Origin of the sequence: Gardnerella greenwoodii 00703Dmash (assembly GCF_000263635.1) — a bacterium.
Taxonomy (GTDB): Bacteria; Actinomycetota; Actinomycetes; order Actinomycetales; family Bifidobacteriaceae; genus Bifidobacterium; species Bifidobacterium greenwoodii.
The window spans coordinates 1-57,671 of record NZ_ADEV01000007.1 but is presented as its reverse complement, the minus strand read 5'-3'; the positions used below and the strand labels follow the sequence as shown (position 1 = coordinate 57,671).

General features: G+C 46.6%; 34 protein-coding genes and 2 pseudogenes (1 of these 36 running past the window's edge). 12 read left to right on the top strand and 24 right to left on the bottom strand.

The window, feature by feature from the left end:
- Together fni and mvaD are read right to left on the bottom strand one after the other, a co-directional pair.
- Positions 1-853, bottom strand: the 5' portion of a protein-coding gene (gene fni, locus NG78_RS03280; RefSeq protein ID WP_004134415.1) for a type 2 isopentenyl-diphosphate Delta-isomerase. Its footprint begins 1,601 nt before the window's first position; the window shows 853 of its 2,454 coding nt (coding positions 1-853); its start codon is at positions 851-853; its stop codon lies beyond the left edge, outside the window.
- Complete coding sequence (gene mvaD, locus NG78_RS03285) at positions 850-1,977, bottom strand: diphosphomevalonate decarboxylase (protein ID WP_004134412.1); 1,128 nt, start codon at positions 1,975-1,977, stop codon at positions 850-852. The genes fni and mvaD overlap by 4 nt, the downstream gene beginning before the upstream one ends.
- A 314-nt stretch (positions 1,978-2,291) precedes the next feature.
- Between mvaD and mvk the strand changes: the two genes are divergently transcribed.
- The 3 genes from mvk (at position 2,292) to NG78_RS03300 (ending at position 4,631) form a co-directional block, all read left to right on the top strand.
- The gene (mvk, locus tag NG78_RS03290) at positions 2,292-3,428 is read left to right on the top strand and encodes a mevalonate kinase (RefSeq protein ID WP_004134409.1); all 1,137 of its coding nucleotides are present in this window, start codon (positions 2,292-2,294) and stop codon (positions 3,426-3,428) included.
- Positions 3,429-4,074: 646 nt separating this feature from the next.
- Complete coding sequence (locus NG78_RS03295) at positions 4,075-4,350, top strand: type II toxin-antitoxin system RelB/DinJ family antitoxin (protein ID WP_004134403.1); 276 nt, start codon at positions 4,075-4,077, stop codon at positions 4,348-4,350.
- Positions 4,351-4,367: 17 nt separating this feature from the next.
- Positions 4,368-4,631 carry a Txe/YoeB family addiction module toxin gene (locus NG78_RS03300; protein WP_004134401.1) on the top strand — a complete coding sequence of 88 codons (264 nt, stop codon included), beginning with the start codon at positions 4,368-4,370 and terminating at the stop codon, positions 4,629-4,631.
- A 150-nt stretch (positions 4,632-4,781) separates the two neighbouring features.
- On the opposite strand, the pseudogene NG78_RS06245 reads toward NG78_RS03300, so the two are convergent.
- A pseudogene (locus NG78_RS06245) lies at positions 4,782-4,898 on the bottom strand (ORF6N domain-containing protein); the annotation flags it as partial.
- A gap of 432 nt (positions 4,899-5,330) precedes the next feature.
- On the opposite strand from NG78_RS06245, the gene NG78_RS03305 reads away from it, so the two are divergent.
- On the top strand, positions 5,331-5,792 hold the full coding sequence (locus NG78_RS03305) for a hypothetical protein (RefSeq protein WP_004134400.1): 462 nt from the start codon (positions 5,331-5,333) through the stop codon (positions 5,790-5,792).
- Positions 5,793-6,493: 701 nt separating this feature from the next.
- On the opposite strand, the gene NG78_RS03310 is transcribed toward NG78_RS03305, so the two are convergent.
- From NG78_RS03310 to rpoB, 11 genes and pseudogenes are all read right to left on the bottom strand, one after another.
- On the bottom strand, positions 6,494-7,828 hold the full coding sequence (locus NG78_RS03310; protein WP_004134399.1) for a hypothetical protein: 1,335 nt from the start codon (positions 7,826-7,828) through the stop codon (positions 6,494-6,496).
- A 412-nt stretch (positions 7,829-8,240) separates the two neighbouring features.
- Positions 8,241-9,173 (bottom strand): bifunctional hydroxymethylpyrimidine kinase/phosphomethylpyrimidine kinase, encoded by a 933-nt coding sequence (gene thiD, locus NG78_RS03315; protein ID WP_032837760.1) that lies wholly within the window; start codon positions 9,171-9,173, stop codon positions 8,241-8,243.
- Positions 9,174-9,504: 331 nt separating this feature from the next.
- The gene (locus NG78_RS03320; protein ID WP_004134397.1) at positions 9,505-19,101 is read right to left on the bottom strand and encodes a hypothetical protein; all 9,597 of its coding nucleotides are present in this window, start codon (positions 19,099-19,101) and stop codon (positions 9,505-9,507) included.
- A gap of 144 nt (positions 19,102-19,245) precedes the next feature.
- Positions 19,246-20,508, bottom strand: a complete 1,263-nt coding sequence (locus tag NG78_RS03325; RefSeq protein WP_004134396.1) for a class C sortase — start codon at positions 20,506-20,508, stop codon at positions 19,246-19,248.
- 831 nt (positions 20,509-21,339) lie between these two features.
- Positions 21,340-23,127, bottom strand: coding sequence for a SpaH/EbpB family LPXTG-anchored major pilin (locus tag NG78_RS03330; protein ID WP_004134394.1), 1,788 nt, complete (start codon positions 23,125-23,127; stop codon positions 21,340-21,342).
- A gap of 628 nt (positions 23,128-23,755) precedes the next feature.
- The gene (locus NG78_RS03335) at positions 23,756-24,088 is read right to left on the bottom strand and encodes a helix-turn-helix domain-containing protein (protein ID WP_004134392.1); all 333 of its coding nucleotides are present in this window, start codon (positions 24,086-24,088) and stop codon (positions 23,756-23,758) included.
- Positions 24,088-24,429: a type II toxin-antitoxin system RelE/ParE family toxin gene (locus tag NG78_RS03340; RefSeq protein ID WP_004134390.1), complete on the bottom strand. Its 342-nt coding sequence runs from the start codon at positions 24,427-24,429 to the stop codon at positions 24,088-24,090. The genes NG78_RS03335 and NG78_RS03340 overlap by 1 nt, the downstream gene beginning before the upstream one ends.
- Positions 24,430-24,614: 185 nt before the next feature.
- Positions 24,615-25,094: pseudogene (locus NG78_RS03345) on the bottom strand (ORF6N domain-containing protein); the annotation flags it as partial.
- A gap of 258 nt (positions 25,095-25,352) precedes the next feature.
- Positions 25,353-26,633 carry a hypothetical protein gene (locus NG78_RS03350; RefSeq protein ID WP_004134384.1) on the bottom strand — a complete coding sequence of 427 codons (1,281 nt, stop codon included), beginning with the start codon at positions 26,631-26,633 and terminating at the stop codon, positions 25,353-25,355.
- A 502-nt stretch (positions 26,634-27,135) separates the two neighbouring features.
- The gene (locus tag NG78_RS03355) at positions 27,136-31,155 is read right to left on the bottom strand and encodes a DNA-directed RNA polymerase subunit beta' (protein ID WP_004134380.1); all 4,020 of its coding nucleotides are present in this window, start codon (positions 31,153-31,155) and stop codon (positions 27,136-27,138) included.
- A 94-nt stretch (positions 31,156-31,249) separates the two neighbouring features.
- Positions 31,250-34,798: a DNA-directed RNA polymerase subunit beta gene (gene rpoB / locus NG78_RS03360; protein WP_032837779.1), complete on the bottom strand. Its 3,549-nt coding sequence runs from the start codon at positions 34,796-34,798 to the stop codon at positions 31,250-31,252.
- 417 nt (positions 34,799-35,215) lie between these two features.
- Here rpoB and NG78_RS0105840 point away from each other — a divergent pair, with 417 nt between their 5' ends.
- Together NG78_RS0105840 and NG78_RS03365 are read left to right on the top strand one after the other, a co-directional pair.
- Complete coding sequence (locus NG78_RS0105840) at positions 35,216-35,905, top strand: tRNA (cytidine(34)-2'-O)-methyltransferase (protein WP_004134375.1); 690 nt, start codon at positions 35,216-35,218, stop codon at positions 35,903-35,905.
- A gap of 70 nt (positions 35,906-35,975) precedes the next feature.
- Positions 35,976-36,761 (top strand): hypothetical protein, encoded by a 786-nt coding sequence (locus tag NG78_RS03365; protein WP_004134373.1) that lies wholly within the window; start codon positions 35,976-35,978, stop codon positions 36,759-36,761.
- Positions 36,762-36,837: 76 nt separating this feature from the next.
- Here the strand turns inward: NG78_RS03365 and NG78_RS03370 are convergent, their stop codons facing one another.
- Entirely contained in the window at positions 36,838-37,695 is an 858-nt protein-coding gene (locus NG78_RS03370; RefSeq protein WP_029600061.1) for a DeoR/GlpR family DNA-binding transcription regulator, read from the bottom strand.
- A 175-nt stretch (positions 37,696-37,870) separates the two neighbouring features.
- On the opposite strand from NG78_RS03370, the gene NG78_RS03375 reads away from it, so the two are divergent.
- Entirely contained in the window at positions 37,871-39,025 is a 1,155-nt protein-coding gene (locus tag NG78_RS03375) for a quinone-dependent dihydroorotate dehydrogenase (protein ID WP_004134370.1), read from the top strand.
- A gap of 121 nt (positions 39,026-39,146) precedes the next feature.
- Here NG78_RS03375 and NG78_RS03380 read toward each other — a convergent pair whose 3' ends face one another.
- The 6 genes from NG78_RS03380 to NG78_RS03405 all read right to left on the bottom strand — a co-directional run bounded on the left by NG78_RS03380 (position 39,147) and on the right by NG78_RS03405 (position 49,335).
- Positions 39,147-41,474 (bottom strand): transglycosylase domain-containing protein, encoded by a 2,328-nt coding sequence (locus NG78_RS03380; protein ID WP_004134368.1) that lies wholly within the window; start codon positions 41,472-41,474, stop codon positions 39,147-39,149.
- A 36-nt stretch (positions 41,475-41,510) separates the two neighbouring features.
- A complete protein-coding gene (locus NG78_RS03385) occupies positions 41,511-42,236 on the bottom strand; it encodes a Crp/Fnr family transcriptional regulator (protein WP_004128969.1) in 726 nt (241 codons plus the stop codon).
- Between the two features lie 165 nt (positions 42,237-42,401).
- Positions 42,402-45,014, bottom strand: a complete 2,613-nt coding sequence (locus tag NG78_RS03390; protein ID WP_004134359.1) for a S9 family peptidase — start codon at positions 45,012-45,014, stop codon at positions 42,402-42,404.
- A gap of 10 nt (positions 45,015-45,024) precedes the next feature.
- The gene (locus tag NG78_RS03395; protein WP_004134358.1) at positions 45,025-46,449 is read right to left on the bottom strand and encodes an App1 family protein; all 1,425 of its coding nucleotides are present in this window, start codon (positions 46,447-46,449) and stop codon (positions 45,025-45,027) included.
- Positions 46,450-46,459: 10 nt separating this feature from the next.
- Complete coding sequence (locus tag NG78_RS03400) at positions 46,460-48,304, bottom strand: L,D-transpeptidase (RefSeq protein ID WP_004134357.1); 1,845 nt, start codon at positions 48,302-48,304, stop codon at positions 46,460-46,462.
- 83 nt (positions 48,305-48,387) lie between these two features.
- Entirely contained in the window at positions 48,388-49,335 is a 948-nt protein-coding gene (locus NG78_RS03405; protein ID WP_004134356.1) for an alpha/beta fold hydrolase, read from the bottom strand.
- Positions 49,336-49,447: 112 nt separating this feature from the next.
- On the opposite strand from NG78_RS03405, the gene NG78_RS03410 reads away from it, so the two are divergent.
- From NG78_RS03410 to rpiA, 4 genes are all read left to right on the top strand, one after another.
- Complete coding sequence (locus NG78_RS03410; RefSeq protein WP_004134348.1) at positions 49,448-50,572, top strand: diacylglycerol/lipid kinase family protein; 1,125 nt, start codon at positions 49,448-49,450, stop codon at positions 50,570-50,572.
- 35 nt (positions 50,573-50,607) lie between these two features.
- Positions 50,608-52,281: a phosphoglucomutase (alpha-D-glucose-1,6-bisphosphate-dependent) gene (pgm, locus tag NG78_RS03415; protein ID WP_004134346.1), complete on the top strand. Its 1,674-nt coding sequence runs from the start codon at positions 50,608-50,610 to the stop codon at positions 52,279-52,281.
- A gap of 98 nt (positions 52,282-52,379) precedes the next feature.
- A complete protein-coding gene (locus tag NG78_RS03420) occupies positions 52,380-53,372 on the top strand; it encodes a ribonuclease H family protein (RefSeq protein ID WP_004134343.1) in 993 nt (330 codons plus the stop codon).
- A gap of 148 nt (positions 53,373-53,520) precedes the next feature.
- Positions 53,521-54,219: a ribose-5-phosphate isomerase RpiA gene (rpiA, locus tag NG78_RS03425; RefSeq protein WP_004105437.1), complete on the top strand. Its 699-nt coding sequence runs from the start codon at positions 53,521-53,523 to the stop codon at positions 54,217-54,219.
- Between the two features lie 216 nt (positions 54,220-54,435).
- Here the strand turns inward: rpiA and NG78_RS05990 are convergent, their stop codons facing one another.
- Both NG78_RS05990 and NG78_RS03430 read right to left on the bottom strand, forming a co-directional pair.
- Entirely contained in the window at positions 54,436-54,525 is a 90-nt protein-coding gene (locus tag NG78_RS05990) for a 30S ribosomal protein bS22 (protein WP_004268639.1), read from the bottom strand.
- A gap of 104 nt (positions 54,526-54,629) precedes the next feature.
- On the bottom strand, positions 54,630-55,232 hold the full coding sequence (locus tag NG78_RS03430) for a hypothetical protein (RefSeq protein ID WP_373276889.1): 603 nt from the start codon (positions 55,230-55,232) through the stop codon (positions 54,630-54,632).
- 117 nt (positions 55,233-55,349) lie between these two features.
- Between NG78_RS03430 and radA the strand changes: the two genes are divergently transcribed.
- The gene (radA, locus tag NG78_RS03435) at positions 55,350-56,864 is read left to right on the top strand and encodes a DNA repair protein RadA (protein ID WP_032837755.1); all 1,515 of its coding nucleotides are present in this window, start codon (positions 55,350-55,352) and stop codon (positions 56,862-56,864) included.
- A 97-nt stretch (positions 56,865-56,961) separates the two neighbouring features.
- Here radA and NG78_RS03440 read toward each other — a convergent pair whose 3' ends face one another.
- Positions 56,962-57,519: a cysteine hydrolase family protein gene (locus NG78_RS03440; RefSeq protein WP_004134336.1), complete on the bottom strand. Its 558-nt coding sequence runs from the start codon at positions 57,517-57,519 to the stop codon at positions 56,962-56,964.
- Positions 57,520-57,671 lie beyond the last annotated feature (152 nt).

Below are 57,671 nucleotides of genomic sequence, written 5' to 3'. Positions count from 1 at the left end.
GGTGAGCAATTTCGGAAGAAACGCTGCTTTCTACGCTACTTTCTACGCTGCTTACCAACTGCGCGCTAGAAGCCGGCGAACCGGTCCAACCTACCAAAAGTTTTAGCGTTTTCGGCACATTTATTCGTTTAAATTCCAGTCGCGGCCACTTTTTACGCAATAATTTACTAAAATTAGACTCGCCGGATTTTATCAAACCAAGCTCCGACTCAAGCCAGTCTCGATCGTAAGCTCGGTACAAAATCCAGCCGCCGCATGAGCTCGCGGCCACATCGCCGCCGCTGCCGGACTTCTTTACCATCGAGGAAGCAATCAGCGAAAGTTTGCAAATCGTTGACATATCAGGCTTCAAGCCGTACCACTTGCACAGCGCGCGCACGGTTGCAACAGTTATTGCAGCCGAAGATCCAAGACCATACTTTCGCCCGGATTTTGCGTCGTCGAGCTCGCTGGAAATGTGCAAATTGTATCTTTTGCGGTCCATATTTGGCGCAGAGCACTCGCATGCATAAGAGTCAATTACGCGCATTGCGGCAAAAACATACGCATATTTTTCGTCGTCTGGTATTTCGATACTTCCGTCATAAGCGCGCGTCCAAAAAATCGGCTTATAATTTTCTTTTTCAGACGCGATTACGCCGTAATATTTTCGGCTTTCCGGCACTAATGCAAGCAAATTTTCAGTAGCTAATTCGCGCAAATCACAGCGCAAATCGTCTGGCAAATTTTCATCATCAACCTTAACAGTTACATAACGATTCACCGCCGCCACAATCGCCGCCGAACCATCAACAACCGCATACTCGCCCGCAATATAAAGCTTTCCGGGAGCACTCGCCTGCACCTGAGTCATAATTTCGCCGCCTGTTTCAAACTCGCACTTACGCTTACGCCGTCGCCTGGCAAAGCAATCGTAAATTTAGCAGATTCCGCCACTCGCCCGCGCAACTCCTCAGCCGCACGCGCCGCGCAACCCGCATCCGTCAGCACCTTCACATTCGGCCCCGCATCCATCGTGGCCCAAACCGGCCAACCGCACTCGCGCATAGAGCACACAGCATTCAGCACAGCGTAAGTTTTATCCGTCAAATAATTTACAGGCGGATTTGCTTTACGCATAGTTTCATGCATTCCCAACGAATTCTGCTCCATAACCTCGCCCAGCTGCTCAATGCTGCCAACGCGAATCGCATCAAGAGCGCGCGCAAGATCCTTCTTCGACTGCTCAACCCAAGGCATGTACGCGGGCGAAGTTTCAACAGTGCGACGCATGGCAGTTCGGCTAGAAATCGGCTTTTTACTGCTGTCTAGCGTGACGACAATCATTGCGGGATTCAAATTTTTTTGAGCGAGAAGAGAAGCGGGAAGGTGACTATCAGCAGGCTCAGCAGGCTCGGAAAGCGGATCCGCAAACAAATCCGCAATCGGCTCAGCATAAGACGTTTCGTCATCCTCACCCTTATTCCAAAGCACAAATCCGCCAAAAATCGAGCGACACGCCGAACCGGAACCGCGGCGAGCAAGTCGAGAAAGTTCGCGCGGAGTCAAATTCAAGCCGGCGGCATAAGAAGCGGCAGCTGCAAGAGCCGCAGATCCGGACGCGCTAGAAGCAAGACCGGCCGCAATCGGCACGTGATTATGCGAAACAACTTTCGCTTTCGTTGAAATTCCGGCCTTTTCGCGCACCAAATCGAGCATTGCAACTACGCGAAGACGCGTGGAATCATCCGTCGGCAGAGCAAATCCGTCCAAAGTAACGAAATCGGCAGAAAGACTTTCGTCAAAATGCACGCTAGTAGTTGCGTACAAATCCGAAAGAGTGAGCGAAAGCGAGGAAGTATAAGGCAAAATCAGCCGTTCGTCGCGCTTGCCCCAATACTTAATCAGCGCAATATTCACATTCGCTTTGGCTACAGCTGAGTTAGGAGCAAGGCTTGAGTCAAACGTTACTTTTGGCTGAATTTCAACGTTTTGCATGCGATTCCTTTGCTGCGAATTGGTGGGCGCGGCTTGCGAGGCTGGTGCGTTGGTGCGTGCACAGCGCACTAAGTATCTATTTTAGCAATTGCCGGCGCAAAAGCTCATACGCGCAAGAAAACGCGCGCGAACGCAAACACACTAAAACACGCGCAAACTATAAAAAACTCTAGAAATCTGCCGCAAATGTGAATGTGTTGTAAGCGTAAGGCGCATACCGTAGTTTTTTGCAGTCGACGCGACTAAATTAGAAAAATTGTTAAATCGCAAGAATCGCAAATTAAATCGCAAGAACACAAAGGAGATGTGAAGTCGTGCCGCAAACGCAACGCGAACCGTCAAAAGCGCTTAATATCAACGCTAAGACGACGTCAAGTTATGCTAAAGCGTCGGGAAATTGTGCGCGCACGGGTTACGGCGAAACTTGCGCAAAGGTGATTCTTTTCGGCGAGCATTCCGTGGTTTATGGGTATTCTGCGATTGCTCTGCCGCTGAAAAACTTGCGCATGCGAGCCACGGTGACTGGCTGCGATTTAGCGGGTGAGGAAAATGCTGGCTGCGAAACTGGCGAAACTGCAACTTGCGAAACGTGCGAAACGTGCTCAGAAATTCCCGAATCTGCCGAGTCCACTATCCCCCAAAATTTCGATTCGCTCATCACGCTTTCCTGCCTAGACTTTACTGGCAAACTTTCCGAAGTTCCGCAGCGTTTTAACAGCGTTCGCACCGCAATTCACGCGGCACTCGAGTTTTCTGGGCGCGTCGGCGATTCGCTGCATGTTGCAACAGAGTCTGATTTTCCGCCTGAGCGCGGCCTTGGCTCGTCTGCCGCTTCAGCTGGAGCTGTAATCCGCGCAATTCTTGACTACTACAAAATTCGCGCAAGTGAAGATGAGATTTTTGCGCTCACGCAATCGGCTGAGCGCGTGGCTCACGGGCGCTCTTCGGGCTTGGATGCCACTGCAACTTCGGCTTCGTGGCCTGTGCATTTTAGCAGCGGTGAGTTTTCGCGCATGGAAATAAACATGCGAGCGTGGCTTATTTTGGCGGATTCTGGGTGCAAAGGCATGACGCGCGTAACGGTTGATGCTTTGCGTGCGCGAATGGATGCTAAGCCGGATGCGGTTAAAAATCAGCTGGATGAGTTGGGGGCGATTGCGAATCAGGCGGCGGAAGATTTGGCGTTGGGGCGCGCTGCGGATATGGGTGCGAGGATGACGCGCGCGCACAGGATTTTGGCTGATTTGGGCGTGAGCACGCCTCAGCTTGATGAGTTGGTGCAGACTGCGTGCGATCACGGTGCGTTGGGCGCGAAGCTTACTGGCGGCGGTGGCGGCGGATGCGTGATTGCGCTGGCGGATACTGAGGCTGCGGCCGAGCGAGTAAGCGCGGCTTTGCGCGCGGCTGGCGCGTGCGGCACGTGGATTGTGGACTTGGGTGCGCTGGCATAAGCCGAGGCCAAAACGACCACAAACGCCGGAAAAATACACGGCAAATGTTTCCCAAATCCGCAAAACCGACCACAAACGCCGTAGAAAAAACACGGCAAATGTTTCCAAAATCAGCCAAACCGACAACAAACGCCGGATAAAAAACACGGCAAATGTTTCGCTACGCCGGTCTTCAGACACGCGTGCAGCGCGACGACCTGCTTTCGCGCTGCGATTTAGCGCGCGAAGGCAATTCGGAGCGGAAACTCGCTTAAGTTGGAAGTCCAGTGGACTTCCAACGCGAGTTTCGCGCGCGAGCGTAATCAGCACGAGCGCCATCTGCACCAGTGTCTCAAAACAAGCAAAATGAGACCCTAACGCAGTACGCAATCTGCACTAATGTCCGAAAACAACCAAACAGAGACAATAACGCATTAACTCATCTGCACCAGTGTCCCAAAATGGGCAGAATGAGACACTCGCGCAGAAAGCAAGTCATCGCGCGCTAAATCGCAGCGCTCAAGCAGGTCGTCGCGCAATAAAATCATCAACAATTGCTTGCATAATTAATTACATTTACGTTACATTGTATATAATTATTATGTAATCAGATAATCAAAAAGTACAGAATTCGCCATAAGAATTTGAATAAGAGTAGGAATAACGCATGGCTACAGCAACAACAGATATAGTAAACGTGAACTTTCGAGCAAAGAAAGAAGACAAACTCAACGCAGAACGAGTTTGCAAGGAGCTCGGAATCTCTATGAGCGCCGCGCTGAACGTGTTTATTAAAACAATCGGTCGCGAAAAGAGGATACCGTTAGATTTTTCGCTAGACCCGTTTTATGAACCGTCAAATCAAGCATATTTGAAATCGCAGATTGACGGCGTGAAAAATGGCACAATCAAGCTCGAAGAGCACAATCTAATAATGGATTAAGCCTGAGGATTCAAACAATGAGAAAAATTGCTTGGACTCCAGACGCCTGGAACGACTATCTCTATTGGGAAAGCGATAATAAAACTCGTAAAAAGCTTAACAATATTATTAAAGAGATTATGCGAAATCCAATAGATGGAAAAGGTAAGCCTGAGCCACTTAAAGGAAACTATTCCGGTTATTGGAGTAGACGAGTAAACGATAAGGATAGAATCGTTTACTCATTTACAGATGAAGCGATTATAATCTACGCCTGCAGAGGCCACTACGACGATAAATAACGCGAATACACAAGCGCGCAAAAATCGCAGCTAATCCGCGCGCACAAAAAATGCTAAAACTCCAACTAAGGATTCTTTAACAACTCATCAAACATCGCATGATACAAGCGCAAATTCAAAGACTCTATCCGCGTAATAGTCGAAATTTTGCACCGTCATGAGCATATAGATGCCTTGCTCAGTAAAAGCATATGGAAGCTTTCTGCGACCACCCCGACTTGATGTAGAATTTTTCGACATCAAGTTTTTGAACTCATCAGCGCATATGCAACTATTCTACAAAACACTACAGAAAGAGCAGCAAATAGACAGCCGCGACCAAAACGACAACAAACGCCGTAGAATTTACCGGCAAATGTGGTCAGCTTCGGCAAAATTGACAACAAACGCCGGAGAATTACACGGAGAATGTGGTCAGCCGCGCGCAGTTTATGCCTTTCTTCGTCAGGTCCTACCTACACTGTCAGTAGTGTCTTATTGCTACAAAACATCTTTTATTTAGTGATTTTTTTCTATAAAAACTTTTGATTTGCAAAGAATTGGTGTAGGCTAAGTTTTTGTAGCCTGAAATAGGTTTACTTCGGCTGAGCTTTTGGCCGTTCTATTCCAGTTTTGGGTTCTAAATATTGGTATCTGTCTTCTACGCGTTAGCCCTAACTTTTGCGTGGGAATCAGATAAAAGAGATTGAAGGTCTACAAATGTTGACTAAAAAGACCATTGCCGCATTCGCTGCTGGCGTCACTTTAGTTTCTGGTTTTGCTCTTGCAACCCCAGCAATGGCTGATGCTACTTCGCCATTGAATACTGCTGATCCATTGAGCTACGATTCTGCTACAAGTTCTGAAGCTTTTGCAGAGCCAGCTCCAGCCCCAGCTCCTGCACCAGCTCCAGCTCAGCTTCCTGATGCTCCAGCTGCTTTGGTCGCAAATCCAAAGACTCGCACATACACGAATCATTTGGGTACTGTAGTTTACGAGCCAGCAACCACCCCACTTTACGACGAAGCTTTGTCTGGCAAGTTCGATACTCCAGCCAAGCCAGCTCCTAAGTGCACTAAGACCAAGAGGCTTCCTAAGACCGGTGCTGCCGTAGCTTTGCTTGCCGTTGCTGCTTCTGCTATTGCAGGCTTGGGTGTTGCTCTTCGCAAGTTCCGCCATTAATGCGTAACTAATGAATAATTGAAAAGTTAAAAGGTGTAAGTTGTTTTAATTTGCGCCGTTTAATAACATACTTTGACGTGTGGTGTGAAATCGTTGGTTTTACGCCACACGTCTTTTTTTGGATTAAAACTTCATAAATTGGGAATACATACAATAACTGTTATACAAAGAATGCCGAGAGTACTTCTCCCGGCATTATTTATATAGGTTATACAAATAAAATACACGGCAAATGTGGTCAACCAATGCAGAAACGACCACAAACGCCAGTAAAAATACACGGCAAATGTGGTCAACCAATGCAGAAACGACAACAAACGCCGGAAAAGTTGCGCACGTTTGGAGCGATACGCCAAACCAAACCCTCCAAATGCGAGATAGATTCCCCACATTTGGAGCAATACACCACACCAAAGCTCGCACTATAAGCGCTCGCTTACGAAACTCGCGTTGGAAGTCCACTGGACTTCCAACCTAAGCGAGTTTCCGCTCCGAGTTGCTTTCGCGCGCGCTGTGCTGCGCTCAAGCAGTCGTCGCGCCAACGCGAGATAAGTTGCGCGCGTTTGGAGCAAAAAAATCGGGGACTGACGAATCAGTCCCCGAAAGCTTAGCATACTTGCCGAAGGAAGTTATCCTCCAGCAAGTTTACTTAAGTTAGTTCAACGCCGAATCAACTAATTCAGTGCCGAACTAGCCTCAGCTTAGTGGCGGATCTTGCGAAGAGCAGCACCCATACCAGCAAGCACGGAAGCAGCAACAGCAGCCAAAGCTACAGCAGCACCGGTCTTAGCCAATGGAGCAGCAGACTTCTTAGCATCAGCCTTCTTAGCATCGTTCTTCTTAGAAGAAGCTTCCTCAAGAATCTTCTTGACTTCCTGGCCGAACTTGCCGCTCAAAGCGGAGTCGTAGAGAGCCTTAGCGCCTGGAACCTGTGGGAAGTTCTTGGACAATGGGTCAGAAGTTACAACTGGTGGAAGCAAAGCTGGGTTTACACCGTTGGCAACAGCCTCGTTGTAAATAGCCTTGTAGTCAAGCAAAGCCTTGTTGTAAGCGTCAACTGCAGCAAAAGCCTTGGCCAAAGCATCCTTATACTCACCATTAGCCTTAGCAAAAGCAGCGGTTGCACGAAGTACGTGAGCTTCGGCGCGATCCACAGCGTCACTCAAACGAGTCTGGGTAGCAGAATCGTTTACACCAGAAGCCAAGAATTCGTTAAGACGCAACTTAGCGTTGTCAAGATCGTTGGTACGAGCCTTAAGTTCTGCAGTAGCAGCAGCAAGAGCAGCGGTCTTATCCTTAAGAGTTGCCTTTGCGTGAGCCAAAGCATCATCAGCGTCGTCAAGCATCATCTTAGCAAAGCGAACCTTGTCGATGAGAGTGTGCTGAACATCCTTGCCCTGTGGAGTTGGAGTTGGGGTTGGACCTGGGTTTGGATTTGGATCCTCGCCACCGCTGACAGCGCAACCAAGATTCGTCAAATGAATCTTAGCAAGATCGAGCTTATCCTGGGCTGCAGATACTGCATCCTCTTTCTTCTGAGCTTCTTCATCAGCATTCTTGGTATCGAGAGCAGTGAGCTTATCCTTGTAATCATCAGCAGTTGCAGCAGTAACTTCCTTAGCAGCACCAAGCTTCAAATCATCATTAGCTTCTGCATTCTTAGCAGCCTTATCGAAATCAACCTTTGCATGTGCCGTCTTGGCCTGAGCATCAGCTAATTCTGCATCAGCCTTACCATTTTCAGCGGCTTTAGCATCATTATAAGCCTTAAGAGCAGTCTTATAAGCATTCACGAGAGCTGTAGCCTTGTCAAGCTTAGCATGAGCACGACGCTTAGCAGCATTAGCGGTAACAAGATCATCCTTTGCATCCTGCAAAGCAGCCTTGGCATCATTAACATCGTCCTGAGCTTTCTTGCACTGTTCAGCAGTTGGCTTCTTAGCAGGCTCAGCAGCGAAAGCTGGGGCGGCGAATGCCATACCGGAAAGAAGTGTGGCGCCAGCAGCGAATGCGGCGATAGCCTTCTTATTCAACATAATATTTTCCTTTCTTCTTCTCCTTCGTGCTAGGTACACGAAGAAAAATTTGCCATTTGCGGTTTCCCGCGCGCACCGGTGGAACTAGGGATTTCACCGGTAGCTGAGTTATAACTTACAGCATACTCTCAGAAAACTCAACACCTGTGTTCAAGTTTTATACCCACAAATGCTGCGAATTTTTGATAAATTTTCTGTTTTTGTGTTAAAAAGACGAAATATTTACGGCTTTGATATGGATTTTGCGTAAAAATTACAAGACACGCCGTAACCAGAATTTTTTAATACTTTTCTCAGGTTTCTTTAAGGTTCGCTTTATTGCGAAAGAATCGCGCGCTTTTAATGCAGACTGCCTGCACTCACGCAGTTTGCTGCATTCACGCATTGCCTGCACTCACAAAATTTGCTGCACTCACACAGTTTGCTTTAAGATTCGCACGGAGTGGTTTACAGGTCCGTGGCCATGCACATGCCCACGAACATGGACGACCTCACTTCCGCGCCCAACGTGCAACTCTTCCCCGGCCGCAATCGCCTCTCGAAGCCACGCAGTCGACCATTCAAGCGCGCGCATCACAGTATCGTGATCGCTTAAACTCTTACCCTGGCGCAAAGCCAGCCCAATTTTCGTGGCCAACGCAGAAGAAAGCGCGCACCCAGTTCCGTGAGTCGTGCTTGTTTCAACGCGCTTGCTTGGAACGTGCCGCGCATCACCATCCGGAAAAACCGCAGTATTTCCAACGTCTTCGCTGGTTAAATGCCCGCCTTTTACAATCACAACAACGCTATTTTTTGCAGCCAACTCGCGCGCCTGGCTGCAAGCTTCATCAAAGTTTTTCGCAACTGGCAACTTACACAAAGCCGCCAACTCCGGCACGTTTGGAGTTACAACATCAACGCAGCTTATAAAGTTTCGCATCGCATTTTCGGCACTCTCCTCAAGCAGACGCTTGCCGGAAGTCGATATCATCACAGGATCTAGCACGCTTACAGGCACGGGATTATTTTGCATCCAATCGCGCATAGCCTCAATGTATTCAGCGCAGCCAAGCATGCCGATTTTTAGCGCGTCAACCGTAACGTCGTCGTACACGCACGAAAGTTGAGTGCGGAAAAAGCTGACCGGCGGCGTAAACACTTCGCGCACTTCACACGTGTTTTGCGCAACCAGATTAGTTGGTATGCACATGCCGTAGCCGCCAGCTGCCATGATTGACTTAAGATCCGCCTGAACGCCGGCTCCGCCTGTTGGGTCTGTGCCAGCCACGCTTAAAACGCGCGGGATGATTGGATTTGATTGCTGCATCGACGATTGCGAAGGCTGTTTGCTTGATACTAGCGTCATACTTTTATTATATTGCGTCGCGCACATTTATACTCAAGCAGATTGTTACGCTCGCGCTATAAGCGCTCAGGCAGGTCGTCGCGCACGCAGAACACAAACTGCGCGAGTGTCCAAAGAACAGGATTATGAGACCCTAACGCAGAAAGCGTACTGCGCGAGTGTCCCAAAACAAGCAAAATCAGACCCTAACGCAGAACGCATACTGCACCAGTGTCCCAAAACAAGCAAAATCAGACACTCACGCAGAAATCGTACTGCGCGAGTGTCCGAAAAATGGCCATCGAGCGCAAAAGGGGACTTACATACCACTCAAGTAGCGCTCGCTTATTCATCACATCCTAGGCCACTTGAACTTTGACTTGAGTTTGAAGAACGACTTGCCGCAGCGCAGCAGTTCCGCAGAAGCGTCGCAATGCTTGCTGTCGGTGAGCGCGCCGAATCCGTGACCGCTAAGAACCGATCCAAGCCATCCGCGCCTTCCGAATGCGCCGGTGGAAATCGCCAGCGCCAACAGCACGCCGAACAAGAAGCTGAACCATATTGCAGCTTGGCCGCCGCTGTAAGGCAGCGCAACCGGACGCACCAAGTATCCGAAGCTGAAGTATCCGACTAAGTGACCTACGTTATTGTTGTCACTAAAGCCGTCGCTCTCATTATCGGACTTATCTTTTGCACGTCCGTACAAAGCATACTCAACTCCACTGCCGTCAATCTTTAGATTCTTGAACGCCGCAGCATCTACGGAGCCATTATTGCCCATTATTGACTTGCAACTATTAAAATCAGTTGTGCCGCCAATCTTATTGACTTTGCACGCGTACAAGCTAAGGTCACTGAGTCTAGAGAAGCTATCGTAGTCGTCGTGAACATCCGCAAACAGAGTCTTTCCACTCTCCTTGCTTTGAGACTTCGAAACTTTTCCGTTCTCATATTCCACAGGATTACCCTTAACCGTGAGCTTAGAGTAGTCCTTCTCTTCCATTGTTACAACATAAGGATTATTAGCACTCGTGTGACCACTTAGAAGCGATCCTGCAGTTGCTGCAACAGTTGGCTTCTCGTTATCTACAGGCACCAGATACACAGGCATTACGAATTCGTAGTTTGCATCGTTATTCCAGCCGCCTTCTTTGCCTCGCGTTTTATGAGTATCTCCAACCCAGCTATCGCCATATGTCATAATAACCGACAAACCATTATCTGGATTCTTGAGAACCTTATGGCCGATGAAGTCAGGTTTAATCTCGCCAGACCTACCCCATGCGCCAATATTAGAAAAGTCAGTAAGCGAAAGACCGGTATTACTACTTTCAGACGTTACGCCATGGCTATTAGGAATAGAATACCCGCCGCCGGTACCGCCCTTTGAAATCATATCTATAACGTTTACATACCAAGTTTCTGCAGCAGCAGAGCCACCATTGTCATTATCAGCGCCGTTAGCACCAGATCTATGGTCTGCAGACGGGTTATACGTATAGAAGTGCGTATTCCAATTAAAGCTGAAGCCGTTTCGGTTATTCTCACCATCGACCTTATCGCTACCTCTTACCTCCGGCAGCAAGGATGGCTGGCAATCAGCAAACGACCAGTCACTTCCATCAACATACTTTCCACACTCGGCTGCTGGGTGCAAAGCACCGTTACGCTTAAGCTTCAACGCAGATTGCAAATCATTAAGCGTAAAGTTGTGCTTAGTTGAAGCATTGTACAGATACAGAAGAGACTTCTTATCTTTCGAAAGAACAAATCCTGGATCATACGGACGCCCAGCTACACGGAGAGCCTTACTATCATCCTTAGTTTCTTCGAAGCTAGTAGGCGCATCAGCTAAGTAGTCTGCAGCATAATCTTTACCGCCAGCTGTGTTATCATGACCACTCTCTGCGCGCAATCGCACAAATCGCGTAATCTTATTTTTTTGCGGATTTGGCACAAGCACGCGGCTTCTCCAGCCTCGAGTCATAATAGCTACGTCTTGTATATTTCCTACTTGTCGGTCACCATAGTTAGGCAGATTAAAAGGCTTATGGTCATCATCCATAGCACTATAGTCATATTTCCTAAAAGTCACCATAGTTCTACCAGGATCTAGCCTTGGATCCTCATTCGTAACGATTTCACTATCGTTTGGAAGCCAAATTCCCTTCTTTGGATCACCCGAATAGTCATTCTCGCTGCGCAAATCCATTCGTATTGCGCGCTCCTCGTGACCACTTAGCAACATTGGATGTATTTGCACTATTTGACGCTTCATCGTAACGTCGAAGTACACGCAGTCAGAAGGTTTCAGTTGACCTTCCCAATTGCTTACACTCCAGTAATCAGGACGGCATACTTCGCTAGGCTTTTCTTTTGCATAAGCCATTGGCAGCACGTCAAGAGTATCTTCCGAACCAGCGTCGTCTTTGTAAGAGTTTTTACCTTCTGCAGAACGCGTACTTCCACGATTTCCGTCGTTTCTGCCACTTTCACCGCTTCTTGCAGTCTTGTTTCCGTCTCTATCAGGCGAGTCATCAGAAAGATCTTCAGGACTTCTAACGCCAGGCATACTACTCCACGGACCAACCTCCCTACGGTCACGCGCTCGAACTACGCTTCCTGGAGCTAAGAAACCGCTAGGGAATGTTAGAACACCTTTAAGTCCTTTATCGGTTTTAATATTTTCAAGCTTCACCTCATCCGGCTTGGAAGTACCAGGGCAGACTTCCCAACTACCCCTTTTTATCAATCCTCCACGTTCTACCCAGCAGATGGAAATTGTTTTGCCAATGCTGTTTTCTACATCAGACTTATTTCCATCTACGCTAGATCTTCCAGCAATTCCAGCAAATCCTCTAGCGCCAGCAGCTCTAAAAGCATCCATTTTAGCTTTTTCAAGCTCCGAAGCAGGGTGATAGTAAACTACCATTCTGCTCGCACCAAAACCTGCTGTAACTACAACCTTATAGTCGCGGTTTTGTGAGTTATTAAGCCATCTATCTTCTTTTGCAACCTCATCTGTTTCACCATCATACGCAACAACGGATGGCTTAACAACATTTTCCCACGTCGCCTTGAAGCATCCAACAACAGTTCTTTCACTTTGCTTTCCAGCACTATCCGTAGTTTCAGCATACATTGTAAATACAGTTTGCTTATCCGTACTTGGATTTTGCAAATCCGTACTTCTGTATTTTTCAACAAACCTTCTAAGCAAATGTTTATTTGTAACACCGTTACTAACAAACTTCAGCATTGGACTAGAAGTTTTACCACTAGAATCCTGAATGTTGTTCGCCTTAATATAAACATTCAGATTATTAAGCAACACTTTACTGTTTATACTATCTGGATACAAAGTAACACTTAGTCTACCTTCACTATGCTGTACACCTTTACCAGGTTCGTACGCATTGAAATCATCATCTAACTTTAACGCTGAAGGCAAATTCATTGTTGCATTATCAGCTTCATACCAAGCTTTAGTGCCACGTTGATAAGCTTTCTTATCCAAGATAACAAGATTATCATTATTCACAGTGCAGTTATTCACATCACCATTAACCATGCATTTTCCGTGAATATCCCATGGATTACCATTACTATCAATACTCTTCGCACTAATCGTCGGCTTCTCATTATCAACCGGCATAAACCACACGTTTATTACGTTCGTTGTGTTATCTGGCGTCTTACCAGGTTCACGAAGCAGAAGATCGTTTGTAACCTGACCATTATTCACATAAAGTTGCGCATGCGTAAACGGCCTGTTCTTTGCGTATCCGTCAGGCGTTGAAGCATCCTTACCGTACGCGTCGTAGTCGTTAATAGTGTCGACATCAATATTCTTAGTTATAACGTCGCCAATATTTTCGCCATCTGCTTGACCGTTCAGATCTTCACCGCCAGGCATAAGGAAGTCCTTGTGAATAGCATATTCACTAACCTTCTCTGTACCGAAATGTTGACTACCCTTATTTGCAACAAGCCTATCTGTAATATGTACTTCACTTCCGTTTTTCATATTTACAGAAGCATCGTAAGAGAATGAAGAAGGCTTACTAATAAATTCATTAGGCGTATACTTAACTAAATTAAGCTTATTTCGCCACTGGCACGTACCTTCTTTAGCAACACCATTATTAGCAGCAATAGACGCAGCACATGTACCATCGTGCACAGCGTAACCTAATCCACCATCTTTAACCGCCTTCGGGTACAAATCATTCCATGCGTCAAATTGCCTATTATCCGCCGCGCTCATAGGAGTTAGCGAAGGCTGTGGATTATTTTCATCTTTCGTATTGATACTAGGCGTACCTTTTACAAGCTTTAGCACATCCTGAAGGTTTAACGCCTTACCATTGCCGCCCTTGCGGTATGAGTTTATGTTCCACTTGTACACAAAGTATTGCGTTCCATACTTCTGATTTCCATGCAAGCCATTTTGCGGCCCGTCAAATCCAGGATCGTTTCGCCCGTCAACACTCTTCTTGTTGTTATCTACTAATCCCCACGTATAGTCCTTGCGCATATCAACGAAGCGCGTCACCTTATGCTCAATCGGGTTAAGAGTAGTCTCGTCATCAGCTTCCAACTTTTTGAAAGAAAGCTTTTTTATAGCGTACAGCATTTCGCTAAATTCATGGCCCTCGTCTAGCTTGCCAATACCAGTAACGCCATCTAAGCACAGCTTCCACTGTTGATCCCTCTTCGACTCGCATGAGTATTTAGGCTTATCTTCACCATAAGCATACTTTGCTTGAGTTTTTGCAGGATTGAAGCCACTGTCGTACTGGTCGTAAGTATCGTACTTCTTTTGCCCTTTAACGCCAATTTCTTCCTTGCGGTAGCCGAAAATGCGCTCGTTACGCTTATCGTGCCTCATCCAAGAAAGCATTGCCACGATTTCGTTATTATTAAGCTCAAACGGGTTCACTTGCACTAAGCCGTTTGGCCACGCAATATCGAGCGGAAGCGGGTCAGATTCTTCGTAATCCTGGAGATTACTTGTATCCATAAGCTTCCAAAGTTTATCTTGACGCCAATCTGGATTATTTTCCGGCACAGAGTAAGTGTCTACGTAAATTCTCGAACCAATTTCCGCAAAGTATTCCGGAATCGTAATATTTCCAGTTACAGGATCAAAAGTTATTTCGCACTTATCGTCGCCGTTAGTAGTGCAACCCTTGATATACTTTCCAAGATTTGCTGTAATAATGCGCTTACTAAATTCTTTACGCCAATCATCGTTACTTTTTCCAGTAGAACGATCTTCACCTTCAGCATCTCGATCCTGACCCTTAGATTCTTCTAAATTATCTTTAGAATCTTTGGCTTTATTAGAGTTCTTGCTATCGTTACTGCCTTTATTATCTTTGCTTGCGCTACCGTTTTCTGCAGTATTAGCATAATCACTCTGCTTGTTACCATCACTTACTTCAGGTTTTTGTACTTCAGATTTCTGAGTATTCTCATTCTTAGAAGAATCACCTTCGTTTAGCACAGCAAGCTTTACACTACCGCGCCTTCCAGGAACATTGCGCTTTTTAGCATTCTTATTCTTAGAATTCTTTTTAGCATTCTTCTTAGTAGCTGTAACAATCTTCAAAGAAGCAGGCTTGTTACTAGTTTGAGGCTTATTAGCCTGCTCATCCTGCTTATCTTGCTGATTTTGGGTAGAGTTCTCCCCTGGTTTGGCAGTTTCAGTTTTTTCGTTATCAGCTTTAGCTTTGTTGTCAACTTTCGCCTTACCGTCAGCAGCCTTACCGTCAGCTTTAGATTTATCTTTATCCTTGCCGTCAGCCGCCTTTCCATCAGCCGACTTGTCATCAGCTGCATCTCTGTCCTCTAAAGCAGACCTATCCTCAGCAGCTCTAGATCCATCCGGGCTTGCAGCATCATTATTGTGGTTATAAGTATTAACCTGATGCCAAAAATCAGTCTTCTTATTACCGTCTCGCTGAATAACAATGCCATAGCAGCTGCCATCACTTGGGCAAAGTTTATCGTAGTTGTGCTCCTTCCCAGGCTTTTCCTTACCGCGCGCCCAAATGCGTACCATAATCGAGCGCACGCGCTTATCTTCATCCCAAGGATTCACGCGCCCAACATAATGTCCATTCGGCTTCTTATCCCACCAAACGTTTGGCAAACCATAGCCAGGAGATACAATAATCAGCCTAAGTTTCTTTATTACGGAATTACCTGCAGCATCCCAACCGTGGAATATCAAATCATGCACACCATGATTTCTATTCTGATCGCCCACTAATACTGTAGGAGAACCATCATCTTTAGAATTACCGCTGTTAGTAACCCATCCAACTTGATCCGTTTCATTATCAAGCTCGCCATTTTTATGAATGAATTGATCGTAGCTTATAGTAGTAAAATCGCCGCAACCACGATTATCGCAATCATTCTTTCTGTCACGCGAAGTGGTAATCATATCGAAATCATTGCGCACAACGACTTTTTTACTATCAAAGAATCTCTTATTTTTATCGTTAGTAAAGTAGTCAGTAGCTTCCTTCGGCTTAACGCCAAGCAAAATCCTCTTATCGTCATGGCCCTTAACCCAGAACTTAATTTTGCTATTAACAGGAATCTTCAAACCATCAGCCGGAACGTCAACAGGATTTCCGTTATTTACGCTCACTTTTACATCCAACGTTGGCTTCTCGTAATCAACATACGGGAATACAACAGGTATAACAGTAGTCGAGTTATCCCAGAACGTAATCTTTACGTACTTTACAAACACATAATTTGGCAAAACTTCAGGGTTCTTGCCATCTTGCAGCTGAGCACTATACTTGTTGCGCATCCAAGTTCTGTAAATACGCTTGATTTTAGCCAAGACTTTGTCATGCAAGTCTTGCTTTACAGGATCTCCAGGCTTCAACTCCTTACCGTCATCGCCCGTCTTAGGAGCATCTTTTACAAACCAAACATTACGCTTAGTAGCATTTTGCGCTTTAGGCCAGCATTCAGGCATGCTGTCTTCACGATCTTCACCAAGAGCTGCACGATCGTCATTCACAGCAGAATCATCGTCGCTATCTACGGATCTAAATTGAGTAGAAGACCTAGATTGACCGGTAATTTTATCCTTGTACTCATCAAGAATCTTAGAGTGTCCGCAAGGATTTACAACGCTGACAATAGGCACTTTAGCAGCAACGCTTAAATCAGCATCTTGAAGAGTATTCGAGCGAGGCTCATCACCCCACTTATCCGTCCACTCAGCTTTATAAACAGCAAGTTTCTTAAGAGGAGTATTAGAATCTCCATCCGGATTAACAGTCGAATAGTTAGCATCAAGCGGATAAGGGTTTGTGGCACCTTTCCTCTGCCTTATGGAACCATACTTACGCCTTGAACCATAATCATCCTTATTAACAGGCGGGAACAAGTTAGGATCGAAAGCCATTACCTGCCTATACAAATCAGAACGCTTGCCAACAAAATTCACAAACCCAGCATTATTATCACGCTCATCAACAATAAGAGGATTAGGAAGCGGCTGATCATAAGAATAATACTTAGGCGTATTGTTATTTTCGTCATATTCCTCAGTTTGCAAAGGCTTAAACACATCCGCTTGCGTAATAATCCTATACCACAAATCCTGAGTTTCGCTCATGTGATACGTTCTATCGTTATATCTAAGCTCAAGCTTGTGTCTACCAGGCTCTGAATCCTTCGTATTATGGTCGTTCATACCAGGATTACGGAACCACTGATTGCCTCGAGCATAACCGTTATTCGGGGAATAATAATCAGGCAATAAGCGTATATCTTGATCCTCGTTCATAAGAGGCGAAGTTCCCAAAGGCTTATTTACTATCCCAAGTAACACGCTAGAGAATGAAATATGCCTATTAGTAAGATAATTACCGCTATCACTGTTGTACGGGCCCAAACCAGTACCCTTAAGGAAGTGGTATCTAGGAGCCTGAATATCCATAATTCGCGGCGCACCATACCACTGCTGATGCATTACAGTGTACATGTAGAAGTTAGCGTCACGTCCAAAATTAGTCATGGAGTATTTACTGGCTTTAGTAACACCAAACGGGTCAGTATCACCATAAAAACCTTTGCTGAATTTTTTACCGTAGTAAGATCCTGCAGCATAGAAGAACGAAAAGTTTTCGCAACCTGTTCCATCACCCTTATTAGCAGTGCAATATGAGTCGTTTTTATTCGTAGAAGTTGTAGTAGTGAAGTGAATCTTATAAGTATAAGCAATCTCGCCAGACTTAATTTTGTTCACAAAACTAAATACGCGCTGAGTGTCACCTTTTATAGATCTATAAAGATTTTGTACGAGCGCAACATAAGCAGGACTATATCCTCTGTTATAGCTTCCTTCAACTTTAGGAACAACTTTAAGATCGCCTTCGTCCAAAGCACCATAGCTACTGGACTTAATGCAGTCCAAACCTTGACCATCACGGCACCAACCAATAGCGTCAGAACTGTTCAAATCTTCAGTTGTTACAGCATCCGGAAGGAGTCTAGAATAATTGCCATTTTTACTATCGTCGTTGCCGCGCATCTTATTCCAAGCTGCGACTAAGTCGTCTCCAGTATCAAAATCGTTACCGTCAGTTTTAATACTGCACAAACCATTAGGATTATCCCACGAGAATGAGCAAGTTTCGCGAGGAGGATTCTTGTTGCCTTTCTTCTGCTTATACAAAGCAGTAGCTTCCCTGCCACTGTAAAGAACTCGCTGAATATACTGCCTTCCACCTTCGCTACCCTTGTCTAGAATCTGACCTTTTGGAATCGTAAAGTAATCAAGAGCAGCACCAGCGCCTTGAGTACGGCCACCAGCATTAAAAATAACATCCCACACGAAGCCGCCACCGGAAAGCTTAGGCGTGCGCTTTACAAACACGAAGTCTGCAGTGTCGTCAATAGGCAAGTTAATTCTGTCAACACCTGAACCCTGATTGTTAAAGGCCATGTTGCGGAAACGACCCATAATAAAAGTGCCCTTAGGATACGGAGTGAAGTAAGTTGCGCCGTAATGATCCGTGCCGGAAGGATCTTCAGGCACAGGACCGTTCTCGTAGTGACCGCGAGGTCTCGTTGCTGCACCAATAAACGGATCACCAGATTCCAAGTTGTATCCAAGACTATTAACATCCAAATCGTGGCCGTTCGTGGCTCGCAAACCAGCTCCGTCGCCGTCAGTAGTAATGCATGCACCTAAAGCGTAATCTTTGTTGCACCCAGGGTGATACTCTTCGTAAGATTCGCGAGCTGTGTAATTCTTAGCTTCGCGGTTTTGTGCTTTTGCATAATCGTCGGCAGCGCGCTCAAGAGGTGACGAACCTCGGCTTTTAAGCGAGTTTAAAGCTCGCGCGAATGGGCTGCTTTCGTCCATGAATACGCTATTATTGCCGAAACCTTGTAATGAGGAAAGTTCCGAAGAGTCGTAGGAAGATTGAGATGATGCGTATTCTGATGAAGATGGTGCGGATGGTGCGGACGATGCGGGATTTTGGTTAGAAGAAGCGGGATTTTGGTTGGAAAAAACGGAGCCTTGGTGGGAAGATGGATTTGGCTGCGAGCTCGACTCAGAGTTTGACTTAGAGCCAGTTTGAGAATCGGAGTTAGAGATTGATTTAGATCCGGATTGAGAATTTGGATTGGCAGACTCAGCAGAAGTGCTGGAATTATTAGCATTATCCGCCGCAACCGCAGTTTCAGCAGTCAAGCAAACAGGCAGCCACATAGACACAGAAATAGCGCACACCAGCACCGTCTTAAGCACCGTCTTAAGCGCTCTCACGAAAGCGCTGACGAACGCACGATACACATGCTTATCCGCACGTTTAACCGCGCGAATAGCCGCACGAGTTGCGCACTGGGTCAACTGACCTATGCGAACAAGAACGTTTAGCATAATCGTCCAAATACTCTTCATAATTCCACCTGTTTTACATTGTTTTACGCGCTTTACGTAGCCTCACGGCAACGCAAGTTTGTTTTTAAGTTTTGATATTAAGTTTTGTTGTTAAGCCTTAGTTTTTAAGTTTTAGTGTTCAGTTTTGCTGCTATACGCAATCGCTTATAAACCGAGAATGTTTATAAGCCAGTCGAACGTCTTTTCGCCGTGACTGCCCCTCTTACGTTTCTTACGCGAGCTAGACTTTTTGACCTTCGGCCTCTTTTTTGGCCGATTCGCAATCGCCCTAGCTTCCTCACGCGCAAGATCTTCTCTGCGTACAGCGCTATCTTTCGCGCTAGTTACTGCACTAGTTACTGCACTACTTGCAGCGCTACTTGACTCGCCATCTTTCGCGCTATCTTCTTCGTCTTCCTTCTTTTTCTTCTTAACCGGCAGACCAGCCCACCAAACGTAGCCGCCCACCACGCACAAGCTACCAAAGCAACCCAAAACCCACCACGGGAATCGCGGAACATCCGGCTTCTTACCACGAAGCGCCTTATCTGCCGCAGGCGTTGGCACAACTCGCTCACCAGTCACCAAAATGCGCTGCGTGTTAATGCCGAGCGGCGTGCAAGTAATAAGCGTCACCAAATCCTTGCCAGGAACAGCCGCAATCTTCTTCGTCTCGTCCGGGTTCACAACGATTTTGTCAACTACCTTATAGGTAAGAATCTCGTCAAAAACCTCAATCGTAAAAGTGTCACCCTTCCCGATTTCGTCAAGACGCGTGAACATTTCCGCACTAGCAAGACCGCGGTGGCCGGTTATAACCGAGCGCGTTCCCTTGCCGCCAACCGGAAGCGAAGTTCCACGCAAATGACCAAGACCCTTTAGAAGAGTTGCATCTTCCGTACCGTGGTAAACCGGCAAATCAAGGTCAATCTTCTTAATACGAAGACGAGCCATAAGTCCATCATCGTTAGCCTTTAACTGCTCCCAGTAGTCTTGACTAGCATCCGACGTTTCGCCATGCGAAGTTGGAATATTCGTATTCGCTTCGTAAATAGCGCCCGACGAAAGCTTTTGATTGTACTCGCGAGCACGCGCCAACTGCTCGTGTGGAGCAGGAACCGCATGCGTAATAAGCTTCGCGTACTCAGCCGCAACCTCCGACATGTGATACTGACTCAGCCACATGGCGGCATGCGGATAAATAAGCGACGCAAACGACGCAAGCAGCAGCAAAGCGGGGATTATGCAGGACTTCGAAAAGTGCCAGTTTTTTTGAGTGGAAGTTGTTTTAGTTTTGGTTTTAGTTTTTTGGGTTTTGATGCCGCCGTTATTTGGATAAGTTCGAGCGTCGCGATGACCGTGTTCATCACGATAATCGCGTTGATCTGGCTTAACCGCAACAATGCGACTCTCAAAAAACCTAAACATATTAGTAAATCCTGTTGAAGGCGTTCGTGTGCGAAACTCGTGGAGCTGGTTCTTTTTACTGTGGAGCGAGTTTTGGGGGCTGGTGTTTAGCTGGCGGATTTCTGGAGTGGCTGTGTGAGATAGGAATTACTTGTCTCGCAGCGCTCCGCTCTTATACCTTATTTGGACTTAGCGGTTGCATAGTTAAGTTTAGTTTTTTACTTACTTTTTCTGCAAAAATAGTATTCGTCAACAAGATTATTACTATCGTTCCGCTTTTATATTGCTCGACCAAGCAATTCCTATCTCCCACTACTAGTAAAACCGCTAGTGTTCTTTGGTGTGGTAGGAGTGCCTGGTGTGACTAGCGCAGCAGCGCTAATGCTAGTGTTCGCTGATCAACAGGAATCAGCGTTAGCAAAGCAAAACTGCAAAGCTACAAAACCACTTTTCGCAGAAGCATTGGTGCAAAGCTTCGGAAACACAGCGTCTGCAGAGCATTGGTGCAAAGCTTCAGGAAACTTTGACGGAGAATATCCGGCGTTTGCGCGACGACCTGCTTTCGCACTCAAAGCGTAGCGCGCGAAAGCAACTCGGAGCGGAAACTCGCTTAGGTTGGAAGTCCAGTGGACTTCCAACGCGAGTTTCGTAAGCGAGCGCGTTAATCGCGCGAGCATCCCTCATTCAGTGCGAAAACCTCAAATCTCTACCACACGAATATCCACACAACTGAATGACCGCGCAACTAATCCGCTCAAACCGGTTGCACAGCTTGGCTTGGAACCAAACTGCGCAACCGGCAGAGCAAATCAGCTGAACAATCGTTCAAAACACTCAGCCAACGAGCGAGTTTTACTCTTGCTCCTGCTCCTTGCGACGCTTCATCACAACGTAGAAGAGCGTGCCAGCGATGCCAACAATGCCGCAAACTGTCAAAATCACCAAGCCGCGAGCACCGGTCATTGGCAATGCGCCGAGGATCTTGTCAACAGCAGTAGACTTCTTGTTGTTAATCTTCAATGTGTTAGCTGAATCTTCAGCACCAGCAGTGAGATTCACACAATGAAGCTTGTCATCAAGTTCAAATCCATCTGGAGCTTTAGTTTCAACTGCGCAATAAACGTGTGAAGTTGTACTATTGTTACCAACGAAGAAGGAATCAGAAGCCTTACCTTTATCATTGGTTGCAGCCATTGTGCGAACTTTGCCACTATCGTCTATTAAGCCCTTGGCATTAGCAGTATTTACTTCAGAAACTTTCTTACCATTAAGATCATTTAGTTGCTTTCCTTCAGCAGCTTCATAAACCTGGAACACTGCACCCTTCAAAGGCTTTCCATCTTTATTATCACCATCACTCAAACCAATCTTATCGATGTTGAGAGTAGCGAAATTAGTGGTATCTTCACCTTCGTGAGTAGGATTACCTGGAGTTTCGCATGGATGATCCTTAGTTGGAACGCATGGAGTTTTATCTCCTTCGCCAGTTGTTATGCCATCTACATCAGTGTTTATAAAGTTCTTAATTTGTCCAGGAGCAATAACTGTTGTTACAACTGTTGCTATAAGTTTGCCACCAACTTTTGCAGTAGCCTTAGTCAAACCTTCACCAATGAGCTTAACGCGAATCCACTTAACAGTCTTGAGCTTGTCAGCAGTGGATAAATCAGTAACCTCAGTTGGAGTTGCATTTGTATCAGAATATGCTTTAACTTCATACATGCTTGTATCTAGCGGTTCAGCATTATTCCCATCTTTATCAGTAAGCTTCACATCCTTAACACTGCTATAGTTCAAGAAGTCTGTGTTAATTGGATCAGTGAAGGAAACATTGGAGTATTTAGTCTCACCTGGTTTAAGAGCAGTAAGTGGAATGGAAATATCCCAGCCCATCGTTGTCTTAGTGCCCTCGATGAACGGCTGATTCGGCGCAGCCTGAGCTTTCTTCGTAACCCTATTGGTGGACACGTCATTCTTTGGATAAATATTTAACTTATAAATCCAATCATGATCCTTGGTATTTGGAAGAGGAACAGTTACAAGGAATGGATTAACCTGCTTAGTAACGCTAACAGGTTTTCCATCTCTCATAGGCTTGCTATTAGCCAAGTCTTCTTCTACCAAGTACAAGCCGTACGTAGTGCCAAGACCAAATGTTGTAGAACCTTCCTTAGTGCAGCCTTGATCATTTTTAGCACAAGTTGCTTGTTCTTTAATATCAGCCGCAGTGGTAGAAGGCTTCAAGTTAGCATCTTTCAAAGCCTGAGCAGCAGTCTTATTCTCAACATTAAGATTTTTAATTGCTTCCCAGCCTGACGTCTGAGACAAATCAATTTTGTTACCTTTAGAATCAAGAATTGGAGTGAGCTTGAACTTCACGCCTGAAATTGGTAGTTGCGTAGATGGAATAGTCTGCTCTTTACCATTATTCCTAATCGAAGTCTCAGGACCTTCATACTTGTAAATGGTAATAGAAGTAGCTTGGCCAGATTTAATATTTGCTGTGTTTTCACCTTCAGCAGGAGTACTCGATGGACCAGCAGCCCAGGCAATGGAGCCTGCAACGCAGCACGTTCCGAGTGTGCAGGTCGCGGCTAATACGGCAACAGCGCGCTTTAACTTTAAAGTCTTTAGACGCATATTCCCTCTCTTCAATAAATCAATTAATCGTCTTATTCTCTTTATTTAGACTCAAAAGGCCGCTCGTAGACCAAACAAAAAGGTTATAATGTTGTAACAACTGTATTGACGCTGACGCACGCCTGTAAACACACAGATGCAAACGCAGAATACAACTGCAACCTTCATCATTCAGCCATTTTTCGCAATGTGCGATAACGCTCAACCATGAGTAAATACAATAATAGCCAACAATTAGACGAAAAATGATGTGAAGTATACCACAGTCAAATGTTTATATTTCTGAGCATCTACCCCCCCCCCCGGTACAAAAATCGTTTAAAATCAACGGGTTTGGGGGTGACAAATTACTAGCTCAGTCGCGTTTTGTGCGTTTTTATTTTTTTCTAAAAAAACCAAATACGGCGTGTCGCATTGCTCTTGCTTGAAGCTGCATTGTGCGCTTCAAGCAAGCTCAATGCGGTAGCGACGACTCAATGCTGAAAGCACAGTGTGCTTTCAGCATCGGAGCGCACACGATTACGCTTTCTTTATATTCATAACAAAAATTCAACCTGTCGGAATTTCCAACAAGTTCGTTTGGAAGGCACAAGGAAAGTTGAGAGCTAAATCACAGTGCTAAAACACGTCAACGCGCATTCGGCACAAACTCAATCCTGCAAGTCGCGTTCAAAGCATTTGCAATACGATTCAAAAGCGCAATAGTCGGATTCCTCGAACCATTTTCCAACCTGCTAATATCCGACTGACTTATACCAGTCTTCTCCGACAGCTCAGCCTGAGTCAAACCAGCCTTTTTCCTAGCCATCACAAGCGACATAGTCAAATCTCTTTCCGGCTGAAGAGCATCATACTCTTTCTTGAATTCAGGATCCTTAATAAGCTCGTCCGTAAGTTCATGTAAATCATTCATTCGCATTCCCTGCCCTACTTGCGTTCCCTGCAACTCTTGCTTTTTCATCACAAGCCTATCTTTCTATTAAAATATTCAGCCCTTCTCTGCATAGCTACCAATATCTCACTACGCGGAGTTTTCTGCTGCTTTTTAACAAATCCGTTGGTGGCAACAATAATCTTATTAGCATCAAAAAAGTATAAAATACGCACTATGTTGCTACCTAAAATAGTGCGAAGTTCAAAAATATGGTTGCCAACATGCTTACTAAGCGGCTCCCTCGCATCGTTTCCCAACATCTCCAAACGATGCAAATCCGAAACCACCTTCGCACGCAACTTAACATCCAAACTTTTAATAAACTCACGTACTGGCTTATCACCATCCTTATCACTGTAAAAAATCACATAAAACAATTCCCCAACCCCCTGTTTATGTTATATATAGCATAAATAGTACATGCACACCTTGTCAAAACAAGCAAAATCAGCAACTAACGCAGAAACAGTACTGCGCCAGTAACGAAAAAGCGACAAAGTGCGTTAGGCGCGCAGAACGACTACTTCACCAGTAACGAATAAACCACACCATACGAATGCTGCATTATGTCATTTGTATTTTGGCTTGTTTGCAATAACAGTTGCGTCATTTCTTTTGAACTAAGAAAGTCTCTATTTTCAACAATGAAGTCTTTCATCTGCTTGAACATTCGTATTAAAGACTTGCTCTGTTTAACTGCCAGTTCTCCCCTTAATACAGTCATAAGCATATAGATTCCCTGTTCTGTAAAGGCATAAGGCATATATCTTCTACCACCTGAACCTTCATCTGATTTTGAGGTCAAAATTTTTGACCTCAAAAATTCCCATTCATCTTTTGTAAGTTGAAATCTAAAATCTTCATCAAATTTTTCTATGTTATTCTTTACTTGCTGATTAAATGTTTTTGTTTCATATCCATATATTTCAGCAAGTTCAAAATCAAGCATAACCTTTTGATTTCTTATATAGTGAATCTTACTTTTAATCGTAGTTTCATCTATTATCACAATCTCTTTATTCTCTTCTGCCATAATGCCCCCAACATTATCTGAATATCTTTTCCAATCCGCCAACCATACGTTACTAACGCAGAACGCACGCTGCACCAGTGTCCGAAAGTAGGCAAAATCAGACACTAACGCAGAAACCAATCTGCACCAGTGTCCCAAAACAGCCAAAATGAGACACTCGCGCAGAAACAGTACTGCACCAGTGTCCCAAAACAGCCAAAATCAGACACTCGCGCAGCTAATGCTCGCGCAGATTGCGCGTTCTAAAAGCGCTCGATATTATCCAACGCGCATAATCTGCGGCACACCAGCCTCAACAAGCTTCCGCTCAAGATTCTTAACGCCAACAACATCCGCAAAATTAAAGCGCACAATCTTACTCACGCCGCACTCCCTAAAAAGCACAGACTCACGCTCCGCCTGCCTATCAATATTGCGATTAATAGCGGCCTGATTGTAGGAATTACGCAACATTTGAGTATCAGACGAAGAATTAAAGTTGATGTTCGCATGCGTAGAATTAGTCGAATCAACAAAATACTTGTCATACCCATCAAGCTCACCAACAATCAGGCCACCGCCCGAAACCCGCCACAAAAAATCACACCTATACTTAACCCTAGAATTTGGCGCAACAAACTCATGCTGCAACTCAGGCACCATAAACCCAAGATCAATCATCGTGCCGCGCGCAAAAGACTCGCCGCCATTCTCGCTTAAACCATTCTTAAAAAAGCAAAGGCGGCGCAGCCTAAAAATAGGATCCGCATTACTGCCGAAACCAGCTACACCGCCAAGACCAACACTACCAACACTGCCAGCATCACCAACACCAACGCCAACACCATCCCTCCAGCAGTATCTTCTCCCGCAGTATCTTCTCCCGCAAATCTCAAGAACCTTGTTAAAATTCACGTTATCGCGCGCAGCAGAATCAAAAATCGGCAAAGCAGCCCTAAAACTCAAGCTATTAGCAGCATCAAAAAGCAGCGTACTTTTGTCAACAACATGACTTCTAATCTCATAACTTACCCTGTCGCTTAAATGCGGAAGCGTAATAAGCCGCCCGTCATACTTGCGACTCGGCTGCACAATACGCACGTCGTCGCTCGTGCCATCCTGCTCTGTACCAATAGCGCGAATACGATGCAATTGCGGATTATCGTGCGTAGATTTGTTAGTTTTTGAGCGAATATAAATCTGCGTTGGAAGCGTCTGTAAATTAGTGTTCTGTGAATCGTATTTGCTACCAACAAACAGCGCGTCATAATCTTCAACAACATCATATCCTAATAAAGCTGCTCCACTCGTCACCGTAAACTTCCATTCTGGATAAATCTCCATCAAAGAAAGCGCTACATGACGTATGCGTTCTGACGTATATAGCCTTTGCCAATAATCAGTTTGCGAGTAAAGATTACGAAAAGTGCGCACAAAAGTGCCTTTCTTCACGCGTTTCTTTAGATACTGTTTTTGCGCGTTGGTGACAGGTCGAATGCATGTATGCTCTTGTTCAGCGTTTGAAACCATGCTGATAATGCTAGTATTTGCTGCAATCATACGACTGAGGTTATTCGACTTGACAATACTTGCGCAATAAGATTAACGCATTGTGGATAAAAGGTATTGAGCGCACGTAAAAGGTATTGAGCGCACGTAAATAAGTAGTTACGTAAGATTACGCAAGAGACACTCGCGCAGAACGCATACTGCACCAGTGTCCCAAAACAAGCAAAATCAGACACGCACGCAGAACGCATACTGCACCAGTGTCCCAAAACAAGCAAAATCAGACACGCACGCAGAAACCAATCTGCACCAGTGTCCCAAAACAACCAAAATGAGACACTCGCGCAGTCAATGCTCGCGCAGATTGCGCTCTCGCTTGCGAAACTCGCGTTGAAAGCACACTGTGCTTTCAACTTAAGCGAGTTTCCGCTCCGAGTTGCTTTCGCGCGCTACGCTCTATGCGCGAAAGCAGGTCGTCGCGCTGCGCAAGCAACAAAAAAGGAGCTTCAAGCCCGCAAGCTTGAAGCCCCATTTTTATATCAGATTATCGCAATCACTCAGCTTCGTCGCCGTAATCACCCTGACCACCCTGGTCGTCAAGGAAATCATCCGGGTTAAAGTCGTCGCCGAGCTTCATATCGCCAAAATCAATGTTGGAGAAGTCAACATCCGCCATATCGCTTTCACCGAAGTTCGATGGCGTGCCGTCAGCCCCACCCAAACCGAAGTTAGGGTAAATGGAGTCGCGCACCTGAGGATCCGGCTCCACGTTAGCGTTGCGGTAACGCGCCAAACCGGTACCAGCTGGGATGAGCTTACCGATAATAACGTTCTCCTTCAAGCCCTTAAGGTCATCTTCCTTCTGGCTCAAGGCGGCCTCGGTAAGCACGCGCGTAGTCTCCTGGAAGGATGCGGCAGAAAGCCAAGAATCCGTAGCCAAAGAAGCCTTGGTAATACCCATAAGCTCTGGTCGGCCGGCAGCAGGCTTGCCACCGTTCTTAACGGCAGCCAAGTTTGCCTCACGGAACTTTGCCTGATCCACAAGCTCGCCCGGAAGAAGCTCAGTGTCGCCAGAATCAATCACCGTAATACGGCGAAGCATCTGGTGCACAATAACTTCAATGTGCTTGTCGTGAATATCAACGCCCTGAGAACGGTAAACGTTGTGAACCTCTTCCACAATATTCACCTGAGCTGCGCGCGGACCAAGGATTCGCAAAATCTTCTTAGGATCCACAGAACCCTCAATCAGCTGCGTACCAACGTCAACATGCTCGCCATCCTTTACCAGCATTGGCGCACGACGCGTCACAGGGTAAACGATTGGCTCAACCGTAGTGTCGTCTGGAGTCAAAGTCACCTGACGGCCGTGATCGGTATCCTCAACCTTCACAACGCCTGGGAACTCAGCAATTGGAGCCTCGCCCTTAGGAGTACGAGCCTCAAAAAGCTCCGTAACACGAGGAAGACCCTGCGTAATATCGGAAGCCGAAGCAACACCACCGGAGTGGAAGGAACGAAGCGTAAGCTGCGTACCAGGCTCACCAATGGACTGTGCTGCCACAATACCAACGGCCTCGCCAACATCCACGAGTCGGCTCGTAGCCAAGGACCAGCCGTAGCACTTTGCGCAAACGCCGCGCTTAGATTCGCAAGTAAGCACAGAACGCGCCTTAACTTCCTCAACGCCGTGCGCAACCAAATCGCGCAAAACGTCCATAGAAAGCGCATCTCCGCACTTTGCCAAAACTGTAGTGCCGTCAGCAGGATCGAGAACATCTGCAGCAAGCAAGCGCGAGTATGGACCGCCATCAGCAGCCTTAACAAGCGTCAAGTTGCCGTTTTCGTCGCGATCAGCAATCTTCATCATAAGACCGCGCTTAGTGCCGCAATCTTCTTCGCGAACGATTACTTCCTGCGAAACGTCCACAAGACGACGAGTCAAGTAGCCAGATTCTGCCGTACGAAGTGCGGTATCTGCCAGGCCCTTACGAGCGCCGTGCTGGGAGATGAAGTACTCCAACACAGACAAGCCGTCGCGGTAGTTTGACTTAACAGGTCGAGGAATAATCTCGCCCTTAGGGTTTGCCACGAGGCCTCGCATACCAGCAATCTGGCGAATCTGCATCCAGTTACCACGTGCGCCTGACTGAACCATGATGTTCACGTTGTTGTCGTCGTGGAAGTTTTCGCGCATTGCGTCTGCAACCTTGTCGGTGCATTCAGTCCACAAGTTGATCAACTCTTGACGACGCTCTTCGTCGGTAAGAAGACCCATATCGTACTGGGAGTTGATTTTTGCAGCCTGATCCTCGTAATCTTGCGCGATTTGCTCGCGATTTGGAGGAAGCACAATGTCGGAGAATGCCATTGTTACGCCAGACCAAGGAGCGCGAGTAAAGCCGAGATCCTTCAAAGCGTCGAGTGTTGCTGCAACTTGCGCTGTAGAATAGCGGGTTGCGATTTCGTCGACGATCTTAGAAAGTACGCCCTTTGGCACCTGCTCGTTTACGAACGGATAGTCAACCGGCAAAGTTCCGTTGAACAAAATACGTCCGCAAGAAGTTGCAAACAGTACAGTTCCGTCCTTAAAACGCTCTTCGCGCACAACGTCTGGGCTGCCTGGCTCAGGATCAACAACCTTAAGCTCGGAAGGCTCCCAATTCCTTGGCAAAACGAAGTCTGAAGGAACGCGAATCAGCACCTTAGCTTGCATGTCAATCTCATGCTTGTCGAGAGCCATTTCAGCTTCAGCAAGCGAGGAGAAGACTCGGCCTTGACCCTTGGCTCCCTCAATTACGGTAGACAAGTAGTAAAGACCCAGAATCATATCCTGAGATGGCATTGTAACGGTGTGGCCGTCTGCTGGCTTCAAAATATTGTCGGAAGCCATCATCAAAGTACGAGCTTCAGCTTGAGCCTCGGCAGAAAGCGGAAGATGCACTGCCATCTGGTCACCATCGAAGTCTGCGTTGAATGCTGCGCAGGCAAGTGGTGGCAGGTGGATTGCTTTACCTTCAACCAAAATTGGCTCGAATGCCTGAATACCCAAGCGGTGAAGTGTAGGTGCGCGGTTAAGAAGCACAGGATGCTCGGAAATAACTTCCTCCAAGACGCCCCAAACTTCGGAGTCGCCGCGGTCTACCAAACGCTTTGCGCTCTTCATATTCTGAGCGAAGCCCTGATCTACCAAACGCTTAATAACGAATGGCTTGAAAAGCTCCAATGCCATTGGCTTTGGCAAACCGCACTGATGCATGCGAAGGCTTGGGCCAACGACGATTACGGAACGACCGGAGTAATCAACACGCTTACCGAGCAAGTTCTGGCGGAATCGGCCTTGCTTACCCTTAAGCATGTCGGAAAGCGACTTTAATGGTCGGTTGGATGCGCCGGTTACTGGGCGTCCGCGGCGGCCGTTGTCGAAGAGCGAGTCAACTGCTTCCTGAAGCATGCGCTTTTCGTTATTAAGCATGATTTCAGGAGCGCCGAGCTCAATAAGTCGCTTCAAACGGTTGTTACGGTTGATTACGCGACGGTACAAATCGTTCAAATCGGAAGTTGCAAAACGACCACCATCGAGCTGAACCATTGGTCGCAAATCTGGTGGGATTACTGGAATTACGTCCAAAACCATAGCTTCTGGCTTGTTTCCAGTAGTCAAGAACGCGTTTACAACCTTCAGTCGCTTCAAAGCGCGAGCCTTGCGCTGACCGGTTCCGTTGTCGATTTCTGCGCGAAGCTCTTCTGCGGCAGACTTCAAATCGAAGTCCTGCAAACGCTTCTTAATAGCTTCAGCACCCATGCAGCCTTCGAAGTAGTCGCCGTAGCGATCTTCCATCTCGCGCCACAAGTCAACGTCGCCTTCCATATCGCCTGCACGCAAGCCCTTGAAGCGGTCGAACACTGCGTTCAAACGCTGAATCTGCTCGTCGTAGCGAGTACGAATAGCAGACATTTCGCGTTCTGCACTAGCGCGCAACTTAGATTTTGCAGCACCCTTGCCGTCGCCAGATTCTTCCAGCTCGTGCAAGTCTTCTTCAACCTTCTTAGCGCGAGCTTCGATTTCGTTATCGCGACGCTTGCGCAAGTTGGCGATTTCGGTATCGAATTCGTCTTGCAAATCTGGAAGATCTTGATGACGCTGTTCTTCGTCGACTTTCGTAACCATGTAGGCTGCGAAGTAGATTACTTTTTCAAGATCCTTAGGTGCAATGTCGAGCAAGTAGCCCAAACGGCTTGGCACACCCTTGAAGAACCAAATGTGCGTTACCGGAGCTGCAAGCTCAATATGACCCATGCGTTCGCGGCGAACGCGGCTGCGGGTAACTTCCACGCCGCATCGCTCGCACACGATTCCCTTAAAGCGCACGCGCTTATACTTGCCGCACGCGCACTCCCAGTCGCGAGTTGGACCGAAGATCTGCTCACCGAACAGACCGTCCTTCTCTGGCTTTAGGGTACGGTAATTAATGGTTTCTGGCTTCTTTACTTCGCCGTGGCTCCAGCTACGGATATCTTCGGCGGTGGCCAGTCCAATCCTCAGTTTGTCAAATGCGTTGACGTCCAGCACTCTTATCGTCCTGTCTCATGAAATTGTTTTCTAATGTTTCTTAATTTCTTAAAGTGTGTTCGTTACTGAATCAGTTACCGAATCAGTTACCGAATCACTGGTATTCAGGTTCAACAGCAATCTGATCTTCCTTGGCGGACGAATCTGGTCGAGCGCCAATATTGAAGCCAAGATCGTCGGAAGATGAAACTGGGTCGTCCTCTTCATCCTTCATGTCGATTGCAACGCCTTCAGCGTTCAACACCTCAACATTAAGGGAAAGCGACTGCATTTCCTTAAGCAACACCTTGAAGGATTCAGGAATGCCTGCTGGTGGGAGGTTATCGCCCTTAACAATAGCGCCATACACGCGCACGCGGCCGTCGACGTCATCAGACTTCGTGGTCATCATTTCGTGCAATGTGTAAGCAGCGCCGTAAGCCTCGAGCGCCCACACTTCCATTTCACCGAAGCGCTGGCCGCCGAACTGAGCCTTACCACCCAACGGCTGCTGGGTAATCATGGAGTAAGGACCAGTGGAACGTGCGTGAATCTTATCATCAACCAAGTGATGCAGCTTCAAAATGTACATGTAGCCCACAGAAATTGGCTTCGGGAATGGCTCGCCAGTGCGACCGTCGAACAAAGTTGCCTTACCGTCTGAACCAACAAGCTTTTCGCCATCGCGATTTGCAAGAGTTGTAGAAAGCAAGCCCTTCAAAGTTTCTGGGCGAACGCCGTCGAATACTGGGGTTGCAACTGGAGTGCATGGATCGCCATGCTCAGCGCCCTGCGGCACGTACTTCTTCCAAGCAGCCTCAAGGTCTGGATCCAAGTTAATATCCCAGCCAGCGTGAGCAATCCAACCCAAGTGAAGCTCGAGCACCTGGCCCAAGTTCATTCGAGAAGGCACACCCAATGGGTTAAGCATAATGTCAACTGGAGTACCATCAGCCAAGAATGGCATATCTTCTTCTGGCAAAATGCGGGAAATAACACCCTTGTTGCCGTGGCGGCCGGAAAGCTTATCGCCCTGAGTGATCTTACGATGCTGAGCGATGTAAACGCGAATCATTTGGTTCACGCCGTTTGGAAGCTCGTCGCCGTCGTCTTCAGCGTCTTCGCGAGTGATTTCCTTAACTGCAATCACAGTACCGGTTTCACCGTGTGGAACGCGCAAAGAAGTATCGCGCACTTCGCGGCTCTTTTCGCCGAAGATTGCACGAAGCAAACGCTCTTCTGGAGTAAGCTCGGTTTCGCCCTTAGGGGTTACCTTACCAACCAAAATATCGCCGGCTTCAACTTCAGCACCAATGCGAATAATGCCACGCTCGTCGAGATTTGCAATCGCATCTTCGCCAACGTTTGGCAAGTCGCGAGTAATCTCTTCGGAACCAAGCTTGGTTTCGCGAGCGTCGATTTCGTACTCTTCAATATGAATAGAAGAAAGCGTATCGTCCTGCACAAGACGCTGGGAAATAATCACAGCATCCTCGTAGTTGTAACCGTTCCAAGGCATGAATGCAACGAGCAAATTCTTACCCAATGCGAGTTCGCCCTTTTCGGTTGCAGGACCGTCTGCCAAAACAGTACCAGCTTCAACGCGCTCGCCGTCTTTAATAAGCGGCACCTGGTTGTAGCAAGTAGTTTGGTTAGAACGCTGGAACTTAGAAAGCTTGTAGCTGGACTGAGTTCCGTCGTCGTTCATAACGCGAATAATATCTGCAGAAACGTAAGTTACTACGCCCGGCTTTTCTGCCAAGATTACGTCGCCAGAATCAACTGCTGCACGCCATTCGGAGCCGGTTCCAACAAGTGGGCGCTCGGACTTAATAAGCGGCACAGCCTGACGCTGCATGTTCGTACCCATCAATGCACGGTGGCCTTCGTCGTGCTCCAAGAATGGAATCAAGGAAGCGCCGAGGGAAACCATCTGACGTGGGGAAACGTCCATGTAGTCTACAGTGCTAACAGGCACATCGACTGCTTCTTCTTCGTCCACACGAGCAAGTGCTTGAGTGCCAACGAAGTTGCCGTTTTCGTCGAGTTCCTGGTTTGCCTGAGCAATAACGTGCTCGGCTTCGCGGTCTGCAGTCATGTATTCGACTTCATTAGTTACGTGACCGTTAACAACCTTGCGGTATGGGGTTTCAATGAAGCCGAATGGGTTGATTCGTCCGAAGGTTGCCAAAGAACCGATAAGACCGATGTTTGGACCTTCTGGGGATTCGATTGGGCACATACGTCCGAAGTGGGATGGGTGCACGTCTCGAACTTCCATGGAAGCGCGATCGCGAGAAAGACCACCAGGGCCGAGTGCGGAAAGACGACGCTTGTTAGTAACGCCTGCCAAAGGATTGTTCTGATCCATAAACTGGCTGAGCTGGGAAGTTCCGAAGAATTCCTTAATAGTTGCGTTTACTGGGCGAATGTTGATTAAGGACTGAGGAGTAATTGCTTCTGCGTCCTGAGTTGTCATACGTTCGCGCACAACGCGCTCCATGCGGCTTAAGCCGGTACGAAGCTGATTCTGCACAAGCTCGCCAACCTGGCGAATACGACGGTTTCCAAAATGATCAATATCGTCAACGTCAACACGCAACTGCACGTCTTGACCATCGCGCTTACCTTGGAAGGTTTTCTCGCCTGCGTGTAAGGTTACCAAATACTTGATAGTGGCGATAATATCTTCACGGTTCAAGCTGCGATCGCTGTAGTCTGCTTCGAGACCGAGCTTGCGGTTGATCTTGTAACGACCAACTCGAGCCAAATCGTAACGCTTTGTGTTGAAGTAGAAGGAGTCGAGAAGATTGCGGCCGGCTTCTGGAGTTGCAGTGTCGGCTGGGCGAATCTTACGGTACAAGTCTGTAAGTGCGTCTTCTTGAGTATCGATTGATTCCTTTTCGAGAGCATCCAAAACAAGTGGATAACCCTTGAAAGCTTCGGCAATTTCCGGCTTGGTCATGCCAATAGCCATAAGGAATACGATTGCAGACTGCTTGCGCTTGCGGTCAACGCGAACGCCTAAAACGTCGCGCTTGTCAATCTCAAATTCCAACCATGCACCGCGGCTTGGAATAATCTTCGCGCCGAAAACATCCTTGTCGGAAGTGCGATCCTGAGTGCGATCAAAATACACGCCTGGAGAGCGCACAAGCTGCGAAACGATTACTCGCTCGGTGCCGCCAATAATAAAAGTGCCGTGAGGAGTTTGCAATGGGAAATCACCCATGAAAACAGTCTGGCTTTTAATTTCGCCAGTTTCGCCGTTTTCAAACTCAGCGTTCACATAAAGTGGAGCGGAATAGGTGTAATCCTTTTCCTTGCACTCAAGCACAGTGTGGCGTGGTTCTTCAAAGTATGGGTCGGAGAATGTGAGGCTCATTGTCTCAGCAAAATTCTCGATTGGGGAAATCTCCTGGAAGACTTCGTCAAGACCGGAAACATGAGGCACGGTGTGAGTTCCGTTTGCCTCGTCTTCGGCAACGCGCTTCTTCCAGCGTTCAGAGCCGATCAACCAATCAAAGCTGTCGGTTTGCACGCCGAGGAGGTATGGCACATCAATAGGCTCACAAATGGAGCCAAAATTCACACGATCTGACGCTTTGTGCAGTTTAATATCATGCTCGTCAGCACGTGCGATGACTTTCGTGGTGCTCGTCATAGCTTGTTCAGCAGCCAATGGACGTTCCTTTATCACTCGCTAGTTAACTATTTAATCTTTGAAAACTGAAGAAAATCGCGGCAAATGATGTGCTTATTTAAGCATATTGTGATTCGCGAGCGCCTTCTTCGGTTCCATGAGCATGCCCGCTATATGACACACCTTACACAGACTCTCTACTCTACCAAAAACTCCGGACTTTTAGCCGCTATCACCACGCCAATAAAGAACCGACAACAAACGCCGGAAAAATACACGGCAAATGTTTCCCAAATCCGCAAAACCGACAACAAACGCCAGAGAAAAAACACGGCAAATGTTTCCCAAAACAATAAACATAATGTGCAAGTTGCGAGTAAACTAAATACGTTACGATTACGAAGTTACGTAAAGATACTTAAAAGGCTAAGGAATAGCATGAATAACAGCGAGAATCCGCAAGAAGCAAAAGCGAAAACCGAAGAGCAAACCGACGCACACAAAGCAGCCGCAAGCCGCGTAGAGCAAATGTACGAGTACGGGTATCGCAAGTCCAACTACGGCCCGGACGAGCTCGTAACCGACGCTCACGGAAATCCGATTAGCGTTATGGACGCAATGCTCAGCGCCGACGATGCCGCACGCGCCGAAACGCACACTCCTCATCTTTGCTTCTACTCCCCTCGTATTCCGGGAAATACTGGTTCTGCAATTCGTCTTTGCGCTGTAACCGGCACGATTTTGCATTTGGTTGAGCCGCTCGGTTTTAATTTGCACGATACTAAATTGCGTCGTGCTGGCTTGGATTATCACGATATGGCTCACGTTGTTTTGCACCCGAATTTTGAGAATTTAGTTGAGTCGATGCCTAATTCTCGAATTATTGCGTTTACTGCAAATGCTACGAAACTTTACACCGAAATTGAGTATAAACCGAACGATATTCTGCTTTTTGGCCCGGAACCAGGAGATATTCCGGATCCGATGGATGTTATGGCAGGCCCGCACGTTGCAGAGCAGGTTCGTCTTCCAATGCGACCGTCGCTTCGTAGCTTGAATCTTACGAATTGCGCTTCTATTGCGGTGTACGAAGCGTGGAGGCAGCTCGGTTTCGCCGGCGGCAAGTAAGCACATCAAACTATGCATTACAATGGATAATATGTTCACACCATCCGGAATACACAAAATAAAGCGACAGATGCAACGCAAAGCGAGCGCTGTATTTAATCGCGGCAAATTGCGTAAATCCGGCAAAAAAATGAGCAAGTCGCAGCAAAAAATGTATTTTCGCAGACGCGTTTTTGTGTGCGTAGTGCTTTTTTTGATTGTGTCGCTGGCAATATTTTGCGTTATTAGCTTAGGCAAGGGACTTGCTGCACTTGGCGGTGCGATTGCAGGACATGAGGTTAATGTTTCTAGAAAGTCCGTGCCAGATCCGCGCCCGGTTGGCCTTACTCCCCGATGCACTGCGCGCGATATTAATATTGAACTTTCTGTGAAATCTCAAAACGTTCCTATGGGCGGAAGCGTTGAGCTTACTGAGCGTTTTGTTTATGAGGGAAATACTTCGTGTCTTATTGATGCTTCCGATATGAATTCTGTGCTGTATGTAAACAGTAGTGATGCTGTTAGTAAGGCGAATGATGATGCAAAAGATAGTAAAGATGGCAAAGATAACAAAGAAGTAAAAAGCGGAAAAAATGCTAAAGATTCAAAAGACGCGAAAGACGCAAATAGCAGCAGCTACTTATCTAACGCAGTGTGGCGTTCAGATACTTGCGATACTGCTTTGAAACCGCTTCTTATGGCTAAGGGCGATCATTTTGAAAAGAAGATTACCTGGAATACCAATACGAATGCAGGAAAAGGCTGCACTGCAGACGAGGATTTGCCGAAGGTGAATCGCGGAACTTATGTTCTTAGAGTTGAGCATAAGCGCGTTGCGGGATTGCATAGCGAGCCGCTTTTTGTAAACGTGCGCTAATCGTGCTGTAAGCGTGCATCAAGCAAACGTATTACAGCTTCGCGCAAATGCGCGCAACTTCGCGCAAAACTACGCGTCAGTTTTCGTCTGCAGAATTATGTGCTAAATCAAAATCCGTAGCATCTGCAGCAGAATTAAGAATCTCGCGATCGTCACCAACAGGCGCCAAAACCAAATCCTTAACAAGCTCGCGCGTACGAAGCTGAGAATCAGCGTCCAAACCATCGTCGGTAATAACAGTATCAACCTGATCAAAACGCGCAAATAGCGAAAGCGACGTGCAGCTCCACTTAGTGTGATCCGTCAAAATAATAGTGCGGTCAGCAATATCCATTAAAGCCATATCTGTAGCCGCTTCCAAAGAGTTCGGCATAAGGAATCCGCGAGGAAGAGACACCGAGTGCGTGCCAAGAAACACGGTATTCACGCGAAGAGAAGCCACAACTTTGTCTGCAATCGGGCCAACCAGCGAGTTGGAGCGCGTAATCACGCCGCCGGTTACAATAACCTCAACATCCTTGGACTCCAAAGCCTGCACAAGCTCGGCAACAGGAATCGAATTAGTCAAAATCGTAATTCCGGAAGCCCTGCGAGACTCCAGCAAATGCTGCGCAAACACGTAAGCTGTTGTGCCGCCGCCAATAGCAATAACATCTCCCGGAGAAACGTAGTCCACAGCCAAACGCGCAATAGCATCCTTCAAACCAATGTCCATTTGCGACTTTACAGAAAACAGTGGCTCGGAAAGCAAAGTGTTGGTTGTTACAGCGCCGCCGTGAACTCGCTTTAAAAGACCGCGATCGGAAAGCTCGGCAATATCCCTGCGAACTGTCATTGCAGAAACGTTCAGCTCTTTAGACAACGCGGTAATGCGAACTGCACCGCGAGTACGAAGACGGCTTAAAATCAAATGTTGACGCTGCGAAGAAATCATACGAACATTATCGCACAAGTATACGCAAAAAACAAACGCGATTGAGCGTTTTGGGGTGTAAAAACGAAAAGAACGCACATTTACCCGCGTACAAATCTTATTTTTGTAATAAATCGCACAAAAACGAACGCGCATTCGGGTGGCAAACGCACAAATAATGCACTAGTATATAGATATGCATTACGTTTCTGAAAATTCATTGCACAATGTCGTCAATAAAGCCACGACTGATTTTTTCACTTTCTCCTACAAGCATGTAATAAAGCCTCATTTTGTGTTCAACATTCCTCCTGACGAAGCTCACGAACGCATGATTGACTTCTGCAAATTCAGCGAAAATACGCCGGGACTTATGTGGCTTCTTCGCACAATGCTTAACTACACGGATCCGGTTCTTGAAACGAATGTTATGGGATTGGATTTTGCGAACCCGTTCGGCTTAAGCGCCGGCTTAGATAAAAACTGCCAAATGGCAACCGTGCTAGACAATGCCGGCTTTGGTTTTGAAACAGTTGGCTCAACTACAAGCCGTCCTTGCGAAGGAAATCAGAAGCCTTGGTATCATCGTCTTCCGCAATACGACTCTATTTTGGTACACGCAGGCTTAGCAAACGACGGCAGCGAAGCGGTTGTTGCGCGCGCAGAAAAAGCGTGGACTAAAGCTAAGTCAATGAATATGTCTATTTCGATTGCTCGCACTAACGACGATTTAGTTGGCGATTTAAACGAAGGCATTGAAGATTATCACATTTCTATGGAACGCGCTGCTGGACGCAGCTCGATTATTGAGGTGAATATTTCCTGCCCGAATACTCGCGTAGGTGAGCCTTTTAGAGAGCCTGAAGCGCTGGATAAGCTTTTTAGCGATCTTGATACTATTAAGCGACCGCAGCCAACTCTTGTTAAGATGCCGCTTAATTTGCCGGGAGGATGGGAGCAGTTTAAGTCACTTCTAGATGTTCTTGCCGAGCATAAGGTTGATGGCGTAAGTATTGCGAACTTGCAGAAGAACCGCTCCGGACTTGACGTTCCAGCAGATTGGCAAGGCGCACTTTCTGGAGGCCCTACCTACCAGGCAAGCAACGAACTTATTAGTCGCACGCGTAAGGCTTTTGGCGATCGTTTTGCTATTGCTGGAATTGGCGGCGTATTTACACCAAAGCAAGCATACGAGAAGATTCGCGCTGGCGCGGATTTGGTTATGTTTATTACGTCGCTTATGTACAGAGGACCGCAGCAGATTACGACGCTAAAGCGCGGACTTGCGGATCTTTTGAAGCGCGACGGATTCGAGCATGTTTCCGACGCTGTTGGAGCAGATTTAGACTAAAAGTGACGGCATAAACTACTCAGTTGCGTGTAGTTTATGCCGTTTTTTTTTGCGCAATTTTGACCAAAACAGCGCACGTGCAAGTAGTTTATGCCGCCTGCGCTGTTTAATCATCTAAAACTTAATACCCATCTCCTGTGGAAGTGCTGTAGTCATCTCGACGAGCAGTTCCATACTGATCCTGCGTCTGCTGCTGCTTATTAGCCTCTTCCTGCTGTTCGGTAGCAGCCTGACGACGAGCGTCTTCATCTCGCTTCTCCTGCTCAGTTTGTGCAGGCTTCTTATAAAGCGAGTCGTGCGTTGAGGAAGCTCCGGCAGTGTACTTTGGATCCGGCTTTCCGTAATCGTTATCAACAGGAATATTAGCAGCCTTCAAATAGTCGTTCATAAACTGCTTCCAGGCAGGCGTTGCAATATACATACCATACCAAGCTGCCATTGTGCGACCGTTAATAGTCATGCCGTTAAAGCTCTTTTGCGATTCGGCATTGCCGACAGCCACAAACGAAGCCACCTGATACGGCACAAATCCTGCTGTGGTCATGTAGTACTGTTCGTTAGTACCAGTTTTTGCGAAGGTTTTACGTCCGCCGTCAAGCTGAGTTGTTGAAGCCTCACCACCAGGTTGAACAACACCCTGATTAAGTGCGTATGCGGCAGTTTGTGCAATACCCTTTGGAATAGCCTGATGGCAATGCGCACTAGGAACTCTTAAACGCTTGCCGTTCTTATCAATAACTCGCTTAATGGCAATCGGGTCGCAAGCAACACCATCCGCACCCAAAGTTGCATACACATTCGCAACAGTTAAAGGCGAAGCCTGCACAGAACCAATGGTCATTGGCGGGTTCAAAGAATTGGCAGAATACACGCTTTCCTGACCAAGAGGCGAATTATGGTAGCCAAGAATTTTAGCAGCGTCTGCAATAGAGCACAGCTTAATTTGCTGAGCCATAGACGCCTGCGTAGTGTTGTGAGAACGAACAAGACCTTGCAAAGGCGTTTCTGGGCTAACAGTGCCACCGCCGGAGTTTTGCACAAACCATGAGCCGGCTCCGCGGAACTTATTGCAGTTAAAATCAGAATTATTGTATCTAATAGTTGTGCGAAGAGGCTGGTTGATTGACTTTCCAGCAAGCATCCACGCAACCATATTGATAGGCTTCCAAGTAGAACCAATCTGCCAGCCAAGACCGCCACCATCTCGCTCGTCAACAGCGTAGTTAAGAGCAGTATGAGTTGGGTCAGACCTAGCAGCGTCGGACGCATCATAAATACGGTTGCTACCAAAGGCCAAAACCTCACCAGTTCCAGGCTTAATAGCGGCAATCGAAACTTCAAAACCGCTTTTATCGTTTACTGGAATCGTGTCACGAGCAGCTTTCATTGCAGCCTTACTTGCGCGCAAATCCATAGTGGTGTAAATATCGAGACCACCTTCAGTAAGAAGCTTTTCTCGAGCAACAGCCGTCTTTCCAAATTCGCGAGAGTGCAAAATTCGCTTGGTTACGTAATCGCAGAAGAATGCAGCGTCGCCTGCAGCCTGGCAACCAATCTTAGACACTTCGCGCTGCACATTAAGAGTATCTTTTAGCGGAGTTGCTACAGCAGAATCGTGCTCTTTCTGATTTATAAAACCTTGACGAAGCATTAAATCAAGCACAATATTGCGCTGCTTTTGCGCTTCTGGTTGATTTTCTTCAATAGATGGATCGTAATGAGAAGGATTTTTTGTGATTGCAGCAATAGTTGCAGCCTGCACAAGATTAAGCTTTGCTGCGCTCGTATTAAAGTAGCGATGAGCTGCAGTTTCTACACCGTAAATATTATTGCTACCAAATTGCGCAATATTAAGATAGCCTTGCAAAATCTCAAGTTTTGAATACTTCTTTTCCATTTGGATTGCTATGAGCATTTCGCGAAGCTTACGCGCAATCGTGCCTTCAGAAGCGTGATATTCCGCCAAAGGATCGTTGTTTTCGCGCGCTTTAATCATAAGCACATTTTTCACATACTGCTGTGTTAAGGAAGAGCCACCTTGCATATCTGACTTTTTAACGAATGTTTTCACAAACGCACGCATAACGCCTTGAACGTCAACGCCAGAATGCTCAAAGAATCGCCTATCTTCACGAGCAACCATTGCCTGCTGCATATATTGCGAAATACGTCTAAGCGGCACAACAGTGCGATTTTGCGCGTAAAATGTTGCGATAATTGTTTTGCCGTCAGCTGCATAAAGTCGCGATTTTTGCGGCAAAGCAGTTACGTCAAAATCGATGCCATCAACGCGAAGTGAAGGAACAACTGTTTTCACCACGCTATTCACACTCATAACGCCAGGAACGAACATAATACTTGCAGCAACACCACCAGCAACACACAAAGTGATGTAGGTAAGAAACAGCGCTAGCACACGGCGAGCAGTAAGTGAATTCTTTTTCGGCATGCGTACTATTCTAAAGGTTTGCCTCTACTTGAACAATCAGCGCTCTGCTCTTCGAATTAACATTCCCGGCTTATAAATAATAATCGAGCGTCCTTTTCGCATAATCCACCCGCGATTTGCAAAATCCATAAGCGCCTTGTTTACAGTTTCCCTAGAAGAACCAACCAACTGAGCTAATTCTTCCTGAGTTAAATCGTGCGGCACAAGCAAACCGTCACTCATTGGCTCGCCAAATCTGGATGCCAAATTCAACAAAGTTTTTGCCAAACGAGCTGGAACATCCATAAAAACTAAATCGGAAATTCTCTCATTATTCGCTCTCATTCGCGCAGCCAAAACTTGCAGCATATCTACAGCAACTCGAGGATGATTATTTAGCCAAGCGAATAAAATATCGTTTTCCAGCCACAAAACTTTTGTTTTGCTTGTAATTGTGATTGCCGAAGCTGTACGAGGACCGCCCTTTGGGTCAAAAACAGGAATTTCGCCCAAAATTTCGCCAGAAGTATGAATACTAAGCAATTGCACGCGATTATCGTTAGAATGACGTACTAATTTTACGCGACCGCGCTCAAGAAGATACATTCTGTGATCGGTATCTCCCTCATTAAAAATCGACTCACCTTTGTTGAAAATCGACTCCTGAAGATGCACCAAAAGTTCCTTCATTTGATCCGCAGGAACTTGCTTAAACAATGCAGTGTGTTGCAGAGACAATCTATCACTATTTGTGATCACTGCACTAGTTTTGCTTATCACCATTGCTTTACCCTTCTCAAGCAAAGTAGATACATCGCCTTTGAGTTACCTACGCACACGGATGAACGTAAACGTATGCGCGTAAACGAACAACACTAAGGACTATAATATCACGAATATTGGCTGGAAGGCGACATAAACAGCGCAAAGCTGAGTAGTTTCGGTCGTTTATTCGTTTATGCCCATCGCACTAAGACACCAAGCGTTTTCGTACGAAAGCTCCTGCCACTGCCTATACCTGCCAGAAGTGCCGCCGTGGCCGCCGTCAGTTTCAACACGCGCAATAGCATCCACCCCAGAAGCCTGCAATTTCGCAAGCCATTTCATAGGTTCAGTAACAAGTACGCGAGTATCGTGAATAGACGAAGTGATTAAGATTTTCGGAAAATCAGCTAATTTTTTGCGCCCCTCTTCACTACTAGCACAAGGCACGTTTTCGTAAGGTGTATACGACTTCATATAAGCGTAATCTTCAGCATTATTAAGCGGATTTCCCCACTCATCCCACTCGGTTACAGTAAGCGGCAAAGAAGAATCGAGCATAGAAGTAAGTGCGTCAACGAACGGCACGTCCGCTTCAATTCCCGCATAACATCGTGGTGCCATATTTACTATAGCACCCATAAGCAAGCCGCCTGCAGAACCGCCATTTGCAACAGTATGGCAAGCCGAAGCAAAACCAGCATTCTGCAATGCGCGCGTTGCGTCAACAAAATCTTCAAAAGTGTGCTTTTTATTAACGCGCCTACCCTGCTCATACCACGCGCGACCCATTTCGCCGCCGCCTCGCACATGCACTTGCGCGTACAGCACTCCGCGATCTAGCAAGCTTAAGCGTCCAACAGAAAAACTAGGGTCCGAACTTACTTCGTACGCGCCGTAGCCTGTAATAAACATTGCTTCGGTTTGCGAAATTTTATCCGGTCGCCAAACAATAGACACCGGCACGCGCTCGCCATCTCTAGTGGTAATCCATATGCGCTTTTCGGCGTAATTATGCTCGTCAAACTCGCCAAGAATCTTCCCGCGCTTAAGCAACACGTCTTCGCCGCTAGAAGGATCAAGCTCACGAAGCTGGCCTAAAGTTGCGTAGCTTCCAAAAGCGTAACGCATGCGAGGAGCTTCATAAGAAGGATTTCCAGTCATAGAAATACTAAACAAGCGATTATTTTTGATTTCTTCGTTAGATATTTTGCAAAGAGATTCGCGCGAAGAAGATTTAGTTTGATTAGTTATACAAGATTCCAGATTATTAGCGTGCGAAATACTTACGTTTTGAACATTAACGCGAGTAGATTCGTGCTCTAAAACACTTTGAGGCTGAACTTCGTAAAAACGCCACGGCTTGCCGTTTAAAAAGTCTTCTGCAGCGCGCTTTTTGCTAATTACAGCCAGATGCGGCAATCCTTGAGCGCGATACGCCAACGCAACATAATTTTTATACATTGACAATCCGCTTATGCTTAAGCCGACTGAGTTTCGCAATATTTCAGGATTTTGTTCGCAATTATACGGCTGACAAATAGGCTTTTTGCTGGCAGAAGCCTCCCACAAATCTCCATTTTCACAGCCGTAAGGAGAACCGGAAGCAACGCAAACGCCATCGCCTAATTTATAAGTTGCAATTTTAGATGAGACTGCGCTTGTAGTTGCACTTGCACCAGCGCTTGCATTTGCGTACGTATTTACGTCCGAATCTGCGTCCGAATCTGCGTCCGAATCTGCGTCCGGAAGATTTCGCATATCAATAACGTCAATCTCAAAATTAGGATTTTTAGCATTGTGGCAAACAATAGCAACCGGAATATCTTCACCGTTTTTACCAGCGCCTTCAAAGCATGCGAAGGAAATGTCGTATTCAACGCCTTCAACCGGCTCAATAACCATGCGAAAATCACCTTCAGGCGTACTCAGCGGAAGCATAAGCACACGAGAAGTTGTTTTAGAGCTGCTACTAATCATCATGTAGCGTTCGTCAAAACTTTCGTAAACGTCAACAAAAAAGCGCTCGTCTTCTTCTTCAAAAACTTTTACATCGCTGCTTGTTGGCGTTCCAACGCGGTGACGCCAAACCTGGTAAGGACGCCATGCGCTGTCTATTTTTACATAAAACACCCATTTTCCGTCCGGAGAAAGTGAAGCAGACGAAAGATTCTCCCAAGACTCTTCCAAAGGCGACCAAGAGCATGTGCTGGAAGAAAAATCGCGCATAAAATAGCTAAAACGTTCGTCGCCTTGAGTATCAACTCCGTAAAGCATGCGAGAGCCGTCGGAGCTTAAATCCATGCCTCCAAGCCGGAAGAATTTACTTCCAGCAAGCTCCGCTTCTTTGTTCGCATCAAAAAGTATTTCTTCACCTAAAGTTACGCCCGGCTCAGCAGACCCATCTATAGTAGGCGGATTCCAATTAGCTTCATCGCTAACTTTCATACGGCATTGAATAGCGTACTGTTTCCCCTCTTGTGTACGAACGTAATACCAGTAATTATTCATTCGCACAGGAACAGACATGTCTGTTTCTTGAACCCTAGAGCGCAATTCGTTAAATAATGTAGAACGCAAGTTTTCTAAATGCTTAACACGCTTAGCAGTATACGCATTTTGAGAATTGATATACTCAAGAAGCTCGCTGCTACTACGATTTTTCATCCAAGCGTATTCGTCAACATAAGTATCGCCATGAAATTCACGCTTCGAGGGTATTCGCTTAGCTTCTGCAGGTTTTTCAAAGACTGTTTGGGAAGTTGTTTTACAGCTTGTTTCGCAAATCTTTTCGCTCATAAATATTTTTTTACCTTACTCTGCTTTTAATAGCCTCTTTTATAAACGGAAGCATTACTTCCGACAATCCTTGACCTGTAGGCGCTGCAAAAAATGGCACTCCTTGCAATGTTCCGGCAGCACCTTTTGCTTCTACAACATTTAGATTATCGTCAAACTTTTCAAGTTCCGTTGTAGGAATTTCTGGAATGTTTTCGTCTTCAAAAATATAAGCGCGACGAGAAACACTAAGAGCAACCGCAAAGTCACGCGATAATTTACGTCGGAAATTGTCTACAGTATCTCGCTTATGAAGCTGACGAATACCAACAGCAAGCACTCTGCCAGGATGCTGACGAATAATATTCGCATAAGTACTTGGATCTTTTTGACCGTCGTCGCCAATAAGCACAAAACGCATACCTGGAAAATCATCCATAAGCTGGGTTGCAAACTCCAACTTATGCTGCGGCCCGTTTGGAATAAAAGTTTTAGGACGAGGATCTAAATCTCGGAGCAAAAGAGGGCCTTCAGGAAACTTTTCGCGCTCAATAAAGTGACGAATCGAAGCCTCAACATTCCAAGGAGAAGTTGAAAGATAGAAAAATGGAATATCGTTACGCAAATTAGACAGCGACTGGAAAAACTCCGACATTCCAGCAACAGGCGAACGATGCGCCGGATTCATAATAAGCAGATTGTAGGCGGCGCGAATTGGAGAAGGCGCTTGAGTGACCATAATAGTGTCGTCAACGTCGGAAATAATTCCGATTGGCACGTTGTCATCAATAGCAAACAAGCTTGCTTTAACCGGCTCACGATTTTCAAGCGTGTAAGAAACAACATGACGACCCGGCAAAAGAGCGCGTTCGGTAATCAAATCCAAGTAGCCTGCGCGATCCGAAATACAATATTCAGCACTACCACCGCGAGCTTCTTCCGGCTTGTCATAAACTTCAGAATCGCCGACTTGCGCGGTTTCTACAGGAATATTGTCTATTGATAGCGCAACACGAACACGAACAGCTGGAATCACAAGCATAGCGTAAATACCGCGCTTTAGAGCCGAATGGTGTCCGCGTTTTGGTGCGTACACTGTGCGGCAAATTAAGCGAGCATAGCGATGCGTTCCATAACCAATATACGGCTCTACGCTTGGATACCACCCTAACCGGCGAGCAATGCGAGAAGCAAATCGCATCCATATTCCAACACAAGACGTAATAACACGTCTTACTACGCGCACAAACCAAGGTTTATTGTTGATTTTTTCGTCTTCAGACGGTGCGTCAAAAAGTGTGGCTGTAACGTGTACAGGAATTGGTGTGCTGCTAATTCTACGAGATTGCGAAGGTGCTGCAGGTTGCGCGGCAGCAGGCTTTGAGGGCGCTGCAGAAGTAGCTACATTCTTATCGAATGAGCTAGTTTCATTCCCAGAACCCTCACCCTCATACATGCTCATACGCTCATTTCTCGCGCACAGGGCCATCCGGAGTAGTTCCTACAATCTGCACGATTGTGCCGCGCGGGCAATTCTCATAAATCCAGCGCGCATCCTGCTCGTACATGTTGATACATCCGTGAGAACCGTGATTTGCAGCATCGCCAGTAGCAATACCATCATAATTCCAAGAAGCAGTGTGGAATCCTTCTCCAGCATGGTAATAGCTAACCCAGCGCACATTAGGCGAGAAGTAGGAAGAACCATCGCCATTTCTGCCGCGCATATCTTGAGAAGCGTAACGCAAGTAAATGAAGAACGTGCCAGGAGTTGAATCATCCGCGCCAGTCCTACCGGTGCAAACAGGGAAAGTCTTCACAAGCTCGTCGTTTTTATAAACAGACGCAGTCTGAGTTGACTTATCAACAACAATGCGCATTTCCACAAGCTTTTTCTCAACCGTAAACTTAGTTATTTTTGCAGGAAGAGTCAGCTTAAAATCGTTACCCTTACGCAAAGCCTCAACTGCTTTTTCTGCAGCTGACTTTGCATAAGTGATTTCAACACCATTAGAACCCTTCATGGTTGTGAAAATAAACTTTCCGTCTTTATTGATTGCGTCTTCCTGATTAACTTTCTGCTGATTAAGCTCTTTAGGAAGTGCCTGAGATAAGAACTCGTCTGCTTTATCTGTATCAACAGTGTATGAAAGCTTACGACGCGTAGTATCAGCTTTTACAGTAATCCAAGAAGCAAGAACTGTTTTAGGAACAGTAAAATCTTTTCCATCGCCGTTATTAAACGTAATTTTTTTCGACAGCAACTTATTTAATTCGTCAACAAGTTTCTGCGCAGCATCGCGCTTAATAGGAGCTTGAGTTTTGCGAGAAGTAACTGAAACTTTTAAGCTTTTACCAGGATGAGCCAGTAATTTTTTCACCGCTTCACGCACGGACAAAGTTTCAATAGTGCGGCCAGGAATACCATCTTCTACAACGTAAGACTCGGAATTCTTGTCGAATTTTGCGCTGTAAGGAACGGCACGATCGCGCTCGCGAACAAACCTAGTAAGCACATACGAATCCATTGCAGAATGATCAACCTTAGCTTGCAAACTAACAGTCTGCTGAATCCAAGGCATAATGCGAGTGAATAAATTATTATGCTTAGCTTGCATAATTGCTCGCACAGTATTTGGCTGATTGATTTTTACACCAAGCTCGCCCAAATCTGCAGTAATACTGTTTCCGCGGTCGTCCTTAATAACCAAAGAAGACGCATCCACGGCATCGCTTACAACGCGCTTTACGGAATCCTCTTTATAACCCGTAAGATTACGCGCAACAGAAACATCTCCAAAATTAACGCCTGGAGATACGCGATCGTGGAAATACCACTGTAAAGCAAAGAATGCTACAGCGATCAAAATAACAAAAACTAGAAGAGAATAAAGCAATGCGAGCGCAGAACGATTGCCGTGATTAGCTGAGCCTGTCTTCGCTCCGTTAGCGCCACGGCCCCCTCGATTGCCATCTTTACTATTTCTGCTGCCGCCATTTTCGGGCGTAGATTTAGAATCAGGTGTTACAGCCTTAAAAGTGTCTGTTTCTGTAGAATCTGCAGAATTGTTAATAAGTATTTCTTGTACAGAAAGACCGCTGTCGAATGAATCCTGATCTTCGTATTCGTCTGCAACTTCACCAAGATTTTCGGCAAGAGTTTTTTCATCATTATCGGCAGATTGATTATCTACCTGATTCTGCTCGACTTGCGCAAAAGCAACTGTGTCGTCGCTTGCGTCATCAGGCGTATGACCCGGCATTTGATTGAAGGGATCTTCGCCTTCAGGATTGTGCTGCATATCAGTCATATTAATAACCTCTGCTCAATAATTGTACGCAAAAACACGCTCGTACAGTCTATCACTAGCGACGCACGAAATTACAGATTGCTCTACAAACGCTGCACTGCCGACAATAAAGTCACCAAAGCAGAAGCAACCTCATACGGATGCTCAGTAGCGCTGAAATGTCCACAATCTTCAATAACCGTAAAATCAACATGCTGTGAAGAAGTCATTGCCTCGGCCATTGGTCGCATAATTTCAGGCGCACTAGAAGGATCCAAAGTGCCGCTAATAACCGCAGCCGGAGCTGTAATCAAAGGCAGCTGATCTTCCATGTCCGGACGGCAAGCTGCCATGCGCTGACGCCATGCCAAACCTTCAGGCTTCTGATCATGAATCCAATTTTCAAAAGTATGAATAAACTCAGGCGACTGTTTAACCGTAGAATCTTTTTCGGTTGCGTGAGCAAAATGCATAACAGGTTCAACCGTTTGGTCGCGCTCGCAAACATCTGCAATTTCAAGACGCTTAGCGCGTGCTTGAGGAGCGTCAACGCAGGCCCGAGTATCACATAAAGCAATGCCGGCAACAGCTTTAGGAAGAAGACGCTGAACGTCCAAAGCCACATAGCCGCCCATAGAAAGACCAACCCATACAGCGCGCTTAAAGCCCAAATCGTTAATAAGCTTTACATAAGATGCGCTAAGAGCGTCGAGAGCGTGAGCGTAATCAGCCTCGTTAAACTCAGAGCTTTCGGCTTTTGGAGTCTCGCTCAAGCCGGCACCAACCATATCCGGAGCAAAAATAGGAACGTCATGCTTTAACAAGCCGGATTCAAGAGCGGCATCAATTTGTGCGTTCAAAGAATCTGCACAAGCATCCCACATGCGGTGATCAACCGGAAAACCGTGGATTAAAACGATTGGAACAATATTGGAATTGTTTGAATCGTCAGAATTTTTTACATCTCTATAAACCGTATTGTGCAACTGAAAAAGTGAGCAATCCTTAAAAGAATCGCACTTATTATTTGCGTTATTAAAAGCTTCACACATAGTGCCTAATAATAGTCTTAGCCAATAACACAAATGTGTAAAAAACGTAAATATTCACAGTATTAAGCAAAATTTATCGTATCAATAGAAATAATGTGCAAGAATAGGGGGTATGCCAATTATGCCTATTCAAGCAACCATTGCACTTATGGTGATTGTTTTTGCGCTAGTTATTGCGCCATTCGTCATCATGATTGTTACGCGCGCCATGAAACGGCATCATTTAGCGAAAAAACTCGCAAAACGACACGGCGACTCCGTGCATTACGCGTTTATTTTAAATCCTTCAAAGCCGCAGGCAGAATCTTACCGCGAAAGTATTCAAAATTATTGCAACGAGCACAAGCTAACTTACGAAATAATCGACACGCAGCTAGATAAAGACGGACGCGAGTGCGCTTTAGATGCACTTTCCAACGGAGCTAACGTTGTTGTGGCAGTTGGCGGAGACGGCACAGTTAGAACAGTTGCGAGCGCAGTAAGCGGCAAAGGGCATGCGATGGGAATTATTCCTATTGGCACCGGAAATCTTTTTGCAAGAAACATGGGCATACCTGTAAACGATGTGGAAGCTGCGTTGCGCGTGGCTACTTCGCACGGGTCCAGGCAGGTTGATGTTGGACGCGTAACAATTCTGGACAATCCAAACGAAGACCACGGCCACGCGTTTTTGATTATTGCTGGAATTGGCTTCGATGCGCTTATGATTGACGACACCGACCCGAAGCTAAAGAAAAATATTAGTTGGCTTGCTTATTTTGTGGCCGGAGTTAAACATTTGTTTATGCCGAAGTATCGCGCAACCGTAACTTTGCAAAGATCAAACGGCGACGAAAGCGTGCTAAAAGGACTCACCTTCCGAACACTTATGGCAGGAAATTGCGGGCAAATTCCTATGTTCTCGCTAATGCCAGAAGCAGCTTACGACGACGGCGTACTCGACTTTGAAATTATTGACACTTCGGGCGGATTGATTGGCTGGGCTAATTTATTCCGCGGAGTAGTACACCAAACCGTAACCGGGCACGCGCTACAGCAGGAGTCACTTTCAGCCGGCTCAAGAATTGACCAGACGCAAGGATTTAGTGCGGAAGTGCAGTTGGAAAAAGCGGCGCCAGTGCAGGTGGACGGCGACATTTTGGGTTACACAAAACATTTGCGATTCACTGTTGACAAACAAGCACTGTGCGTGCGCGTGCCAGCAAGCGTAAAAACCAGCGTTGCTGTGAGTGAATAATATAAAATACAAGCGCCGTGGCAAAATAAAAAATTATGGTAGCAAAAAATGCGGGAATGCCCGCCACCCCAGAAGATCTAGTCGACGTCGACGCTTTGGTTGGCGCCTACTATGATGAAGTTCCAAATTCCAATATTCCAGAACAACGCGTGATTTTCGGCACGTCCGGCCACCGTGGTTCCGCTTTAAAAACTTCGTTTAACGAAGCTCATATTGTGGCAATCACCCAAGCCATCGCCGAATATCGCAAGAAAGCTGGCGTAACAGGCCCACTTTACATCGGCCGTGACACGCACGCACTTTCTGAGCCTGCTCAAAAAACCGCAATCGAAGTTTTGGTTGCTAACGGCGTTCACGTTCGCGTGGACTCTCGCGGCGACTTCGTGCCAACGCCTGTTGTGTCCCAAGCTATTTTGACGCATAATCGCGCAGCCGACGGCACTCAGCGTTTTAGCGGCGACGGCTTGGCAGACGGCATCGTCGTCACCCCTTCGCACAATCCTCCAACCGACGGCGGTTTTAAGTACGATCCTGTAACCGGCGGCCCTGCCCCTGCAGACGTAACTAACGCAATCGCAGCTCGCGCAAACGAATTGCTCGACAACTACAAGTCCGTAAAGCGCGTTCCATTCGAAGAAGCAATCAAGTCTGACTTAGTAGAAGGCTTCGATTACCGCGAACATTACGTAAGCGACTTGGCGAACGTAATCGACTTCGACGTGATTCGCTCCAGCGGCGTGCGTTTGGGAATCGACCCACTCGGCGGCGCAAGCGTAAATTACTGGCCACTTATGAACGAAAAGTACGGCCTTAACATTGGCGTTGTTCGCCCAGAAGTTGATCCAACTTGGCGATTCATGACCATTGATCACGACGGCAAGATTCGTATGGATCCAAGCTCCCCTTACGCAATGAAGGGCTTAGTTGACCAGCTTAACGCCGGCGCTTGGGATAAGTACGATTTGGTTGGCGGCACCGATCCAGATGCTGACCGCCACGGTATTGTGTGCCCAAACTGGGGCGTTATGAACCCGAACCACTACATTGCAGTGTGCGTGGAGTACTTGTTCGGCGGCGCTCGCCCAGATTGGCCAAAGAACACGGCAATCGGCAAGACGCTTGTGTCTTCTTCCTTGATTGACCGCGTGGCTGCTTCTATTAACGCAAAGCTCGTGGAAGTACCAGTTGGATTCAAGTGGTTCGTTGACCCACTCTTTAGCGGCGAAGTTGCTTTCGGCGGCGAGGAAAGCTCCGGAATGAGCTTCTTGCGCAAGGATGGTCGCGTTTGGACTACCGATAAGGACGGCCTGATTCCAGACTTGCTCGCAGCTGAAATTACCGCAAAGACTGGCAAGAACCCAGCTCAGCTTCACCAAGACCAGGTTGCTCGCTTTGGCGAAAGCTGGTACAAGCGCGTTGACACCCCAACAACGCTTGAGCAGAAACAGAAGTTTGCAGCTCTAAGCGGCGACGACGTAGAAGCAACCAAGCTTGCTGGCGAAGATATTACCGCAAAGCTTACGGAAGCTCCTGGAAACGGCGCAAAGATTGGCGGCTTGAAGGTGACTACCAAGAACAACTGGTTCGCTGCTCGCCCATCTGGCACCGAAAACATTTACAAGGTTTACGCAGAATCCTTCGTTTCTCCAGAAGCACTTGACAAGGTGCTTGAAGAAGCTACTGCCGTAGTCGACAAGGCTTTAGCGTAACGTAATAATCTCACGTAGGAATATTAATAATCTTACGTAAATAAAAACTAATTGCGCTGGTTGCAATTTGCAGCCGGCGCATTTTTGAAAGGTTTGCCATGATAGTTGTTTCTACAGACGGTTCCGCATTAGGAAACCCGAATGGTTCAATGGGTTGGGCATGGGCAGATCACAGCTTAGAAGCTGGAAGCACTAGCGAGCACCATCACACCGGCAACGCGGACGCTGGAGGCGCAACTAACGGCACGAATCAAATCGGAGAATTATGCGCTGTTTTGGAAGCTTTGCGCGCGCACCCAGGAAGCGAGCCTCTTACAATCGAAACTGATTCACAATACGCAATCAACTGCTCAACTACGTGGATTCACGGATGGAAAAAGAACGGTTGGAAGAATTCCAAAAACGAGCCTGTTAAAAACGCGGATTTGATTCGCGCAATTGACGCGGAACTTACTAAGCGCGAAGGATCAGTAAAGTTCGTGTGGGTTAAAGGTCACGCTGGAAACGCTGGAAACGAAAAAGTTGATACATTAGCGCGCACATACGCAGAAGATTGCCGAAGCGGCGCAAAAAGCGGATACTTGCCTTTAGAAGGTTGGAAGTCGCTACTTTCTTCGCCATACGCAAGTGGAACTGACGTTCCGCAAGACGCAAAAGATCTAATGGAAAATAAGATTTCTTGCGAGGATTACCATATTGGGCGCGCAGTTGGAGAAGATACAAACCCAGATTTTGCTAAAAATAGCAGCGTTATAGACGCGTCTAAAATTGCCGAAAATACGGAAGATACTACGCAAAAATCAAACGAAGCAGACGAGCTAAACGAATCAAACGAAACGCACGAGGCGCATGAAGCACACGAGTCAGAAATAAAGACCGAAAACAAGACCGAAAACAAGACGCAAATAAAGCCGCAGCCAGTTCAAGGATTAAGCGTTTCTGGCGTGCTGCAATTTACTCCCCCGCCAAACACAAGCCCAACTTTTAACGGCCAGCCGCGTTTTATTTCCGGCACAATTAACATAAGCGGCTATGTGCAGCCCGACGGCACACTACACTTTACTCCAACCGCCTTCTACCTGAATCAGTAAGGCAAAAAAGCCATAAAAATCTTGGCAAAGACTAATATGGAAATGTACGAAAACGAGGCACGCATAAAAGCATAAGCGCCTCTCCCGCAAATGCGATGGAAGTTCATCGACGAACTCGGGAATAACAAAACATAAGAAAGCAGGAATAATGGATAAAGCACAACAAGACGCGCTTAAAAAAGCAGCCGGCATTGAAGCCGCAAAGATTGTGAAGAACGGCATGATGGTTGGCCTCGGCACCGGCTCCACCGTGCGCTTTTTGGTAGACGAACTTGGCCGCAGAGTTAAAGAAGAAGGCTTAAGCTTCACGGGAGTTACCACTTCTCGCCGCACGCAAGAGCAGGCAGAAGGCTACGGCATTAAGATTCTAGACATTAACGAAGTAGACCACATTGACGTTACAATCGACGGCTCCGACGAAGTCGATAAGAACTTCAACGGCATTAAAGGCGGCGGCGCAGCTCTTCTTTGGGAAAAAATTGTGGCTATTAACTCCGACCGCATTGTGTGGATTGTTGACGCAAGCAAGGTAGTTGATACAATCGGCAAGTTCCCACTTCCTGTTGAGGTGATTCCATTCGGCTCCGCGCAAGTGATTCGTAAGTTTGAAAAGCGCGGATACAAGCCAGTTTTGCGTCTTGACGCGGATGGCAAGGAAGTGCGCACCGACGAGAACAACTTCGTGGTTGACCTGCACATGGAGCGCATTGAGCATCCGCAGGAGCTTGCGAAGGATTTGATTGAGACCGTAGGCGTTGTTGAACACGGCTTGTTCTTGAACATGGTTGACACCGTAATCGTTGGCGATCCTAACGGTCCTCGCACGCTTACCAACCCAAATAAGTAGCCGCGAATAAGTAGCGCAACTAAGCAATCGCAAATAGAGTCAGCATTTTACTGGCTCTATTTTTTTATCGCAAAAAATCTCAAATCTCACCACACGAATATTTGCAAGACAAGCCGCGAAATATATAAATAAATAAAAAAGCGCCGGAAAACCGACGCTTTATAAAAAGTATTTACGTGCCTAAACGTTCAGACACGCATCAACGCATAAGCATAATTACTTGCGCTGGTGACGAGTCTTACGCAGCAGTTTGCGGTGCTTCTTCTTGCTCATCCGCTTGCGGCGCTTCTTGATGACAGAACCCATCTGAAGCCTCCATTCCTATGTAAAGTGTGCAACTTGCCTAATGTTACACCGTTTTGACGACTTTGGACAGTGCCGTCACAAAGAACAGTGCTTTTTGAAGAAATTTACATTGGGAAGCTGTGATAAAAACGCTCTACAGCTTGCTTTGAACCAGTTACCTCAAAAACAGCAGTGTCGTTTTGCCATAATGCACTAGCCTGAGTTTTATCATTCTCATCAACGCGAAGCACATAGCTGCCAACCGTTTTACCAGCAACTTGAATCTTACCGCTTGCAACATCCGAGCCCTTAAGACCGTCGAGCAATGCTTCGTATTGCTTATTTGCAGAATCACGATTCGACCATTGCGCAACAGTTAGCGAAACCTCACCATCGCTCTGACCAGTTGAATACTTTACGCTATATTCTTCCAGAGGCGACGATTCAGTCCAAGTTGCGCTAGGAATTGCGTCAACTCGCGCAAAATCAAGAACACTATCCGGCATAGACTTCAACAAAGCTGTTGAAGAAACCGGCAAAGCTTTAGCAGGTATAGATGGTGTTTTTGGTAAAGCAACATGATTTTTATTTGCAGAATTATCGTGATTAAGCGCCCAACCCGGCCACACGAAAGCTGAAAGAAACGCTAAAATAACCACTACTGCTGCAGATGTAACTACAACTAATAATTTGTGATGTGTTGATCCATTAGCATTTGAAACATTCATATCCGACATACTTGCATTATCTCACAGCACGATGACGCGTAAGTCTGCAATGCTGCTTTTTTGAGGCTTTATAAAGCACAGCGCGTCATTGTCGCTAAAGACATATAGCGTCTAAATATGGCTAGTAAATCTCCCCTGCACTATTTATGCTCCGAATGCGGATGGAGCGGGTCAAAATGGTATGGACGCTGCCCGGAATGTGGCGAATGGGGCACAGTAAACGAGTTTAAAGAAGCGCGCGTTAGCGGGCTTTCAAAAACCACTCGCGCTTCGAGGATGACGCGCGCAGGAAATGCTGTAAATGCTAGAAATGCGGCAGCAAACGCAGGATACTTTTCAGCCAACTCAAGCAACTCAGCCAACGCAATAAACGCAATAAACGCATCAGTTGCAGCTCAGCCGATGAGCGAGATTGAAGCCGACGATGCGCTTCGTATTCACACAGGCTTTGGCGAATTTGATCGCGTTTTAGGCGGCGGTCTTGTGCCTGGTTCAGTAACTCTTATTGCAGGAGAGCCTGGAATCGGAAAATCAACTCTTCTTTTAGAAGCTGCTGCAAATATTGCAAAACAGGCAAAATTAAATGGAAATCCTCCTGTTTTATACATTTCCGGCGAAGAGTCAGCCGCTCAAGTAAAGTTGCGTGCATCGAGAATTAACGCCGTAAACGACTACTTGCTTCTTGCAACAACCGGAGACTTAGACACTGTTCTTGATCTTATTGAAGCACACAGGCCAACGCTGGCTATTGTTGATTCTGCTCAAACAATTGTTGCTCGAGACGTTGAAGGCATTACCGGCGGCTCCACTCAGGTGCGCGAAGTTGCGAGCGCTCTTATTGACGTTGCTAAAACGAATAATATTCCAGTTATGCTGGTTGGCCATGTTACTAAAGACGGCTCTATTGCAGGTCCTCGCACTCTTGAGCATTTAGTTGATACAGTTTGCCAGTTTGAGGGAGATTCGCAGACGGCTTTGCGCATGCTTAGGGCTGTTAAGAATCGTTTTGGGCCAACTGACGAAGTTGGCTGCTTCGATATGAGCGGCGAAGGAATTGAGGAAGTTCCGGATCCTTCCGGACTGTTTTTGTCTTCTACAGAAAACAATAATCAAGGTAAAAATTCGCAAGATGGCACAAACGACGGCACTTGCGTTACTTTTACGCTAGAAGGACACCGAAGCTTACCTATTGAAATACAAGCTCTTGTAACACAATCTGCACTCCCAACCCCTCGTCGCGCAGTTTCTGGGGTTGATGCAAACCGTATTGCAATGCTTACGGCTGTTTTGTATCGTCACGGAAGAGTTAATTTACTTGCAAAAGACTTGTATGTTTCTACGATTGCCGGCGCGCTCGCAAAAGAGCCTTCGTGCGATGTTGCGATTGTTGCCGCTTTGGCAAGCGCTGCCAGCGGAAAAGCCGTAGCTGCAAAAACTTGCGCAATTGGTGAAATAAGCTTAACTGGTCAAGTGCGTCCTGTTCCTAGAATGGAGCCGCGCTTGCGAGAAGCGGCCAGAATAGGATACAAGCGCGCTGTTGTGTGCCCGCTTCGTAAGAAAATTAATATTCCAGGATTGCAGATTGTTGAAGCGCGCAACGTTCGAGATGCGTTGCAAGCTCTTGGGTTGTAAACATTCGCTTCGCCGAGCTGAGCTGAGCTTAACTTATTTTATTTTAGCTTAGTTTAGCTTAGCCGAGCTTAGCGAAGCGAATATTCAAGTGTTGCGTTTAAAGAATTTCACTTGTGTTGCATACTGTTATAAGCGGCGTAAAAAGCTCCATAGTTTTAAGAGCCAGCTTATGATTTTCCGGAGTGCTTCCTGCGCAAGCATCCGCAGCAACTCGCACAGCCACGCCATTATCCGCCGCAGCTAAAGCTGTTGTTAGCACGCAACAATCCGTTGCAACTCCGCAAACTGTTATTTTGCAGCAGTCACCTAATGCGGCTTTAAGCTCCGCACCCCACTTGCCGAAAGTTTCGCACGTAACTACAGTGTGACCTTCCGCAAGTTCTGCTGTTTCTGGCGTAAAGTCGTACATTGGGTCGTTAGGTTTTACAAGGAATTGCGGCCAATCCTTAAAATAGTCAACCCAAGCATTTTCCGGCTTAAGAGGAGCTACGTAACGCGTGTAAATTACTCGGTTACCGTAAGCTTTTGCAAGTTTTTTGAAAGCTTCAGTTGTTGAATCGTAGGTGTGATCTGCGCACGCCCAAGTTGACCAGTCGCTTTCGCAAAAAACGCGCTGCCTGTCGATTACAACTAACCATTCGTCTTCTTTAATCATTTGAATATCCTCTTTTATTTCAGATTATTTCAGATTATTTTTATTCTGCAATTTCAGTGGTTAATAAATCTACTTCGCTTGCCGGCAAATCCGCTTCCTGCTTAGCAATATCTTTACGCTGGAAAATTAAAGAACCGACCAAGCCGATTAGT

Excerpts from the sequence above, each read along its gene's own strand:
- NG78_RS03430 (WP_373276889.1), bottom strand. The coding sequence starts at position 55,232 with ATGAATGTTTCAAATGCTAATGGATCAACACATCACAAATTATTAGTT.
- NG78_RS03410 (WP_004134348.1), top strand. The coding sequence starts at position 49,448 with ATGCCAATTATGCCTATTCAAGCAACCATTGCACTTATGGTGATTGTT.
- NG78_RS03325 (WP_004134396.1), bottom strand. The coding sequence starts at position 20,508 with ATGTTTAGGTTTTTTGAGAGTCGCATTGTTGCGGTTAAGCCAGATCAA.
- NG78_RS03335 (WP_004134392.1), bottom strand. The coding sequence starts at position 24,088 with ATGAAAAAGCAAGAGTTGCAGGGAACGCAAGTAGGGCAGGGAATGCGA.
- NG78_RS03395 (WP_004134358.1), bottom strand. The coding sequence starts at position 46,449 with ATGTATGAGGGTGAGGGTTCTGGGAATGAAACTAGCTCATTCGATAAG.
- NG78_RS03300 (WP_004134401.1), top strand. The coding sequence starts at position 4,368 with ATGAGAAAAATTGCTTGGACTCCAGACGCCTGGAACGACTATCTCTAT.
- NG78_RS05990 (WP_004268639.1), bottom strand. The coding sequence starts at position 54,525 with ATGGGTTCTGTCATCAAGAAGCGCCGCAAGCGGATGAGCAAGAAGAAG.
- rpiA (WP_004105437.1), top strand. The coding sequence starts at position 53,521 with ATGGATAAAGCACAACAAGACGCGCTTAAAAAAGCAGCCGGCATTGAA.
- NG78_RS03305 (WP_004134400.1), top strand. The coding sequence starts at position 5,331 with ATGTTGACTAAAAAGACCATTGCCGCATTCGCTGCTGGCGTCACTTTA.
- NG78_RS03385 (WP_004128969.1), bottom strand. The coding sequence starts at position 42,236 with ATGGTGATAAGCAAAACTAGTGCAGTGATCACAAATAGTGATAGATTG.
- NG78_RS03330 (WP_004134394.1), bottom strand. The coding sequence starts at position 23,127 with ATGCGTCTAAAGACTTTAAAGTTAAAGCGCGCTGTTGCCGTATTAGCC.
- NG78_RS03370 (WP_029600061.1), bottom strand. The coding sequence starts at position 37,695 with ATGATTTCTTCGCAGCGTCAACATTTGATTTTAAGCCGTCTTCGTACT.
- NG78_RS03320 (WP_004134397.1), bottom strand. The coding sequence starts at position 19,101 with ATGAAGAGTATTTGGACGATTATGCTAAACGTTCTTGTTCGCATAGGT.
- NG78_RS03310 (WP_004134399.1), bottom strand. The coding sequence starts at position 7,828 with ATGTTGAATAAGAAGGCTATCGCCGCATTCGCTGCTGGCGCCACACTT.
- NG78_RS03295 (WP_004134403.1), top strand. The coding sequence starts at position 4,075 with ATGGCTACAGCAACAACAGATATAGTAAACGTGAACTTTCGAGCAAAG.
- NG78_RS03350 (WP_004134384.1), bottom strand. The coding sequence starts at position 26,633 with ATGATTGCAGCAAATACTAGCATTATCAGCATGGTTTCAAACGCTGAA.
- mvaD (WP_004134412.1), bottom strand. The coding sequence starts at position 1,977 with ATGCAAAACGTTGAAATTCAGCCAAAAGTAACGTTTGACTCAAGCCTT.
- NG78_RS03440 (WP_004134336.1), bottom strand. The coding sequence starts at position 57,519 with ATGATTAAAGAAGACGAATGGTTAGTTGTAATCGACAGGCAGCGCGTT.
- NG78_RS03365 (WP_004134373.1), top strand. The coding sequence starts at position 35,976 with ATGCAACGCAAAGCGAGCGCTGTATTTAATCGCGGCAAATTGCGTAAA.
- NG78_RS03375 (WP_004134370.1), top strand. The coding sequence starts at position 37,871 with ATGCATTACGTTTCTGAAAATTCATTGCACAATGTCGTCAATAAAGCC.
- NG78_RS03390 (WP_004134359.1), bottom strand. The coding sequence starts at position 45,014 with ATGAGCGAAAAGATTTGCGAAACAAGCTGTAAAACAACTTCCCAAACA.
- pgm (WP_004134346.1), top strand. The coding sequence starts at position 50,608 with ATGGTAGCAAAAAATGCGGGAATGCCCGCCACCCCAGAAGATCTAGTC.
- rpoB (WP_032837779.1), bottom strand. The coding sequence starts at position 34,798 with ATGACGAGCACCACGAAAGTCATCGCACGTGCTGACGAGCATGATATT.
- NG78_RS03405 (WP_004134356.1), bottom strand. The coding sequence starts at position 49,335 with ATGTGTGAAGCTTTTAATAACGCAAATAATAAGTGCGATTCTTTTAAG.
- NG78_RS03400 (WP_004134357.1), bottom strand. The coding sequence starts at position 48,304 with ATGACTGATATGCAGCACAATCCTGAAGGCGAAGATCCCTTCAATCAA.
- NG78_RS03380 (WP_004134368.1), bottom strand. The coding sequence starts at position 41,474 with ATGCCGAAAAAGAATTCACTTACTGCTCGCCGTGTGCTAGCGCTGTTT.
- NG78_RS03420 (WP_004134343.1), top strand. The coding sequence starts at position 52,380 with ATGATAGTTGTTTCTACAGACGGTTCCGCATTAGGAAACCCGAATGGT.
- radA (WP_032837755.1), top strand. The coding sequence starts at position 55,350 with ATGGCTAGTAAATCTCCCCTGCACTATTTATGCTCCGAATGCGGATGG.
- thiD (WP_032837760.1), bottom strand. The coding sequence starts at position 9,173 with ATGACGCTAGTATCAAGCAAACAGCCTTCGCAATCGTCGATGCAGCAA.
- NG78_RS0105840 (WP_004134375.1), top strand. The coding sequence starts at position 35,216 with ATGAATAACAGCGAGAATCCGCAAGAAGCAAAAGCGAAAACCGAAGAG.